At 70.9% G+C, this 45385-nt stretch carries 34 protein-coding genes, 2 tRNA genes and 2 pseudogenes; 8 read left to right on the forward strand and 30 right to left on the reverse strand.

The features are described from left to right. Positions 1 to 284 precede the first annotated feature (284 nt). Complete coding sequence (locus tag ACFWU3_RS11615; RefSeq protein ID WP_384434720.1) at positions 285 to 2174, reverse strand: AMP-dependent synthetase/ligase; 1890 nt, start codon at positions 2172 to 2174, stop codon at positions 285 to 287. Positions 2175 to 2546: 372 nt separating this feature from the next. After that, entirely contained in the window at positions 2547 to 4412 is a 1866-nt protein-coding gene (lepA, locus tag ACFWU3_RS11620) for a translation elongation factor 4 (protein WP_384434722.1), read from the reverse strand. A 203-nt stretch (positions 4413 to 4615) separates the two neighbouring features. On the opposite strand from lepA, the gene rpsT reads away from it, so the two are divergent. Next, positions 4616 to 4882 carry a 30S ribosomal protein S20 gene (gene rpsT, locus ACFWU3_RS11625; protein WP_313946374.1) on the forward strand — a complete coding sequence of 89 codons (267 nt, stop codon included), beginning with the start codon at positions 4616 to 4618 and terminating at the stop codon, positions 4880 to 4882. An 836-nt stretch (positions 4883 to 5718) separates the two neighbouring features. On the opposite strand, the gene holA is transcribed toward rpsT, so the two are convergent. Continuing rightward, positions 5719 to 6705 carry a DNA polymerase III subunit delta gene (gene holA / locus ACFWU3_RS11630; protein ID WP_313946373.1) on the reverse strand — a complete coding sequence of 329 codons (987 nt, stop codon included), beginning with the start codon at positions 6703 to 6705 and terminating at the stop codon, positions 5719 to 5721. Between the two features lie 57 nt (positions 6706 to 6762). Between holA and ACFWU3_RS11635 the strand changes: the two genes are divergently transcribed. Continuing rightward, complete coding sequence (locus tag ACFWU3_RS11635; protein ID WP_313946372.1) at positions 6763 to 7008, forward strand: hypothetical protein; 246 nt, start codon at positions 6763 to 6765, stop codon at positions 7006 to 7008. 12 nt (positions 7009 to 7020) lie between these two features. On the opposite strand, the gene ACFWU3_RS11640 is transcribed toward ACFWU3_RS11635, so the two are convergent. The 6 genes and pseudogenes from ACFWU3_RS11640 to leuS all read right to left on the reverse strand — a co-directional run bounded on the left by ACFWU3_RS11640 (position 7021) and on the right by leuS (position 16719). After that, on the reverse strand, positions 7021 to 7797 hold the full coding sequence (locus ACFWU3_RS11640) for an arylamine N-acetyltransferase (protein WP_384434727.1): 777 nt from the start codon (positions 7795 to 7797) through the stop codon (positions 7021 to 7023). 197 nt (positions 7798 to 7994) lie between these two features. Further along, positions 7995 to 10592: pseudogene (locus ACFWU3_RS11645) on the reverse strand (ComEC/Rec2 family competence protein); the annotation flags it as partial. After that, the gene (locus ACFWU3_RS11650; protein WP_384434730.1) at positions 10589 to 11782 is read right to left on the reverse strand and encodes a helix-hairpin-helix domain-containing protein; all 1194 of its coding nucleotides are present in this window, start codon (positions 11780 to 11782) and stop codon (positions 10589 to 10591) included. The gene ACFWU3_RS11650 and the pseudogene ACFWU3_RS11645, both read right to left, overlap by 4 nt. 111 nt (positions 11783 to 11893) lie before the next feature. After that, on the reverse strand, positions 11894 to 12739 hold the full coding sequence (locus ACFWU3_RS11655) for a DegV family protein (RefSeq protein ID WP_384434733.1): 846 nt from the start codon (positions 12737 to 12739) through the stop codon (positions 11894 to 11896). Between the two features lie 168 nt (positions 12740 to 12907). Continuing rightward, complete coding sequence (locus ACFWU3_RS11660; protein WP_384434736.1) at positions 12908 to 13732, reverse strand: hypothetical protein; 825 nt, start codon at positions 13730 to 13732, stop codon at positions 12908 to 12910. Between the two features lie 131 nt (positions 13733 to 13863). Continuing rightward, a complete protein-coding gene (gene leuS / locus ACFWU3_RS11665; RefSeq protein ID WP_384434739.1) occupies positions 13864 to 16719 on the reverse strand; it encodes a leucine--tRNA ligase in 2856 nt (951 codons plus the stop codon). A 611-nt stretch (positions 16720 to 17330) separates the two neighbouring features. Here leuS and ACFWU3_RS11670 point away from each other — a divergent pair. Together ACFWU3_RS11670 and ACFWU3_RS11675 are read left to right on the forward strand one after the other, a co-directional pair. Next, positions 17331 to 18803, forward strand: a complete 1473-nt coding sequence (locus ACFWU3_RS11670) for a hypothetical protein (protein WP_384434742.1) — start codon at positions 17331 to 17333, stop codon at positions 18801 to 18803. Beyond that, positions 18800 to 20386, forward strand: a complete 1587-nt coding sequence (locus tag ACFWU3_RS11675) for a ferredoxin (RefSeq protein ID WP_384434745.1) — start codon at positions 18800 to 18802, stop codon at positions 20384 to 20386. Before ACFWU3_RS11670 ends, ACFWU3_RS11675 begins: the two co-directional genes overlap by 4 nt. A gap of 155 nt (positions 20387 to 20541) precedes the next feature. Here the strand turns inward: ACFWU3_RS11675 and ACFWU3_RS11680 are convergent. After that, positions 20542 to 20614: transfer RNA gene (locus ACFWU3_RS11680), tRNA-Ala, on the reverse strand. A gap of 123 nt (positions 20615 to 20737) precedes the next feature. Here ACFWU3_RS11680 and ACFWU3_RS11685 point away from each other — a divergent pair. After that, positions 20738 to 21904 (forward strand): annotated as a pseudogene (locus ACFWU3_RS11685) (glycosyltransferase 87 family protein); the annotation flags it as partial. On the opposite strand, the gene ACFWU3_RS11690 reads toward ACFWU3_RS11685, so the two are convergent. From ACFWU3_RS11690 to ACFWU3_RS11730, 9 genes are all read right to left on the reverse strand, one after another. After that, the gene (locus ACFWU3_RS11690; protein ID WP_030494108.1) at positions 21885 to 22118 is read right to left on the reverse strand and encodes a hypothetical protein; all 234 of its coding nucleotides are present in this window, start codon (positions 22116 to 22118) and stop codon (positions 21885 to 21887) included. The pseudogene ACFWU3_RS11685 and the gene ACFWU3_RS11690 sit on opposite strands and share 20 nt — an antisense overlap. 3 nt (positions 22119 to 22121) lie before the next feature. Beyond that, complete coding sequence (locus ACFWU3_RS11695; RefSeq protein ID WP_340473065.1) at positions 22122 to 22286, reverse strand: hypothetical protein; 165 nt, start codon at positions 22284 to 22286, stop codon at positions 22122 to 22124. Positions 22287 to 22793: 507 nt separating this feature from the next. Further along, positions 22794 to 22866: transfer RNA gene (locus ACFWU3_RS11700), tRNA-Ala, on the reverse strand. A 171-nt stretch (positions 22867 to 23037) separates the two neighbouring features. Next, positions 23038 to 23700, reverse strand: coding sequence for a histidine phosphatase family protein (locus ACFWU3_RS11705; RefSeq protein ID WP_384434814.1), 663 nt, complete (start codon positions 23698 to 23700; stop codon positions 23038 to 23040). Beyond that, positions 23697 to 24128 carry a ribosome silencing factor gene (rsfS, locus tag ACFWU3_RS11710; protein ID WP_384434749.1) on the reverse strand — a complete coding sequence of 144 codons (432 nt, stop codon included), beginning with the start codon at positions 24126 to 24128 and terminating at the stop codon, positions 23697 to 23699. The genes ACFWU3_RS11705 and rsfS overlap by 4 nt, the downstream gene beginning before the upstream one ends. A 132-nt stretch (positions 24129 to 24260) precedes the next feature. Then, complete coding sequence (locus tag ACFWU3_RS11715; protein ID WP_384434752.1) at positions 24261 to 25991, reverse strand: LCP family protein; 1731 nt, start codon at positions 25989 to 25991, stop codon at positions 24261 to 24263. Between the two features lie 19 nt (positions 25992 to 26010). Then, on the reverse strand, positions 26011 to 26634 hold the full coding sequence (gene nadD, locus ACFWU3_RS11720; protein WP_384434755.1) for a nicotinate-nucleotide adenylyltransferase: 624 nt from the start codon (positions 26632 to 26634) through the stop codon (positions 26011 to 26013). 38 nt (positions 26635 to 26672) lie between these two features. Then, on the reverse strand, positions 26673 to 26834 hold the full coding sequence (locus tag ACFWU3_RS11725; protein ID WP_384434758.1) for a hypothetical protein: 162 nt from the start codon (positions 26832 to 26834) through the stop codon (positions 26673 to 26675). 138 nt (positions 26835 to 26972) lie between these two features. Continuing rightward, on the reverse strand, positions 26973 to 27137 hold the full coding sequence (locus tag ACFWU3_RS11730; protein ID WP_384434761.1) for a hypothetical protein: 165 nt from the start codon (positions 27135 to 27137) through the stop codon (positions 26973 to 26975). Positions 27138 to 27270: 133 nt separating this feature from the next. Here ACFWU3_RS11730 and ACFWU3_RS11735 point away from each other — a divergent pair, with 133 nt between their 5' ends. Next, positions 27271 to 28353 carry a M48 family metallopeptidase gene (locus ACFWU3_RS11735; RefSeq protein ID WP_384434764.1) on the forward strand — a complete coding sequence of 361 codons (1083 nt, stop codon included), beginning with the start codon at positions 27271 to 27273 and terminating at the stop codon, positions 28351 to 28353. Between the two features lie 329 nt (positions 28354 to 28682). Here ACFWU3_RS11735 and ACFWU3_RS11740 read toward each other — a convergent pair whose 3' ends face one another. The 11 genes from ACFWU3_RS11740 to rplU all read right to left on the reverse strand — a co-directional run bounded on the left by ACFWU3_RS11740 (position 28683) and on the right by rplU (position 42507). Further along, entirely contained in the window at positions 28683 to 29759 is a 1077-nt protein-coding gene (locus ACFWU3_RS11740) for a hypothetical protein (protein ID WP_384434767.1), read from the reverse strand. A 110-nt stretch (positions 29760 to 29869) separates the two neighbouring features. Continuing rightward, positions 29870 to 30472: a hypothetical protein gene (locus ACFWU3_RS11745; protein ID WP_384434770.1), complete on the reverse strand. Its 603-nt coding sequence runs from the start codon at positions 30470 to 30472 to the stop codon at positions 29870 to 29872. Between the two features lie 100 nt (positions 30473 to 30572). Continuing rightward, complete coding sequence (locus tag ACFWU3_RS11750; RefSeq protein WP_384434773.1) at positions 30573 to 31865, reverse strand: glutamate-5-semialdehyde dehydrogenase; 1293 nt, start codon at positions 31863 to 31865, stop codon at positions 30573 to 30575. 284 nt (positions 31866 to 32149) lie between these two features. Beyond that, the gene (locus ACFWU3_RS11755) at positions 32150 to 32680 is read right to left on the reverse strand and encodes a hypothetical protein (protein ID WP_384434776.1); all 531 of its coding nucleotides are present in this window, start codon (positions 32678 to 32680) and stop codon (positions 32150 to 32152) included. A 132-nt stretch (positions 32681 to 32812) separates the two neighbouring features. Next, positions 32813 to 33940, reverse strand: a complete 1128-nt coding sequence (gene proB, locus ACFWU3_RS11760; RefSeq protein WP_384434779.1) for a glutamate 5-kinase — start codon at positions 33938 to 33940, stop codon at positions 32813 to 32815. Positions 33941 to 34085: 145 nt separating this feature from the next. Continuing rightward, positions 34086 to 36203 (reverse strand): hypothetical protein, encoded by a 2118-nt coding sequence (locus ACFWU3_RS11765; RefSeq protein WP_384434782.1) that lies wholly within the window; start codon positions 36201 to 36203, stop codon positions 34086 to 34088. Between the two features lie 135 nt (positions 36204 to 36338). Beyond that, positions 36339 to 37838, reverse strand: coding sequence for a D-ribitol-5-phosphate cytidylyltransferase (locus ACFWU3_RS11770; protein WP_384434785.1), 1500 nt, complete (start codon positions 37836 to 37838; stop codon positions 36339 to 36341). Positions 37839 to 38030: 192 nt separating this feature from the next. Then, positions 38031 to 40106, reverse strand: a complete 2076-nt coding sequence (locus ACFWU3_RS11775) for a glycosyltransferase family 4 protein (RefSeq protein WP_384434788.1) — start codon at positions 40104 to 40106, stop codon at positions 38031 to 38033. Positions 40107 to 40347: 241 nt separating this feature from the next. Beyond that, positions 40348 to 41784 (reverse strand): GTPase ObgE, encoded by a 1437-nt coding sequence (gene obgE / locus ACFWU3_RS11780; RefSeq protein ID WP_352206700.1) that lies wholly within the window; start codon positions 41782 to 41784, stop codon positions 40348 to 40350. Positions 41785 to 41914: 130 nt separating this feature from the next. Continuing rightward, positions 41915 to 42172 (reverse strand): 50S ribosomal protein L27, encoded by a 258-nt coding sequence (gene rpmA / locus ACFWU3_RS11785; protein ID WP_313946349.1) that lies wholly within the window; start codon positions 42170 to 42172, stop codon positions 41915 to 41917. Positions 42173 to 42186: 14 nt separating this feature from the next. Next, complete coding sequence (gene rplU / locus ACFWU3_RS11790; RefSeq protein ID WP_223774625.1) at positions 42187 to 42507, reverse strand: 50S ribosomal protein L21; 321 nt, start codon at positions 42505 to 42507, stop codon at positions 42187 to 42189. Between the two features lie 344 nt (positions 42508 to 42851). On the opposite strand from rplU, the gene ACFWU3_RS11795 reads away from it, so the two are divergent. Both ACFWU3_RS11795 and ACFWU3_RS11800 read left to right on the forward strand, forming a co-directional pair. After that, positions 42852 to 44681, forward strand: coding sequence for a hypothetical protein (locus ACFWU3_RS11795; RefSeq protein WP_384434793.1), 1830 nt, complete (start codon positions 42852 to 42854; stop codon positions 44679 to 44681). 56 nt (positions 44682 to 44737) lie between these two features. Next, entirely contained in the window at positions 44738 to 45340 is a 603-nt protein-coding gene (locus ACFWU3_RS11800) for an acyltransferase (protein WP_352206702.1), read from the forward strand. The last annotated feature ends 45 nt before the right edge of the window (positions 45341 to 45385 follow it).

Below are 45385 nucleotides of genomic sequence, written 5' to 3' on the forward strand. Positions count from 1 at the left end.
AACCTGACGCTTCGTCAGATGTGAACCCTGTCGCCGGTGAGGAAGTTCCGTGGGGGGGGGGCGCCCCCCCCCCCCCCCCCCCCCCCGCCCCCCCCGCCCCCGGGGGGGCGCCCCCCCACGCCCCGGGCGCCGGGCCCGGCCACGGGGGGGGGGGGGGCCCCCTCCCCCCCCCCCCCGCGACGGCGTCTGCCACGCGGGTGCCGCTCCACGCGCCGTGGAGTGTCCGCCGCGTGAGGTGCTCGCCGCGGACGCTCCGTGGCGCGGGGCTTCCCGCGCCCGGGGTGCTACTTCTCGCGCGACCCGTCGTACATCTCGTCGATCAGGTGCTGGTACTCGCGCTCGACGACCGGCCTCTTGAGCTTGAGGCTGGGCGTGAGCTCTCCGTGCTCGATGTCCAGGTCGCGCGGGAGCAGCCGGAACTTCTTGACCGTCTGCCAGCGCTGGAGCCCCTCGTTGAGGCGCTGCACATAGCCGTCGATCAGCTGCTGGACCTCCGGGGTGGCCACGACCTCGGCGTACGGCTTGCCGCCGAGGCCGTTCTCCTCGGCCCAGCCGAGGATCGTGGGCTCGTCGAGCGCGATCAGAGCGGTGCAGAAGTTGCGGTCCGCGCCGTGGACCAGGATGTTGGAGACGAACGGGCAGACGGCCTTGAACTGGCCCTCCACCTCGGCCGGCGCGATGTACTTGCCGCCGGAGGTCTTGATCAGGTCCTTCTTGCGGTCCGTGATCCGCAGATAGCCGTCGGCGGACAGCTCGCCGATGTCGCCGGTGTGGAACCAGCCGTCGGACTCCAGGACTTCCTCGGTCTTCTCGGGCAGACCGTGGTAGCCCTCCATGATGCCGGGGCCGCGCAGCAGGATCTCGCCGTCGTCGGCGATCCGCACCTCGGTGCCGGGCATCGGCTTGCCGACCGTGCCGGTGCGGTAGGCCTCGCCCGGGTTGACGAAGGACGCGGCGCTGGACTCGGTGAGTCCGTAGCCCTCGAGGATGTGGATACCGGCGCCCGCGAAGAAGTAGCCGATGTCGGGGGCGAGGGCAGCCGAACCGGAGACGGCGGCGCGCAGCTTTCCGCCGAAGGCTTCCCGCAGCTTGGAGTAGACGAGCGCGTCGGCGACCTTGTGCTTGGCGCCCAGACCGAAGGGCACGGACGCGGAGCCGGTGCGACGGAAGTTGTCCTGCGAGGTCTTGGCGTACTCGCGTGAGACGCCCGCGGCCCACTGGAAGATCTTGTACTTCGCGCCGCCGCCGGCGCGGGCCTTGGCCGCGACGCCGTTGTAGACCTTCTCGAAGATGCGCGGGACGGCCGCCATGTAGGTGGGCTGCACCACCGGCAGGTTCTCGATGATCTTGTCGACCCGGCCGTCCACCGCGGTGACGTGGCCGACCTCGATCTGGCCGGAGGTGAGCACCTTGCCGAAGACGTGCGCGAGCGGCAGCCAGAGGTACTGCACGTCCTCCGGGCCGATCAGGCCGGTCGCCGCCATGGCCTTCGCCATGTACGACCAGTTGTCGTGGGGCAGCCGGACACCCTTGGGCCGTCCCGTGGTGCCGGAGGTGTAGATGAGCGTCGCCAGCTGGTCGGCGGTGATCGCCCCGACCCGCTCCTTGACCGCCTGCGGGTGCGTCTCGAGGTACTGCGCGCCGCGCGCCTCGAGGTCGGCGAGCGAGAGCACCCAGCCGTCGGGGTCCGCGGCGTCCGGCTCGACGCCCGTGCTGTCGAACACGACGACATGCTTGAGGCCGGGCAGCTCGGCCCGGCGCTCACGCGCCTTGGCGAGCTGGGATGCGTCTTCCGCGATGAGCACCCTGCTGTCGGAGTCGGAGAGGATGTACGCCGACTCCTCGGCGTTCGTGGACGGATAGACGGTGGTGGTCGCACCGCCCGCGCACATCACGCCGAGGTCGGACAGGATCCATTCGACCCGGGTCGAGGACGCGAGCGCGACCCTGTCCTCGGGCTGCACACCGAGGGCGATCAGGCCGGCGGCGATGGCGTACACCCTGCCGGCGGCCTCGCCCCAGCTCAGCGACTTCCAGTCGTCGGGCCCCTCACCGGTGGCGGAAGGCACCGGGTAGCGGTAGGCCTCGGCGTCCGGCGTGGCCTCCACTCGCTCGGTGAACAGGTTCGCCACCGAGGGCGGTCGGTTCTCGATCAGGGTCTGTGTGTCGCTCACGACGTCCTCCGGGCCTGCGGCAGCACTGCACGACTGGCTGGTTTCTAACTGGCGAGTAACCATCGAGCCGTGATCAGAGTAAAGGGCACACTGCCAGCGCGTAAGAGGCAGCGGGCTGCCGCTTGATAACGAACCGAACGGCGGACGGCGGCGTCGATCCGATGATCGGTGTAACGGGCAGCTATTACGGTATTCGTTCTGCGTGCCGTCGCCGCACGGGGGTCCCCCTGCGGCCCCGGCAGCCCGGGAGACGACGCAGGCGCCCGGCCGTGATCCGGCCGGGCGCCTGCGCCCCGAACTCCTGGGTCCCGCGCCCCGGGACCGTCGGGTTCCGTGCGCGGGGACCGTCGGGTGCGCGGGACCTCGCGGGTCCTACTTCTTGCTCTTGGCGCCGTCGTCGCTGGACAGCACGGCGATGAAGGCCTCCTGCGGGACCTCCACGCTGCCGACCATCTTCATCCGCTTCTTGCCTTCCTTCTGCTTCTCCAGCAGCTTCCGCTTACGGGAGATGTCACCGCCGTAGCACTTGGCGAGGACGTCCTTGCGGATGGCGCGAATGGTCTCGCGGGCGATGACCCGGGAGCCGATGGCCGCCTGGATGGGCACCTCGAAGGCCTGCCGAGGGATGAGCTCCCGGAGCTTGGCGACGAGCCGCACGCCGTACGCGTACGCCGCGTCCTTGTGGGTGATGGCCGAGAACGCGTCCACCTTGTCGCCGTGCAGCAGGATGTCCACCTTGACCAGGCTGGACGACTGCTCGCCGGTGGGCTCGTAGTCGAGGGAGGCGTAGCCGCGCGTCTTGGACTTCAGCTGGTCGAAGAAGTCGAAGACGATCTCGGCGAGGGGCAGGGTGTAGCGGATCTCGACCCGGTCCTCGGAGAGGTAGTCCATGCCCAGCAGCGTGCCGCGGCGGGTCTGGCACAGCTCCATGATCGAGCCGATGAACTCGCTGGGAGCGAGGATCGTGGCCCGCACGACCGGCTCGTGCACCTCGTCGATCTTGCCCTCGGGGAACTCGCTCGGGTTGGTGACGGTGTGCTCGGTGCCGTCCTCCATGACCACGCGGTAGACCACGTTGGGCGCGGTGGCGATCAGGTCGAGCCCGAACTCCCGCTCCAGCCGCTCGCGGATCACGTCCAGGTGCAGCAGGCCGAGGAAGCCGACGCGGAAGCCGAAGCCGAGAGCCGCGGAGGTCTCCGGCTCGTAGACCAGGGCCGCGTCGTTGAGCTGGAGCTTGTCCAGCGCCTCTCGCAGCTCGGGGTAGTCCGAGCCGTCCAGCGGATACAGACCGGAGAAGACCATCGGCTTCGGGTCCTTGTACCCGCCGAGGGCCTCGGTGGCGCCCTTGTGCAGGGTGGTGATGGTGTCACCGACCTTGGACTGCCGGACGTCCTTCACACCGGTGATCAGATAGCCGACCTCGCCGACGCCGAGACCGTCGGCCGGCAGCATCTCCGGCGAGTTGGTGCCGATCTCCAGCAGCTCGTGCGTGGCGCCCGTGGACATCATGCGGATGCGCTCGCGCTTGTTGAGCTGGCCGTCGATGACGCGCACATAGGTCACGACACCGCGGTAGGAGTCGTACACCGAGTCGAAGATCATCGCGCGCGCGGGGGCGTCGGCCACACCGACCGGGGGGGGCACCTCACGGACCACCCGGTCCAGCAGCGCCTCGACGCCGAGGCCGGTCTTGGCCGAGACCCGGAGCACGTCGTCGGGGTCACAGCCGACCAGGTTCGCCAGCTCCTCGGCGAACTTCTCCGGCTGCGCGGCCGGCAGGTCGATCTTGTTGAGCACCGGAACGATCGCGAGGTCGTTCTCCATCGCCAGATAGAGATTGGCGAGGGTCTGCGCCTCGATGCCCTGGGCGGCGTCCACGAGCAGGATGGTGCCCTCGCAGGCGGCGAGCGAGCGGGACACCTCGTACGTGAAGTCCACGTGGCCCGGGGTGTCGATCATGTTCAGGATGTGGGTGGTGCCCTGGGAGTCGCCCTCGGTGGGCGCCCAGGGCAGCCGGACCGCCTGGGACTTGATCGTGATGCCGCGCTCGCGCTCGATGTCCATACGGTCGAGATACTGAGCACGCATCTGCCGCTGGTCGACCACTCCGGTCAGCTGGAGCATCCGGTCGGCAAGGGTCGACTTGCCGTGGTCGATGTGCGCGATGATGCAGAAATTGCGGATCAGCGCCGGGTCGGTACGACTCGGCTCGGGCACGTTGGTGGGAGTCGCGGGCACGCAGGGTCCTGATTCTTGAGACGCGGGGCGTCTCGTCTCGGGCGATGTCGGATCGATACGTAGCCTCCATGGTCCCATGGGAAGGGGACTGCGCTCGGTTTGGGCCGCCCGGAGGACGACTGGTAGCCTGGGCAGCTGTGTCTCGTGCCCCTCTCGGCCCGGGACGCTCATCGAAGATCAACCGAACCTGAGAAGGCTCTTTCGTGGCGAACATCAAGTCCCAGATCAAGCGGAACAAGACGAACGAGAAGGCGCGCCTGCGCAACAAGGCCGTCAAGTCCTCGCTCAAGACCGCGATCCGCAAGGCCCGTGAGGCTGCTGCCGCGGGTGACCTCGAGAAGGCCTCCGTGGCCGCTCGTGACGCTTCCCGCCAGCTCGACAAGGCTGTCTCGAAGGGTGTCATCCACAAGAACGCCGCCGCCAACAAGAAGTCGGCGCTGGCTTCCAAGGTCGCCTCCCTCCAGGGCTGAGTGCTCTTGATTTGACTGCCGGAAGGACCCGAGCGGGCCCTCTCTCTCCGCTCCCGACCGGCAACCCGACTCGCACGCGGCCTGCGTTCGCCACGCGGGTGCGAGTCTCCAGCAGAACCTTCGAAGGCCCCGGCCCCCTCTTCCTTCCCCAGGACGAGCGACCGGGGCCTTCGGCTTGCCCGGGGGCGGGGCGGGGCGGTAGCGCGAGGCGGGCGGGGCGGGGGCATCTGGCGCCGAGCCGGCCGCGCGGGGCGAGGGGCCCAGTGGCACGGAGGGTCGTACGGGTACGGCCGGCATCCGGTCGGGTGGGCCGAGCCGTGGCGCGGGCGGTGGCGCGGGACACCGAGCCGGCCGCGCGAGGCGAGGGCCCGGCGGGCCCGGAACATGACAGCGGGGTGGGTCGTACGGGTACGGCCATCATGCGCGGCGCGGTCGGGAGGCGTGGGGGCCGAGCCGGTACGCGGCCGTCAGCGGAGCAGGCGCGGGCTTCGAGCCGCGCGCCGGCTGCCGGGCGGGCCTGCCGAGCGGCAACACCACGCCGCCGCGAGCGGCGCTGGCCGAGCGCGGCCGGGGCGGGCACGGGCTGGACCGGGGGCACCGGCCGGTACAGGAGCTAGTGCCGCGACCGGCAATGTTTGCCCGTCAAAGGAATGTGGGGCCCCCACGCCCGCAGGGCGTAGGGGGGAGCGTCCGGTGCGTGCGATCGCAAGGCGGCCGGAAGTCTTGGTAGCGGAGCCACCAGGACGTGTGGCCAACGCGGCGTGGGGGTACCTCCCGTGCCCGAAGGGCTACGGGGGAGTGCAGGCGCGACAGGGCAAAGCTTGCCGGGAGCGGCACTAGCGGCGGGAGCGGGCTGCTCGGGCGATCGTCACGACCGCCTTCTCCAGCGCGTACTCCGGGTCGTCGCCGCCGCCCTTGACGCCCGCGTCCGCCTCGGCAACAGCCCTCAGGGCCACCGCCACCCCGTCGGGGGTCCAGCCCCGCATCTGCTGGCGGACCCGGTCGATCTTCCAGGGCGGCATGCCCAGCTCACGGGCGAGGTCCGCGGGCCTGCCGCCGCGGGCCGATGACAGCTTGCCGATCGCCCGCACGCCCTGTGCCAGCGCGCTGGTGATCAGCACGGGAGCCACACCCGTCGACAGCGACCACCGCAGCGCTTCCAGTGCCTCGGCCGCACGCCCCTCCACCGCACGGTCGGCAACCGTGAAGCTCGACGCCTCGGCGCGGCCCGTGTAGTACCGCCCGACCACAGCCTCGTCGATCGTGCCCTCGACATCTGCGGTGAGCTGGGACACCGCGGACGCCAGCTCCCGCAGGTCGCTGCCGACGGAGTCGACGAGGGACTGGCACGCCTCGGGTGTCGCCGACCTGCCGAGCGCCCGGAACTCCGACCGGACGAACGTGAGCCGCTCGGCGGGCTTCGTGGTCTTCGGGCAGGCCACCTCCCGCGCCCCGGACTTGCGGGCGGCGTCCAGCAGGCCCTTGCCCTTCGCGCCGCCGGGGTGCAGCAGGACCAGGGTGATCTCCTCGGCCGGCGCGTCCAGGTACGCCTTGACGTCCTTGATCGTGTCGGCGGACAGATCCTGCGCGTTCCGCACGATGACGACCTTGCGCTCGGCGAAGAGCGACGGGCTCGTCAGCTCGGCGAGGGTGCCGGGCTGGAGCTGGTCAGCGGTGAGGTCCCGCACGTCCGTGTCGGAGTCGGCGGCGCGCGCCGCCGCGACCACCTGCTGCACGGCGCGGTCGAGGAGCAGGTCCTCCTGGCCCACGGCGAGCGTGACGGGGGCGAGCGGGTCGTCGGTCGAATTCTTCCTGGTGGCCATCGCGGTCCAGCATCCCATGGGCCACTGACACTCCGTCCCGTACCGGACAATGGCCCGGTGAGTGAAGGACGACATGTACTGGTGCTGCCCGACCGCGACGCCGCCGAGGAGGTGGCACAGGAGCTGGCGGGCCGCTTCGGGGTGACCGATGAGCCCCAGCTCGTACGGGACGCGCTGGCGGGCGAGGACGACGCCGAGGACGCCCAGTGGCTGGTGGTCGTGGACGACCCGGCGGCCCGGCTCGACCCGATGGTGCTCGACGACTTCGTCGCCGAGTACGAAGGCTGGCTGGAAGCGCCGTAGCGGCCCGGCCGTTCAGCCGCGGGCGCCTCGCGGGTCGGGAGGCAGTCGGTCGAGCTCCAGCCCGAAGTGGTCGCGGTAGGCCGCCAGGACCGCCGCGTCGTCGGCCAGGGGCTGCTCACGACGCTCACCGTGTTCGGTGACGACGAGCTTGCGGCCGCTGAGGGTGATGCGGCCCTCTTCCGTGAGCCGTGAGCACACGACGGACTGCGTGAAGTGCGACTCGGGCGATGTCCGGTGCCACCAGGCTCCGGCCCGGAAGTCCTCCAGTGAACGAGGCCGCGTCGACAGGCGGAACTGCGGTTTGCCGTCGCGGTGGAGGTCGATGTCGCCGAACTCCGTCTCGACGATCCGGAACGTACCGGCAGGATCGGTCTGGTCGCCGCGCTCGTCGAACGCGAGCGGATGGTGCGCGTGGTCCCCGAACCCGACGTCCGCCAGCCACCGCCCGCTGCCGTCGGCCGGCTCCACGAGCAGGCCGAGGTGGTCGTACGGGATGCCCAGCCTGCCCCCGTCACCGAAGACGCGGCCCTGCAACAGGGTGACGGTGTATCCGAGGTCGCGGAGCAACGCGGCGAACGCGCCGTTGAGTTCGTAGCAGAACCCGCCCCTGCGCCCGTCCACCACCTTGGCGAGCAGCGCCTTGTCCTCCAGCACGATGTCCTCGCCGAAGTGCACGGAGAGGTTCTCGAACGGAACGGTGCGCAGGTGCCGCAGCTGCAGATCGCGCAGCGCTGCGGCGTCGGCGTGCTCCGGGCGGTCTGCGCCGATGCGGCGGAGGTAGGCGTCCATGGGAAAAGTGTGACGCGCGGGCCCGCCGCGCACCATGCACCGCTGGTCCTGGACCCGGGGGACGAGGTCGTCCGGTTCCGGGGACCGATCGGCTCCCCGATCGTGCACCCCGTCCGGACAGGGCTCAGCCAACCCGCCGCGCGGTGCGTGCGCGTGCCGTCCGGCCTCCCCGCACATCGGCGACGGCGGCGCAGCCCGGCCCGCAGGTTCCGGCCCGCGCCCGTGACCGCGACCGGCCCGTCGGTGTCGGTGCGCAGCACCACCGCTCCCCCGGCCCGCAGCGCGTCGACGGTCCGGGGTGACGGGTGGCCGTAGGTGTTGTCCCGGCCCACCGAGATGAGCGCCAGACGCGGCCGTACCGCATGGATCAGACCGGGATGCTGATGAGCCGAGCCGTGGTGGGCCACCTTGAGCACGTCGATCGGCGGAAAGGCCGGATAGGCCCGCAGGAGCCTCCGCTGGGCCGGTGGTTCGAGGTCACCGAGCAGGAGCACGGTCGGCCCTCCCTCGATGCGGACGAACAGCGTGACGCTCGCGTCGTTCGGGCCGTCGGGCAGGAATCCGGGACCTGTGCCGGGCGCGGAGCCGGGGTCGGCCGTCGGCCAGAGCACCTGCCAGGTCAGCCGACCGACCCGACGCCGCTCCCCCATCGCCGCGCGCACCAGAGGTACGCGGGCGGCCGCTGCGGCTCGGCGTACGAAGGCACTCTGCTCCCGTGGTTCGTCGAACGTGGTCGTCTGCACCACCCCCACGGATCTGCCGCGCAGCACGCCGGGCAGCCCGCGGACGTGGTCCGCGTGGAAGTGGGTCAGCAGAACGAGCGGGATCCTGGTGACCGCGAGATCCCGCAGACAGCGGTCCACCGGAATGGGATCGGGCCCGGCGTCCACCACCACGGCGCCGCCGTCACCCGTGGCCAGCACAGCCGCGTCGCCCTGTCCCACGTCGCACATGGCGACGTCCCATGCGGGCGGCGGCCAGCCGGTGAGAACCCGGGTGAGCGGTGCCGGGCGCACAACTGCGAGCAGGAACAGCAGGATGCACACGACGATCGCCCATGGATGACGGGTCAGCCTGCGCGCCAGAAGGACGACCGGGCCGGTGAGGGCGGCGAGCAGGAGACCGCCCCGCCAGCCGCCCGGCCAGTCCGTGCGTGCCCCGGGCAGGTCGGCCCCGGTGCGGGCCACGGACGCGATCCATCCGGCCGGCCAGCCGGCGACCTGGGCCGACATCTCGGCGACGGGCATGGCGACCGTGGCGGCTGCCAGGGCGGCGAACCCGAGGACGGTGGCCGGGGCGACCGCGAGCTCGGCGATCAGATTGCAGGGAATCGCCACCAGACTCACCCCGGCCGCGAAGACGGCGACCACGGGCGCACACACGGCCTGGGCCGCGGCGGCGGCAGCAAGGGCTTCGGCGATCCTCGGGGGCACTCTCCTGCGCTGAAGGGCCTCGCTCCAGCCGGGAGCGATGACGAGCAGCGATCCGGTCGCCAGGACGGAGAGGAGGAAACCGTAACTCCGCGCGAGCCAGGGGTCGTAGAGCACCAGCAGCAGAACAGCGGCGGCGAGCGCGGGAAGGAGCGACCGGCGTCGCCCGGTGCCGATGGCGAGCAGGGTGACGGCCCCGCAGGCCGCCGCACGCAGCACGCTCGGCTCCGGTCTGCACACCACCACGAAGGCGAGCGTCAGGGCCCCGCCGAGGACGGCGGTCCCACGGAGCGTGATACCCAACCGGGGTGCCAGACCGCCGCGTTCGGCCAGCAGCGCCCGCCGTGGCGGCCCGATCAGCAGGACCAGCACGATGGTCAGGTTGCTGCCGGACACGGCGAGGAGGTGCGTGAGGTCCGTCGCCTCGAAAGCGTCCTGGAGCTCCGGTGTGATCCGGGAGGTGTCTCCGACGACCAGCCCGGGGAGCAGCGCGCGGGCGTCGGGGGCCAGACCGTCGGTCGCCTCACGAAGCCCGGCCCGGAGATCACCGGCCGTGCGCTGAAGCGTTGTCGGAGCCCCGACGACTTCCGGCCCCTCCGTCTCGTCCGCTCGCAGCACGGCCGCGAACCGGTCGCCCGGATGCGACGGCGGCATCAAGCGCCCCGCGAGCCGCAGCCTGGTCGAGGGCAGCAGCCTCTGCCATGCCGCGAGCCTCCGGGCGGGCAGGTCGGCCCGCACCATCACGAGGACCGGCGTCCGGGCTCTGGTGACCGCTCCGCCCGATGTGGTGACCAGGGTGGCTTCCGCGTCGAGGAGCAGGAGTCGTCCCGCCGTGCCGTCGCCGCGGGCCGGGGTGTGCGGGCGGGTGAGGCGGGGATCGGAGGCGACCGTCAATTCGACGGTGGCGTGTGCGTATTGATCCGCCAGAGCGGGCAGCGGTCCCCGTCTCAGATCCGCGCCGTGCAGCCCGGCCGAGGCCGCGCCGGCCGCCGCGCACAGCAGGATCGCGGCAACCGCGGTGGCGTTGAGGCGCCGCCGTCCTTCCGGTGCGGCGGAGGAGTCACCAGGTGCCGCCCCCGTGCCTGCCGGTGTACGAGCACCTGCCGACGCACGTAGGGCGGCGGGTGCGAGGCGGCCGTCCGACCCGCTGATCGCCCACATCAGCAACGGCAGCCCCGCCGCGAGGACAAGGCAGACGATCACCCCCGTCACCGTCCACCACCCGGCCACGCCCAGCGCCGTCGCCGACGCGGCCCAGGCGGCCAGGGCAGGCGGAACCAGCCGCAGATCGGGCGGCCCCTCCTGGCGCGGGTCGGCCGCTCCCAGCCGGTGTCCCGACGCTGTGTGTACCGCTTGGCGCGTCACGGCCGCACCAGGTTCCGAAGGTCGGCGAAACGACGGTCACCGATCCCGTTGACCTCGCGGAGTTCGTCGACCGAACGGAAGCCGCCGTGCTGCGTGCGGTAGTCGATGATGTGCTGGGCCAGCACGGGACCGACGCCCGGCAGCGTGTCGAGCTGTTCCGCCGTGGCCGAGTTGAGGCTCACCGGACCCGCGGGCTGAGCGCCCGAGCCACCGGTGCCACCCGAGCCGCCGATGCTCCCACCGGCCGTGCCCGCGCCGGCACCGGCCGCCCCCGGCGGAACAGGCAGCCCCACCACGACCTGCTCGCCGTCGACGAGCACCCGAGCCCGGTTGAGCGCGGTGAGATCCGTGCCGGGCTTGACGCCTCCGGCCGCATGCAGCGCGTCCGCCACCCGTGATCCGGCAGGCAGTTGGAGAACGCCGGGTCGCCGTACCTTGCCGCTGACATCGATGATGATCCGCCCGCTGGGGACTGCGGCGGACGGGACCGGAGGGCCGGGCGAGGGCTCCGGTTCGGAGTCGGTGGCGGGAGCCGCCGCGCCCTGCTCGACCAGCTCGGGAGCCCGCACGGTCTCCGGCCGACCGGCCCAGAAGTGCTGGGCGGCGAAGACAGCGGCTGCCACCAGCACGACCGCCAGCGCCGCCAGCGCCCGCGGCTCCAGCCCGCATCTGAGCTGCACCCACAGGGGCAGCCTCTCGCGCAGGGCGAGCCCGGCCCACCGCCGCCCACCCGGACTCGGGCCCACGCCCGGACCGGAGCCCGGCCCGCCGCCGGCACCGATATCGGCGACGCCACCCGCGCTGCCGCCCGCACCCTGCGCCGGACCCGATGAGTCAGCCCCGCCACGACCCGCGCCGCCCCCGAGAGCACCCGTCCCGGCAGCACCCACACCGTCACCCGCTCGCGCACCCCCACCCGCGCCGGCGAACAGCGCGTCCGCCCGCCGCCTCACCGCCGTCGCCTCGCCGCCGGGCACGCGTCTCCCCCGCGCCCCGGCCGGCCCCACCGGGGAGACCACACCCCGGGCAGCGCCCGGCCCCGGACCCGACCCGGGGCCCGAACCGGGCCGCGAGCCCGCGCTCGCACCCGTACTCAGACCCGGCCCACGCCTCACACGGGCGCGGCCGTCCGACGCCGGGGCGCGCCCCGGCCCACTCGTTGCGGAACGTGAACGTGATCGAAGAGCCATGTCACGAGACGGTAGGCACATCCACCCGAACCCGCCGAGCAGGTCCACATCCCGTGGAAAACCATCCTGTTGTGGATATCTCCGTCACCCGAAGGGGCCGCTCCGCCGGCTTCAGCGCGGTGAGACGACCGCCGCGAGGAGCCCCGGCCCGGTGTGCGCCCCGATCACCGCGCCCACTTCGCTCACATGCAGGTCCGCCAGCCCCGGCACCCGTTCCCGGAGCTTGTCCGCGAGCACCCCGGCTCTTTCCGGTGCGGCCAGGTGGTGCACCGCGATGTCCACGGTGCTGGTGCCCGCCCGTCCGACGACGATCTCCTCCAGCCGGGCGATCGCCTTCGACGCCGTGCGCACTTTCTCCATCGGCACGATCCGGCCGCCCTCCAGCTGGAGCAGCGGCTTCATCGCCAGCGCCGATCCCAGCAGTGCCTGCGCGGCACCGATCCGGCCGCCGCGGCGCAGGAAGTCCAGGGTGTCGACGTAGAAGAAGGCGGAGGTGCCGGCGGCGCGTTTCTCCGCGGCGGCCACGGCCTCGTCCAGCGTGCCGCCGCCCTCGGCCGTCTCCGCGGCGGCCAGCGCGCAGAATCCGAGGGCCATGGCGACCATCCCGGTGTCCACCACCCGCACCGGCACCGGCGCGTCCTTGGCGGCCAGGACGGCGGCGTCGTAGGTGCCGGAGAACTCCGACGACAGGTGCAGGGAGACGATGCCGGTCGCACCCGCTTCGGCGCGGGCCCGGTAGGTCTGTGCGAACACCGCGGGGCTCGGCCGCGAGGTGGTCACCGGGCGTCGCTTCTGCAACGCCTGTGCGAGCGAACGCGCCGAGATCTCGGTGCCCTCTTCGAGGGCTTGATCGCCAAGTACGACGGTCAGGGGCACCGCGACGATGCCGTGGCGCTCCATCGCCGGTGGCGGCAGGTAGGCCGTTGAATCGGTGACGATCGCGACATGGCGGGACATGAGCGGGAGGTTACCCGGCGGCGGGACGGGACGGCAGCCCGGCCCCTCGTCGGCGCCCCGGCATCTGCTGCTCTCGCCGACGGCACATCAGCCTCGCCAACCCTCTCGCCGACGGCACATCAGCCTCGCCGACCGTCTCACACCGCCCCAACCCCCGGACCGGACAGGTCAGTTGGTCGTCTCAGGTCGAGCGGTCTTCTGCCAGGGGTAGGTGTTCGGCAGCCGCGGATCACGCGCCGTGATCGCCTGTGGCTGAGCCTGCTGCCCGGACTGAGCCGCGGACGGCAAAGGAGCCTCCGCGGAGTCGGCGGCGGCCGCCGATCCCGCCTGCCCCGCCGTGTCCGCCTCGGGCCAGGTCTGCCCGGGACCGGCCTGTCCACCGGCGTCCGGCCAGGCGCCGTCCCGGCTCCCGGACTGCCCGGTGACCGGTGCGCCGGTGGACGGGTCCTCGACCGACCAGTGCCGCAGCGCCCCCGCCTCCATGTCGATCTGTGTGCTCAGCGCGTCCAGATCGTCCTCGGCGAACTTCCTCGCCCGGTCCCGGGCGGCCCACCGCAGCGACTCGGCCGAGTGCACGATCCGCTCCGTGCGCTCGCGGAGCCCGGGCAGCAGCGAGGCGACCGTCGCCCGGTCGGGCTCACGCTCCAGGCGCTTCAGCTCGTCGTCCAGCTCATGGCCGTGCGCACTCAGCCGCTGGAAGAGGGAGATCGACTCGGACAGCGACGCATCCTCGCCCGCTCCCGCCTGCAGGGCGTCCTGGGTGGCCCGCATCGACGTCCGCAGCGACAGCCGCAGCTGGGCCAGCTCGCCGACGACTCCGCCCTGTCCGTAGCTCCTCGCCCGTAGTGAGGTCTCCTCGACGGTGCGACGCGCCTGGGTGACCGTGCGCTCCACGCCACGCTTCGCCGCGCCGACGGCCTTCACCGTCACAAACACCCCCAACGCGACAAAGGCGACGAAAAGCAGCGCCAAGATAAGAATCGCGGCTTCCATGTGCGCCCCTTCGGCGTCGGATGTAGTTCCTCCACGGTAAACGGAACGGGCAGGCCGAGGGTTCCATCGGAACCCCCAACCTGCCCGTAGGGGATGCCCCGCAGCCCCTGCGAAACCCCCCGAAATGGGGACTAGGCAGGAACGATGTTGACCAGCTTCGGCGCCCGCACGATCACCTTGCGGATTCCGGCGCCGTCCAGCGCCGCGACCACGGCCGCGTCACCCAGTGCCAGCGCCTCCAGCTCCTCGTCCGAGATCGACGGGGAGACCTCCAGCCTCGCCTTCACCTTGCCCTTGATCTGCACGACGCAGGTCACCGACTCGTCCACGACGTACGCCGGATCCGCGACGGGGAAGGCCTGGTGCACGACGGAGTCGGTGTGACCCAGCCGGCGCCACAGCTCCTCCGCGATGTGCGGGGCCAGCGGGGCGATCAGCAGCACCAGCGCCTCGGCGACGCTGCGCGGCAGCGGCCCGCCCACCTTGGTCAGGTGGTTGTTCAGCTCGGTGATCTTGGCGATCGCGGTGTTGAACCGCAGCGCCGCCAGGTCCTGACCGGCTCCGTCGATCGCCTTGTGCAGCGCACGCAGCATGGGCTCGTCGGCTTCGGTGTCGACGACCGTGACCTCGCCGGTGGACTCGTCGACGACATTGCGCCACAGCCGCTGCAGCAGCCGGTACTGACCGACGACGGCGCGGGTGTCCCACGGCCGGGAGACGTCCAGCGGCCCCATCGCCATCTCGTACAGACGCAGCGTGTCGGCGCCGTACTCGGCGGAGATCTCGTCCGGGGTGACGGCGTTCTTCAGGGACTTGCCCATCTTGCCCAGCTCGCGCTTGACCGGCTCGCCCTCGAAGAAGAACGCGCCGTCCCGCTCCTCGACCTCGGTGGCCGGCACCGGGAAGCCGCGGCTGTCCCGGTAGACGTACGCCTGGATCATGCCCTGGTTGTACAGCTTGTGGAACGGCTCCGCGGACGAGACGTGGCCCAGGTCGAACAGCACCTTCGACCAGAACCGCGCGTACAGCAGGTGCAGTACGGCGTGCTCGGCGCCGCCTACGTACAGGTCGACACCACCGTGCGGCATGCCCTCGCGCGGCCCCATCCAGTACTGCTCGATGGCCGGGTCGACCAGCTTCTCGCTGTTGTGCGGGTCCAGGTAGCGCAGCTCGTACCAGCACGAACCCGCCCAGTTGGGCATGGTGTTGGTCTCGCGGCGGTACCGCTTGGGGCCGTCGCCCAGGTCCAGGGTGACGTCGACCCAGTCCTGGTTGCGCGACAGCGGGGTCTCGGGCTGGGTGTCGGCGTCGTCGGGTGCGAACGTCCGCGGCGAGTAGTCCTCGACCTCGGGCAGCTCCAGCGGCAGCATCGACTCCGGCAGCGAGTGCGCGACGCCGTCCTCGTCGTAGACGATCGGGAAGGGCTCGCCCCAGTACCGCTGCCGGCTGAACAGCCAGTCGCGCAGCCGGAAGTTGACCGTGGCCTCACCCACACCGCGCTCGACCAGCCATCCGGTGATCCTGGCCTTGGCCTCGGCCACGTCCAGGCCGTTCAGCGAGATCTCGTCGTTCGAGGAGTTGATCGCGGGGCCCTGGCCGGTGAACGCCTCGCCCTCCCAGCCCTCGGGCGGCTGCACGGTACGGATGATCGGCAGCTCGAAGGCTTCCGCGAACTCCCAGTCCCGCTCGTCCTGTCCGGGGACGGCCATGATCGCGCCGGTGCCGTAGCCCATCAGCACGTAGTCGGCGACGAACACCGGGATGCGGGCGCCGGTCACCGGGTTCTGCGCGTACGCGCCGGTGAAGACGCCTGTCTTGTCCTTGTGTTCGGTCTGCCGCTCGACGTCGCTCTTCGTCTGCGCCTGCTTGCGGTACACGGCCACGGCGTCGGCCGGGGTCGCGGCGCCGCCGGTCCAGGCCTCCTTGGTGCCCTCGGGCCACTCGGCGGGCAGGATCGAGTCGATCAGGCCGTGCTCGGGCGCCAGCACCATGTAGGTCGCGCCGAACAGGGTGTCGGGGCGGGTGGTGAAGACCGTGACCGGCTTGTCGCTGTGACCCTCGACCGTGAAGTCGACGCGGGCGCCCTCGGACCGACCGATCCAGTTGCGCTGCTGCAGCTTGATCGCCTCGGGCCAGTCCAGCGCGTCCAGGTCGTCCAGCAGCCGGTCGGCATAGGCGGTGATGCGCATGTTCCACTGGCGCAGCTTGGCCTTGAAAACGGGGAAGTTGCCGCGCTCGGACCGGCCGTCGGAGGTGACCTCCTCGTTCGCCAGGACCGTGCCCAGCCCGGGGCACCAGTTGACGGGCGCGTCGGAGGCGTACGCCAGGCGGAACTCACCCAGCACGTCCGCCCGCTCCAGGGCGCCCAGTTCGCTCCACGCGCGCGTGGAGCGAGGAACGGCACGCTCGCCGCTCTCGAACTGCGCCACCAGCTCGGCGATCGGACGGGCCTTCTTCGCGTCCTCGTCGTACCAGGAGTTGAAGATCTGGACGAAGATCCACTGGGTCCACTTGTAGTAGTCCGGGTCGATCGTCGCGAAGGACCGGCGCTGGTCGTGGCCCAGGCCCAGCCGGCGCAGCTGGGCCTTCATGTTCTCCATGTTGGCCTCGGTCGACACCCGGGGGTGGGTGCCGGTCTGCACGGCGTACTGCTCGGCGGGCAGACCGAAGGCGTCGAAGCCCAGGGTGTGCAGGACGTTGTGGCCGGTCATCCGCTGATGACGGGCGTACACGTCCGTGGCGATGTAGCCCAGGGGGTGCCCGACGTGCAGGCCCGCGCCCGAGGGGTAGGGGAACATGTCCATGATGAACTTCTTGGGGCGCGCGGCCACGGCGGGGTCCCCGGCCAGGTCGCCACGGGGGTTCGGCGCCTCGTACGTACCCTCGGCGTCCCAGAAGTCCTGCCAGCGTGCCTCGATGTCGGCGGCCATCGCAGCGGTGTAGCGGTGCGGTGCGGCCACCTCGGCAGCAGAATTCGTCTCGCTCATGATCCTTAAAGCTCCATCGGTCGTCTCTGCTCGAGCCCTGTCATCACCCGGTGAAATGAAAAATCCCCTCGCACAGGAGGGGACGCCGCGCCGATTCCGACCGGATCTTTCATCCGTCGGGACTGATCAGCGCGGCCGGCTAAGCAGAAGGCGTACGGCACGCATAGACGTCAGGGTACCGCAGAGAGCGATCGCGTTGTGTGGCGCAGACCTCGTCGCGGACCAGAGACAATCGGCGTTCCCTTCCGTATCTATCCGTACGGGGATCAGGACTGGCCGCTGACAGGCGGTCCGAACGAGGGCGGGGAGATGTCACGAGAGATGCCGGCATACGCCTGGACAGCCGCCGATCCACCCGGGAGGCACTGGGGTTACCCCGCGTATCGACCCTATCCAGGGCAACCCCAGAGTCAGTTGCCTGTGGTTCCGCTCTCTAAACGCCAAAACGTCGTACCGCTCGGTATGGGTCGCCTTAGCATGCGTCAACGGGACCGCATTCCCCGCACCTTCGGAGTCGCCCCATGAACCCTCGTCGCAACAACCGATCGTCACCCTCACCGAGTGCCGGCCTCAGCCGACGTACTCAGGGTGGCCTGACGGTCGCTGCGTTCGTGCTCATACCGCTGATAGCCATCCTTGGGAGTGACAGTTTTCGCGCAGCGCTCGACTTCACCACCGGGGTGCTGTCGCTGGTCTCGCTCACCGCGTCCATCGCGTGGGGCCTGATCGCGACGGACCGGCTGCTGCTGTCACCGCGCCACCGGCTGCTCGCCCAGGCGATCCACCGCGGCACGGCGACGGCCTCGCTCGGCTTCCTGCTGCTGCACGCGACGGTGAAGGTGTCCCTCGGCCATGTGGCACTGATCGGCGCTCTCATCCCGTTCGGGCTGGGCGTCACGGGCACGGACGGCCTGATCGGCATGGGCTCCCTGGCCGGTCTGTTCATGGTGATCGCGGGTGCGACCGGAGCGATGCGCAGCGCTCTGGCGGGCAACATCAAGGCCGCGGGCCGCTGGCGCGCCCTGCACATGCTGGCCTATCCGGCCTGGTGCTTCGCCCTGATGCACGGCCTGTACGCGGGCCGTCCGGCGGCGACCTGGGTCACGACGATGTACTGCCTGGCCCTCGCTAGCGTCACCGGCGCCGTGTCGGTACGGCTGCTCCCGCGTCAGGTGCAGCGCCGCATCGCCGACAAGATCCTCGCGCTGACCGGACGCCGTGCGGGCCCCGGTCGCGCCGAGGAGCCGGGGCTGCGGGACATGGCGACCTCGCCCCTGCCCGGTTCGACAGGGGTGACCGCCCCGGTCGGCCTCAACCGGATGAACGGCATTCCCACGCAGCGCCCGGTCGAGCCCGAGTTCCCGCGCCAGCCCGCCTTCGGACAGCCGCGCCGGCAGCCACGGCTCGAAGCCCCCTCACCCCAGCTGTACGAGGCGCCTCCGCCGCCCGAGGCGGAGCCCGTCGTCGGCGCCGGTGGTGTCGGCGCGGGCACCGGGATCTCGGCCGCCTACCGCGCGGTGTCCCTCGCGGGCGATCCGAACGCCCCGCTCGCCGAGCGCATCCCGATGACCGAGGAGATACCGGTGGTGTCGGAGGACGGCCCCGCCCCGGGCATGTGGCCGACCCCCTCGCCGCCTCCGCCCGCCCAGGCCTATCCGGCCGAGCCCGTTGCGCCGCCCGCCACTCCGTCGTACGACACCCCCGCGTACGACCCCTCGGCCTTCGGCACACCGGCCGCCGCAGCACCCCCGCCCGGGCCCGCGTACGACACCGGGTCCTTCCCGACCCCGTCCTACGACACGGGCTCCGTCCCCACCCCGACGTACGACACCGGCTCGTTCACCGCGCCCGCGTACGACACGGGGACCTTCCCCACCCCGTCCTACGGCTCCGGGTCGTTCACCACCCCGACCTACGAGAGCCCTCTCTACGACCCGCCCGCCACGTCCCCGTACGAAGCAACTCCCTCCCCGTACGACACCGGTAATCCCACCACGTACGACGAAACCCAAGCGATGCCCGGACCGCTCTTTCCGCCTCCGGCCGGAGAGCCCTGGAACGCGCCCGCAGGAGACCGACCTTGAACGCCCCCCTCCCCGATGTCCCCGAGGTCCGCGTCGTCGGCCTTCCCCAGCTGACTCAGGGGTTCGACCTGGTCGAGCGCCTGGATCTCCAGATGCACCTCAAGGTGCACGGACCGCTGGAACCGATGACCGGCGAGCGGCTCGCCCAGCTCGCCGAGGAGATAACCCTGCGCGGCCGAGGCGGCGCGGGATTCCCCTTCGGGCAGAAGCTGCGTGCCGTGGCCAAGTCCGCCATCCGGCGCGGGGTGCGGCCCGTCGTCGTGGTGAACGGCAGTGAGGGCGAACCGGCCTGCCGCAAGGACACCGTTCTGCTCAACCGTGCTCCCCATCTGATCCTGGACGGGGCGCTGCTGGCGGCCGAGGCGCTCGGGGCACGCACCCTGGTCGTCGCGGTGACCCGCAACTCCACGGAGATGTCGATGCGCGCGGCTCTCGCCGAGCGCGGTCTGACGGACCGGCGCGGGCAGCAGCTGCGCGCACGCATCGTCCGCACGCCCGAGCGCATGGTCTCCGGTGAGGCATCCTCGGTCATCCGCGCGATCAACGGCGGCCCCGCCCTGCCGCCCGGCCGCCGTGAGCGCGCGTCCGACACCGGTGTCGGCGGCGCGCCGACCCTGCTGTCCAACGCGGAGACGTTCGCGCAGCTCGCCATCGGCGCCCGTATCGGATCGCGCCGCTACAGCAACACCGGTGTGGGTTCCGAGCCCGGCACGGTCATGCTCACCATCTCCGGCGCGGTGGCGCGCCCCATGGTGGTCGAGGTCCCCACGGGTGTCCCGCTGCGGTACGTCCTCCAGCTCGCCGGCGCCCCGCCGCTGCCCCAGGGCGTCCTGACCGGCGGCTACCACGGCAACTGGATCGACTCGGTGGCCGTCCACGAATCGGTCGTCTCGCGTGAGTCGCTGGCGGCTGTGGGCGGTTCGCTCGGCGCGGGGGCCATCCTGCCCATCGGGCCGGAGACCTGCCCGCTGGGTGAGGCGTTGCGGGTGGCCAACTGGCTCGCCGCCGAGACGGCCGGCCAGTGCGGCCCCTGCAAGCTGGGGCTGCCCGCCGCGGCCGGCGGTCTGGCGGACGTCATGAACGGCGGCGGACCTGCCGCCCTGGAGGCGCTGCGCGAGGTGACACAGGCCGTGAAGGGCCGTGGTGCGTGCAAGCACCCCGACGGTTCGGCGCGGTTCTTCGCCTCGACCCTGTCGGCGTTCACGGACGATCTGGCGGCCCATGTGCTCCACGGCGGGTGCGGCCGCGAGACGACCGGTGTGCTGCCGCTTCCGCTGCCCGGGTACGAGGAGGCCGAAGAGTCGATTCCGAGCGGCGAGAAGGTCTTCATCGACTGGACGCTGTGCCAGGGCCACGGGCTCTGCGCGGACATCATCCCGGAGCTGATCCGGCTCAATCCGGACGGCTATCCGTCGGTGGCCGACGCGGTCGTTCCCATGCACATGCGCGGGCGCGCCGAGCGGGCCGTACGACGGTGCCCGGCGCTGGCGATGCGCATCGAGCAGACGGCCGCTCCGGCCCCGAAGGCCCGGGCCGAGCTGCCCGCACCGAACCGCAAGGCCCTCGGCAGCGGCCGCGGTTGACCGACGTGAGAGAGGGAGCGGGCGACCCGATGGGGTCGCCCGCTCCCTTCTTCGTCACTCATGCGGACAAGACGTCCCGCACACAAGACGTCCCGCACAACAGAAAATCCCGCCGACCGTGACGGTCCGACGGGATCTTCCGATTGATCATTCTGTGGAGCTAAGGAGAATTGAACTCCTGACCTCCTGCATGCCATGCAGGCGCTCTACCAACTGAGCTATAGCCCCGTGCGATGTGCCGCCTTGATCGAGGGTTTCCCTCGCGGCGACGTCGACAACATTAACGCCCTCCACGGCGCTTCACCAAATCCTTTCCGGTCTGCGCGGATGAGGGCGGTAACGTCCCCCTTCGTGACCGTGATCGCGCTGCTCCGTGCCCGCCGCCACACCCTCACGGCCGCGTCGGTCTGTCTGCTCTCGTTCGCGGCCTTCTGGGCGGCCCAGCGTGCGGCCGGCGTCTCGATGATCGACCTGCTCGTCTACCGGGCCGAGGGGACGGCCGTACGCCAGGGGGCCGACCTCTACGCGCTGCGCGTCACCGAGGCGGGCCTGCCCATGACGTATCCACCGTTCGCCGCCCTGCTGTTCACCCCCCTCACGCTGGTCGGCGTCCCGGAGATGCGCGCTCTGGCCACAGCCGGGAACCTGCTGCTGCTCGTCGCACTCGCCGCCCTGTCGCTGCGTCTCACCCACCCGCACGCCGACCGGCGCACCGGCGCGCTGTGGGTGGCCGCGGCCGCCGTGTGGTGCGAGCCGGTGTGGACGACGTTGCGGTACGGCCAGGTCAATCTGCTGCTGGCGGTCGCGGTGCTGTGGGACGTCACCCGCCGTACGGGGTCCCGGTGGGCGGGCGTCGGTATCGGCCTCGCCGCCGCGGTGAAACTCACACCCGCCCTCTTCGCCCTGTTCGCGCTGATCACAGGGGTGGTTCTGGCCCGCCGGACGGGGTGGAACGCATGGCTGCGGCGGGCGGCGACAGCGGCGGCGGTCTTCTTCGGCGCCACGCTCGCGACCGCGCTGCTCCTCCCCCACGACTCGCGGCGCTACTGGACGTCGGCGGTGTTCGCGGCCGGCCGGGTGGGCCACGCCGAGGACACGGCCAACCAGTCGCTGCGCGGGGCGCTCTCGCGACTGCTGCACACACCCGATCCGGGGCCGTGGTGGCCCCTGACGGCCGCTCTCGTGGCCGCGGCGGGCCTCGCCATGGCCGTGAGCGCCGCACGGCGGGAGAACCACGCCTGCGCCGTCGTCGTCTGCGGGGTGACGGCGCTGCTGATCAGTCCTGTCTCCTGGTCGCACCACTGGGTCTGGTGCGTGCCCCTGGTGCTCGCGCTCGCGGCGTGCGGAAGGAGGGGATGGGCGGCGACGGTGGGGCTGGTGTTCAGCTCGTACGCGCTGTGGTGGGTGCCCCACGGCGAGCACCGGCCCGAACTCGCCCAGAACGGCGGGCAGATGGCCCTCTCGGCGCTCTACGCGCTGACGGCCGCGGCGGCAGCGGTCACGCTGTGGCGAACGAGTAGAACCGCTTCAGTGTGCAGTGCTCGTCGAGAAGACGGCCGTAGATCGGCTCGCCTTCCAGTTCCCGGTACGTCTCGATCGGGTCGCCTTTTATGATCAGCGCCCGTGCGCACTCCTCGCACCAGTACTGGTAGTCAGGATTGACCGGATCCATGTCCCGGACGATGGGCGTACCACTGCCGCACCAGTCGCATTTACGCCTGTGTGCACCCATCACTCAGCTCCAGCTGTGGCCGCAGGACGTGCACACGTAAGAAACTCCGCCGTTGTCGCCGAGGACCTGGGCAACATGCGCCGATCCGCAGGAAGGGCAGCTGAGGAGAGCGCGTATCTCCGCCGCGGCAAGCAGGTCATCGGCCTCCTTGCTCCTGCTGGCGGACATTGTGCTCTCCTTCCCATCCTGGCCGGTGTCCCCTCCGGCCGTCCGATTCTGCCACGGCATGGCAAGGGGGTCAGCGGCGTTTGCGTACGAGACCGGCCACGGAGCGCAAGATCACCGCGTACGCCGCCTCTTCCCGACCTACGGCGGAGAGTGCACGGGTGCGTGCGGGGCTGTGGGCGAACGCGAGGCACGCTCCGGCGGCGGGGCGGCGAGGTGCGGAAGAGGGCCGCCGTCGCTTCCGTTTCGCCGGAGCACGGCTGTCCACGGACGCCCGCGCGATGAGCCCGAACCCGCCCGGCGCAAGGGCGCTTTGCACAAGTGTCGGCACGATGCGGCGCCGCGTTCGCGCCCGCCGGGAGCCGGAGCGGCCAACTGCCCGGTGTTCGCGGGGAGTCCACGGGTGGCTATCACAGCGGGCAGAGATCTGCGTCGGTCGGATGCCCGCGGAAGGCCGGTTCCCGGGGAAACGCGAAATCCCGCCCTCGGAGGAGGACGGGATCCGGATTGTGGAGCTAAGGAGAATTGAACTCCTGACCTCCTGCATGCCATGCAGGCGCTCTACCAACTGAGCTATAGCCCCGCGTGTTCTTCGCGCTCCGCGCTGCGAACAAGAAGAACTTTAGCCTGCGACCTGCCGGAAAGTGAAATCCGGGGGCCGGGGGCCCGGAGGCCGGACCGGCGGGCCTGTCGTGGCCACGACGGACCCGTCCGCAGGGGCCGCTCGTCGTCGCCGGGGCCCTGTCGCTGCGGGTCAGTCGTCGTCGCCGAGGACCGGCTCGGGGAGGGTGCCGGCGTTGTGCTCCAGCAGCCGCCAGCCGCGCGCGCCTTCGCCGACCACCGACCAGCAGCAGTTGGAGAGGCCGCCGAGGCTCTCCCAGTGGTGCGACTCCAGGCCCAGCAGCCGGCCGATCGTCGTGCGGATCGTGCCACCGTGGCTGACGACGACCAGGGTGCCGTTCTCCGGGAGCTTCTCCGCGTGGTGCAGCACCACGGGCGCGGCCCGGTCGGCCACCTCGGACTCCAGCTCGCCGCCACCGCGGCGCACGGGCTCGCCGCGCTTCCAGGCCGCGTACTGCTCACCGTGCTGCGCGACGATCTCCTCGTGGGTGAGCCCCTGCCAGACACCGGCGTAGGTCTCCCGCAGAGCGGCGTCGTACGAGATGTCGAGGCCGGTGATCTCGGCCAGCTCGGCGGCGGTCGCCCCGGCGCGCTGGAGGTCCGAGGAGATGATCACGTCGGGCTCCAGCGACGCCAGCAGCCGGGCGGCACGGCGCGCCTGGGCGACACCGTCCTCGGTCAGCTCGATGTCCGTGGTGCCCTGGAAGCGCCGTTCCAGGTTCCACGCGGTCTGACCGTGTCGCCACAGGACGACACGACGGCCTGTGGCGCGCTTGCGGGGATCCGTGCCGTTCAGCTCAGCTCACCTTCCGGGTCGCCGGTGAGCCGGGCGTGCTCGTCGGCCTTGCCGCGGGTCTTCAGCGCGTCCTCGGGCAGCGGCAGCTCGGGGCAGTCCTTCCACAGCCGCTCCAGGGCGTAGAAGACACGCTCCTCGCTGTGCTGGACGTGCACCACGATGTCGACGTAGTCGAGAAGGATCCAGCGGGCGTCGCGGTCCCCCTCACGACGGACCGGCTTCGCTCCGAGCTCCTTGTTCAGCCGCTCCTCGATCTCGTCGACGATCGACTTGACCTGGCGGTCGTTGGGCGCGGAGGCGAGCAGGAAGGCGTCGGTGATCGACAGCACGTCGCTGACGTCGTAGGCGATGATGTCGTGCGCGAGCCGGTCGGCCGCCGCCTGGGCGGCGAGGCTGACGAGCTCGATGGAGCGGTCCGTGGCGGTCACAAGCAGGCTTTCGTCGGCGGTCTGATACCTCACAAGGGTCTCACGGACCGCCGACAGCCCACGCCGTGATCATCACGTCGTGATCATCGCGTCACCCCGGGCGGTCACGGCCCCGCTCCGGCCGAGCGCGCGTCAGTTCTTCTCGAAGTCCTGGCCGAGGACGACGGTGACATCGGCGTTCGCCGTGGCGGCGCCCTTCTTCACCGACTTCTCCTGCAGTCCGAGCGTCTTGGCGACCTCGACGGCCTTGGCCTTCTGCGCCGCGTCCGCGTAGGTGACGGCCGAGGTGGACTCCGTGTCCGCCTTGCCGGCGTCGAGGACCGAGTAGCCGCCGTTGACCAGGGAGATCCGGGCGGTCTCCGTGGCCGAGGTGTCCCCTGTGCCGTTCTTGATGCCGACCCGTACCGCCGCGTCCTTGTCGGGCGCGGTCACCGAGCCGCCCAGGATGTCCTTGACGACACTGCTGGAGGCCTGCTGCGTGAGCGTGCCGTCCTCCTGGACCGGCAGCAGGGCGGTCTTGTAGTCGCCGCCCTTGGCGCGCTCGGCGAGCTTGGCGAGCGACGCGCCCAGGTCCTTCTCGGTCAGCGACGGGTCGAGGATCTGCGCCAGCGTCTCCACCGTCACGGTCGCGGAGCCCGGCTCGTCGGGGAACTTCTTCAGGACGGCCTGCATCACCTGGCCGAAGCGCTGCAACTGCTTGGCCTCGGCCTCGCCGGGTGCCAGGTAGGTGGCGTAGGCGACGGCCGCCCGCCCGTTCAGGGTCTGGTTCTCACCCTTCTTCACGAGCGGCGCCTCCCCCTTCTTCGCGCCGGGCACCTGTGCGTCGGTGGTCAGGTCGATCGTGCCGACCAGCTCCACCAGATTCTCGAGATACGGGGTGTCCAGGCGCCAGGTGCCGGTGATCTTCGCGCCGAGGAGGGAGCCGACGGCGTCGCGGGTGCCCGTCGAGCCGTCGTCCTCCACGGACTTGCCGAGCGTGGTGGTGGTCCCGTCGTCGTTGCCGACCGAGAGGGAGTTGGGGAGGAGGACGGTCGTGCCCTGCTCGGTCGTGACGTTGTCGACGAGGAGGGCCGTCGATGTGCCCTGCTTCTTGGTGTTGTGCAGATGCACCACGATGACGTCGCGCTTCTGCGGGCCGGCGGCGGCGGTGTTCGCCTTGTCACCGTCCGAGAGCCCGGGGATCTTGCCCGCGTACCAGAGGTAGCCGACTCCGCCCACGACGACGAGGGCGAGGGCGACGACGAGTCCGACGACGCGGTTGCGGCCGCGGCGCTTGGCCTCCTCGCGCCGCTCGGAGCGGCTCTCGGTGAACTTCAGCCAGTCGATGACGTCTTCGGAGTCCTCGTCGGGCTCCTCGATGAAGGAGAACTGCTCGGTGCGGTAGTCCCGGTCGTCGTCGGACCGGCGCTGGCCGGGCACGCCCACCTCGGGCCCCGACTCGGGCTCCGGCGCGGTCCGGGCGGGCGGCTCGGGGGACGGCTGCTGCTGCGGAACGGTCCACTGCTGGGTGGTGTCGACGGCCGCGGGCTGCTGCCCGGTGTCGTAGCCGTATCCGTCGTAGCCGTACCCCTGCCCGGCCCGGGTCTGCGGCTGCTGGGGGGCCTGGGCGTAGGGGTCGTACGACTGGGGCTGTTGCGTGCTCTGCTGCTGGTACTCCGCGTACGGGTCGTACCCGTATCCCTGCTCGCCGCCCTGCTGCTGCGGGTACTGCTGCTGGGAGGGTTGTTGCCGAGTGTGCTGAGGCTGCTGCTGCGCGTAAGGGTCGTACTGCTGGGGCTGCTGGTAGACCGGCTGCCCGTACTCGTCGTAGCCGATGATCTGCGGCTGGTAGTACGGGTCGTAAGGATTCTGCTGGTCGTTCACCGGTGCCCCTCTCCGTGGCTCATTCGCCGCGGTACAACTGGCGCTTGTCGATGTAGCGCACCACGCCGTCCGGCACCAGGTACCAGACCGGATCGCCCTTCACCACTCTCGCCCGGCAGTCCGTCGAGGAAATCGCCAGCGCCGGAATCTCCACCAGGGAGACCCCGCCCTCGGGCAGCCCGTCGTCCGTCAGATCGTGCCCCGGCCGGGTCACTCCGATGAAGTGGGCGAGCGAGAACAACTCGGAGGCGTCGCGCCACCCGAGGATCTGGGAGAGGGCGTCGGCGCCGGTGATGAAGAACAGATCCGCGTCTGCGTTGAGATTGCTCAGATCCCGCAGGGTGTCGATCGTGTACGTCGGCCCCGGCCGGTCGATGTCGATCCGGCTGACGGAGAACTGCGGGTTGGACGCCGTGGCGATGACCGTCATCAGGTAGCGGTCCTCGGGCGGGGACACCACCGTGTGACCCTTCTGCCACGGCTGTCCGGTCGGCACGAAGACGACTTCGTCCAGATGGAACAGGGAGGCCACCTCACTGGCGGCCACCAGGTGTCCGTGGTGGATCGGGTCGAAGGTCCCGCCCATGACGCCGAGTCGACGCCTGCCGGAACCGGAACCCGTAGCCACTTCCTGCTCTCCCATGCGTGCAGAGCCTACTGGCACGTCCGGCCGGCCAGGCCTCAGCGGTCGCGGTTGAAGCGGGTGGTGATCCACAGCAGCAGAAGCAGCGCGAGGAAGGCGCCGCCACCGGTGAGGTACGGACTGAGGCTCTGGTGGTTGCCGCCGTGCTCGGCGCCCTCGGCGAGAGTGACCAGGTTGGCGGCGGTGCTGGCGAGGCTCATCTTCAGCAGGACCCTTATCGATCGGGAGTCGGAGCTCGGGATTCGGAAGAAACAGGGGAACAGCGGGGGACGTCGGACACGGAGCGAAGAGACGTCGAGCACATCGTATGCGGGCCACCCGGGCACGCTCACGCCGACTCAGTCGTTGTCGGTGTCGTCGGCGCCGTTTCCGCGGTAGCCGCGCAACAGGAACCAGGCGAGCAGTGCGGCTCCGACGATCGACGCGATCAGGGCCACGCGCAGGGTGTTGCCCAGTCCCTGCTGCCCGGCCGCTGCGGCAAGCAGTGCGGCGGTGTCCGGCATGTCGGGTGTACTCCTGACTCCGAAGTTGTCCACAGCCCCCGGCCCACGGTAGTCCCAGCACCTACGCTGGGGGCCGTCAGGGGGACGAGCGAACGATTCCTATCGCGGACCATCAGGTCAATAGGGGGCTGGAATGACCGAAAGCAATCACGAGAAGGTGCCGAGCCGGCAGCGCAAGCGCTTCCCGGGCATCTCTTCTCGGGCGTACGAACATCCCGCGGACCGCTCCGCGCTGGTCGCCCTGCGCAAGCTGAGCGGCTTCGACACCGTCTTCAAGGCACTGAGCGGACTTCTGCCGGAGCGCAGCCTGCGGCTGCTGTTCCTCTCCGACTCGGTGCGGGTGAGCGACGCCCAGTTCGCGCACCTCAACACCATGCTGCGGGACGCCTGCTACATCCTGGATCTGGAGAAGGTCCCGGCGATGTATGTCGCGCAGGACCCGAAGCCCAATGCCATGTGCATCGGCCTGGACGAGCCGATCATCGTGGTGACCACCGGTCTGGTGGAGCTGCTGGACGAGGAGGAGATGCGGGCGGTCGTGGGCCATGAGGTGGGCCATGCCCTCTCCGGCCACTCCGTGTACCGCACGATCCTGCTGTTCCTCACGGGCCTGGCCCTGAAGGTCGCGTGGATCCCGCTCGGCAATGTGGCGATCATGGCGATCGTGACCGCGCTGCGCGAGTGGTTCCGCAAGTCGGAGCTCTCCGCCGACCGGGCGGGACTGCTGGTCGGTCAGGACCTCCAGGCGTCGATGCGCGGTCTGATGAAGATCGCCGGTGGCAACCATCTGCACGAGATGAACGTCGACGCCTTCCTCCAGCAGGCCGAGGAGTACGAGGCGGGCGGCGACCTGCGGGACTCCGTGCTCAAGATCCTCAATGTGCTGCCCCGGTCGCACCCCTTCACCACGGTCCGCGCGGCTGAGCTGAAGAAGTGGGCCGAGACCCGCGACTACCAGCGGATCATGGACGGCCACTACCCGCGGCGCGACGAGGACAAGGACACCTCCGTCACCGACTCGTTCCGCGAGTCCGCTTCGCACTACGCGGACACGGTGCGCACCAGCAAGGATCCGCTGATGAAGCTGGTCGGCGACATAGCGGGCGGCGCGGGCGACCTGGGCGGGAAGCTCCGGGACAAGTTCACCGGGGCGAACGGCTCGAGCGGCGGCTCGGGGTCGACCGGCACCAAGGACACCGGCGGCGCCGAGGCCTGAGGCCGAGTCGGCCGAGCATGGGCCCTTGGGGCAGGTCCGGGACGACCGGGCGCCGGATCGGTGCGGGGACGGGGTCCGGACCCGTCGCCGCAACGGGCCCGTGCCGGGACCGGCCCCTGGGTCGGTGCCTGGGTCGGTGCCCGGGTTGTCGCTCGGGTCGACGCCTGGCTGAGTCGAGTGGCTGAGTCGAGTGGGCCCCGGGAGCCTGCGCGTGGAGTCGAGCCGGGGCCCGGAGAGTGAGTGCCTGGGGCCGGGGCGCGGAGCCGGGCCATCGTGTGGCCGCCTGCCCTCTCACCGCCTCGTGGGGGCCCGCCCGCTCCTCCCGCTCCTCAGGGGCTCGGCTGGGCGCTCGGTGACAGGGAGCCGCACAGGGATGCGGTCGTCCGGCCCGTCGCGTACGGGTCCGTGCCCGCGGGGACTCCCGCGGCGGCCCGCTGTCCGGCGAGCAACGGCCGCAGCGTCCCGGAGGCCTCGTCCGAGCAGGCCTGCGGTCCGGCCTGGACGGAGCTGACCATCAGCTCCGCACGGTGCTGACGCAGGTCGTCGCGGTCGAAGCGCAGGCGCAGCTCGCGGCGGACGGTGAACAGCGAGGCATCGCCGGCCTTCGCCCCGTTCGCCACCGCCGGGCGCAGCGCATAGGCGAAGGTGTGGTCCGACGTCACCTCCAGGGCGTCGGGCCCCACCTCGGCTACCCGCAGGGTGCCCCGGACCCGTATCTCGGGGTCGGCCAGGGCCACCTTCGCGGGATCGAAGCGCACCAGCCAGCCGGTGGCCGCGTGATGGCCGTCGGCGACCGGCGTGGACATGCTCCGGTCGAACTGCATCTGCTGGTCGGGGTCGAGCAGCAGCCGCACCGGACGCACCGCGCCGCCCGTCAGCACGTCGGGATCCAGCGAGGACTGCACCAGGTAGTCCTTGGCGATGGTCAGCGCGGCCATCACCTGGCTCTCCGAGAAGTTTCTGGTGGGCCTCGCTCCCGGGAAGCTGATGCCGGAGGCGCCGACGCGGAAGTGCGCGGCGGGGCTGCGGGCGAAGAGCTGCGCGGCGTCGCCCCCGGGGACGGGCCCCTGGGGCGCGAGCGGGATGACGGTGATGCGCAGCGGTTCGGCCTGCTTCGTCGCAGGCGTCTGATACGGATGGCGCACGCCCAGGTAGACGGCGGCGCCGAAGGCGATGGCGACCAGAAGGAGGAGCACCAGGAACTGTTTGGAGCCGCTTCTGCGCGACCAGCCGGGGAGGCTGCGCACAGCGCGTGCGTGATCGGCCATCCGCTCCTGCGCGGAGTACTCCTGAAGCCGCGCAGCCCGTACGAACGATTCGTCGAAGACGACGGACCGGTACTCGTCCTCTCCACCGCCGGGGAGCCCCTCGGGTGTCCCCTCGGGCGGGTCTCCGCGACCAGCCATACTTTCAGGGTAGGTCTGCCGGGCCGTCAGTAAACGCGCGGCCGCTCGACAAACTCTGACGAGTTCTCACTCAGCCGTTCGGGTGACCACCCCGGGTGATCAGCGGCTGGTCAGGGGGTGCGGGGGTCGGCGGACACTGCGGGCGCCGAATACTCGGCCGAGGCGGACGGGCCGCCGACGCGGTCTCCGACGGAGCCGTTCGACGGGGTCGTGTCGACGCCGGTGGTGGCGGGCGGGGGCACCTGGTCCTGGCGGTTGCCCGAGGCGCCCCGGTAGACGGCCGTGAAGGCGAGGGCGACCATCCCTATGCCCATCAGCAGCGCGAGGAGCCAGGCCACGGGACGGTGCCAGCGGGCGCTGCCGCGGTAGGGGCGCAGGGCCCCTCCGTGTCTGCCGTAGGGGCCGGCTTCCTCGTCGACGTCTCGGGCGTCGCCGTCGTCGTAGCCGTACTCACGGCCGTAGGGGCTGTATCCGTCGTCGTAGAACTCTTCGTCGGGATGCCCCATCCCCGATCCGGCGTGGGCTGCCTCTGCCTCCGCGCGGGCCTGGGCAGCGGCGAGCAGCCGCTCGACGGCGGTCGGTTCATGGATCTCGGCGGCCCTGACGAAGTCCTCGTCGAACACCACGGAGGCGAAGTCCTCGTCCGCGCCTCCGCGGTCGTCGTCGGGCTCCCAGCCGTCCGGGAACGGCCTGCCCCCCACGTCGTCCGGCACGGAATCAGAGTAGACCTGGCCGGTCGGTTTGGGCAGTCGGAAAGGGAAGGTTCCCCGTCGCGGGGACGCACCGCGCGGCCCGCGACGGACCCCGCTCCGGCTACCGGGTGTGACCGTCTCCGGTGACGATGTACTTGGTCGAGGTCAGCTCCGGAAGCCCCATCGGGCCGCGGGCGTGCAGCTTCTGGGTGGAGATGCCGATCTCGGCGCCGAAGCCGAACTGGCCACCGTCCGTGAACCTGGTGGACGCGTTCACGGCGACCGTGGTCGAGTCGACCAACTGGGTGAACCGGCGCGCGGCCGCCTGCGAGGTCGTCACGATCGCCTCGGTGTGCCCGGAGGACCACAGCCGGATGTGCCCGACGGCCGCGTCCAGGGAGTCGACGACCGCCGCGGCGATGTCGTACGAGAGGTACTCGGTCTCCCAGTCCTCGGTCGTCGCGGGCACGATCCTGGCCTTGGTGACGTCGGCGTACTCCAGCACCCGGTCGTCACCGTGCACGGTCACACCCGCCTCGGCCAGCGCGTCCAGGGCGCGGGGCAGGAAGGCGTCCGCGACATCCTGGTGGACCAGGAGGGTCTCGGCGGCGTTGCAGACGCTCGGACGCTGCGCCTTGGAGTTGATGAGGATGTCGACGGCCATGTCGAGGTCGGTCTCGGCGTCCACGTACACATGGCAGTTGCCGGTTCCGGTCTCGATGACGGGAACCGTGGACTCCTCGACGACGGTACGGATCAGACCGGCGCCCCCGCGCGGGATCAGCACGTCCACCAGGCCGCGCGCCCGCATCAACTCCGTGACGGAGTCGCGTGATTCGCCGGGCACGAGCTGCACCGCGTCGGCGGGCAGCCCCGAGCCGCCGACCGCGTCCCGCAGGACCCGCACCAGCGCGGTGTTGGAGGAGATGGCCGAGGACGAGCCCCTCAGCAGGACGGCGTTGCCGGACTTGAGGCAGAGGGCGGCGGCGTCCACGGTGACATTGGGCCGGGCCTCGTAGATGATCCCGACGACTCCCAGGGGGACGCGGACCTGACGCAGATCGATGCCGTTCGGCAGGGTCGAGCCGCGAACCACCTCGCCCACGGGGTCGGGCAGCGCCGCGACGTCGCGTACGTCGGCGGCGATCGCGCGCACCCGCTCGGGGGTGAGGGTGAGCCGGTCGATGACCGACTCGGCGGTGCCGGCCTCGCGGGCACGGGCGACGTCCTCCGCGTTGGCCTCGACGATCTCGGCCGTCCGGACCTCGAGGGCGTCCGCGATCGCCAGCAGAGCGTCGTCCTTCGCCGAACGCGGCAGCGGGGCGAGGTCGGCGGCGGCGCCGCGGGCACGGTAGGCGGCCTTGGCGACCGGGGAGAGGTTGTCGTAGGGCGAGAGCGGCGAGGACGTCGTCATACCCGCAGGGTAGTGCGCCCGCCGTCGGCGTCCGGCACGTATTCCGCACTGCGAGACAGAACACCCGAAACCCTGTACGGCCCGGCACGGAGCGCGGCCGCGAGCCTGCGTGCCCGCCGTACCCGGAGCCCGCCGCACCCGCCGCACCCGGAGCCCGCCGCACCCGCCGCACCCGGAGCCCGCCGTACCTCGCAGGGTGCCGGGCCCGCGTCCCGGCAGGCACCGCAACCCGGCACGCCCCGAGCCGTCCCACCGTGACCCGACCCGCACGGCCCGGAGGGGCCTCAGAAGGGATGGACCCCGACCGGGGCCGCCGGTGGCGGGCCGTAGCCCTCCGCGATCCGCTGGTGGTACGTCTGGCGGTCGATGACCTCCAGGCCGACGATCTCCCACGGTGGCAGCCTGGCGCTCGACCGGTGCTCGCCCCACAACCGCAGCGCCACCGCGGCGGCGTCGTGCAGGTCCCGCGCCTCCTCCCAGTAGCGGATCTCGGCGTGGTCGTTGGCATAGCGGCTGGTCAGCAGGAACGGATGGTCGTGCGCGAGCTGCTCGAGACCGCGCCTGACCTCCTTCAGCGGGGCTTCCGCGCCGGAGACGCTGAGGGTGATGTGCCACAGCTTCGACTGCTCGCGGTCCTCGACACGGGAGTCCGACTCCGCACGCGGGCCCTCGGACAGCTCCGCCGTCTCCTCGGCGTCGTCGAAGTCGGCGCCCGCCTCGACGCTGGTCAGGGTCCGTTCCTCGCCCACAGCCCTACGGGCATGGGGGACGCCCCCGGTCCCTCGGGGCACATCCCCTGGGCGCGCTCGTCTCACCGGCGGCCTCCTGTTGCCTGTGTCGTCCTGCGGTACCCCGCCATTCCCCCGCAACAAAGTTGACCAGTCCTGGGCGGAACGTGGGGCGCTTTTGGTGAAGGTCTCTGCCGGATGGCTGGAGTTTCAGCCGTTTCAGGGGTGCAGCACGACCAGATCGTCCCTGTGTACGACTTCTCTCTCGTATGCCGGACCGAGCTCTTTGGCGAGTTCGCGGGTGGACCGGCCGAGGAGCTGGGGAATCTCCTTGGCGTCGAAGTTGACCAGTCCGCGGGCCACGGCGCGACCCTCGGCGTCTCGCAGTTCGACCGGGTCCCCGGCGCTGAACTCGCCCTCGACCGCGGCGATTCCGGCCGGCAGGAGCGACTTCCTGCCGTGCACGACGGCTTTCACCGCGCCGTCGTCCAGGATCAGGGCGCCCTGCGGCGTCGAGGCGTGCGCGAGCCAGAGCAGCCGGTCCGCCGAGCGTCGCCCGGTGCTGTGGAAGTACGTCCCGGTGCCGCGGCCCGCGAGGGCGTCCGCGGCACGGACGGCAGACGTCAGGACGACGGGGACACCGGCCGCCGCGGCGATTCTCGCCGCCTCGACCTTGGTGACCATGCCGCCGGTGCCCACCCCGGCCTTGCCGGCCGAGCCGATCTGGACGTGCTCGATGTCGGCGGGGCCGTGTACCTCGTCGATGCGCGCGGTGCCGGGCCGGGAGGGGTCCCCGTCGTAGAGACCGTCGACGTCCGACAGGAGCACGAGCAGGTCGGCCCGGACCAGATGGGCGACGAGGGCGGCGAGACGGTCGTTGTCGCCGAAGCGGATCTCGTCGGTGGCGACGGTGTCGTTCTCGTTGACCACCGGGACGGCGCCCATGGCCAGCAGCTGGTCCAGGGTGCGGTAGGCGTTGCCGTAGTGGGCGCGCCTGCTGGTGTCGTCGCTGGTGAGCAGCACCTGCCCGACGCGTACGCCGTAGCGCGCGAACGAGGCCGTGTAGCGGGCGACCAGCAGTCCCTGACCGACGCTGGCGGCCGCCTGCTGGCGCGCCAGGTCCTTGGGGCGGCGGGCGAGACCCAGAGGCGCGAGGCCGGCGGCGATGGCGCCGGAGGAGACCAGCACGATCTCCTTCTCGCCGGCGCCGCGGACCGTGGCGAGCACGTCGACGAGCGCGTCGACCCGGTCGGCGTCCAGTCCGCCGGACGCGGTGGTCAGCGAGGACGAACCGACCTTGACGACGATTCTGCGGGCCTGCGTTACCTGTTGTCTTGCCACTGTCACACGCCGAATCTATGTCAGGCCGCGCGGCGGGTGCCTGTCCATTTCACCCGCTGGACAGGCACCGGGACCGCCGGTGGGCCGGTGAACGCGCGGAGCCCGTACGGCGTGGTGCCGTACGGGCTCCGCGGACGGATCGTGCGTGGCGTCAGCGCGCCACGGACGCCTCGGACGCCTCGGTGTCGACGGACTCGCTGTCGGAGTCCGACTCACGGTCGAGTTCACCCAGCAGCTGTCCGCCGATGCGCTGCTCGACCCCGAGGTTGCGCGCCTCCGCGCCCGCCTGGAGCGTGCGCAGCGCGGAGTTGAACCGCTGCATGGAGGTGGGGTGGTCGGGGCCGAGGAGGTACTCCTTCAGCTCCTGACGGGCACCCGCCAGCAGGTCGAACTCGGGGGACGTCACGGCGTCCAGGAGTTCGTTGAGCTCCTCCGCGCCGTTGGAGAGGATCACGGCGGCCCGGGCGGCGGTGTTCTGCCGCTTGAACTCGTCGATGCCCAGCGCGGCGGAGTCGGTGACGGCGTACGGCTTGCCGCTCGCCATGAAGTCCGAGACCACGCTGGAGATGTCCGAGACCATCGCGTCGGCCTCGTTGAAGCAGTCGTACAGCTTCGGCTCGGAGCCGGTCACGACACGGTGCTCCCACCAGCCGAACGAGCGCCAGTAGGCGTCGTTCCACTCGGCGCGCAGCCGCTTGATCTCTTCGAGGCGTACGGGGTCGGCGAGCGAGACCCGGGACACCTCCGACTCGTCCCCGCCGGCCCGGCCGGGCTTGGCGAGGCTGTTCAACTCGGCGGCGACGCGGGTCAGATCGGCCTGGGCCGCGGCGTGCTCCGCCTTGGCGGCGGCGCCCTGCGCCGTCCAGCGGGGGTCGGTGGCGCGCTCGACGGCGGCGGCCCGCACCATCGCGGTGATCCGCTCGTGGACGGCCCTGGCCTTCTTGTTGCGGATGCCGGTGAAGGGGTGCGGCTTGTAGACGACGCGTACCGGCTTCTCGGCCTCCAGCAGGCGGCGGACGATGTTCTCGCCGGCGAGCAGCAGGGAGGTGTTTCCGGGGTTGTCGTCCCAGCCCTCCCAGGTGGGGGCGTACAGCACGGTCGGGATGGGGTTCCTGGCCGCGCCGGTCCAGCTCTGGATGGGGGCCAGCTGCGGGCGCCCGACCTCGACGATGTCCTCGTCGCGCACACCGACGTCGGCGAGTGCGTAGCGGTCGCGGCCGGCGCGGCCGGCCGTCCAGACCTCGTCGTACACCTTGCTGAACGGGTTGACGCTGGCGAGCTTGTCGCTGTCGCCGTGCCCGATGAAGACGTGCTTCATGGTGGGGACGCGCAGCAGGTGGATGTTCTTGCCGACGTTGGCCGGGTACAGCGCGACGCGGACCGTGGAGAGGTCCAGGTTCATCAGGTGCGTGCCGCCGGGGACGCAGATGACCGGGACGGCGGTCACGTTGAGCTTGGAGACCAGGCTGCGCTCGCGCATGACGATCAGCGGCCGGCCGTCGACCTGCTCCATCGTGTCGAGCCACATGTTGATCTGGTACGCGGACTCGTCCGAGCCGGAGAAGTACAGGACGACCGTGGGGCGGTACTCCAGCAGCCAGCCGCTCACGGCCTTGAGCACGGCGGCGGCGCCGGGGACCCGGCGGTGACGGCGCAGATACGGCGCGAGCGCCGCGGTGTAGAGGACACCGAGGAACAGGGTCGCGGCGACGCCCGCGTAGCCGATGGCGTCCTTGCCGGACAGGGCCGCGATCAGCACACCGGCCATGGCGGGGATGTCGAGGTGGAGCATCTTCTCGCCGGAGCGGCGCAGGAGCACCTTCGGCGGGGCGTCCGGGATGCGCACGGTGCCCAGGTCCACGTTGCGCGTGACGACCGGCATGGTGCGGCGCAGGCGGATCAGGGTCGCGAGCGCTCCGTGCGGCGCCTGGAGGCCGTAGAAGATGAGGAAGCCGGCGATGGCGGTGTAGAAGAGCGGGGTCTCCGCGAGTCCCTCACGGGCGAGCAGCAGGACCAGCAGCAGCTGGCGCAGCAGGAAACGGATCGGCAGGCCGACCCGGACCTTGCTGAGGCGGTTGACCAGGTAGCTGCCCTTCTGGTGCAGATACCAGTCCGCCGCGTAGGTCACGGCACCCGCGACCGCGAAGAGCCAGATGCTCGGGACGAGGGCCGCGAGCATGACGCACGGATAGCCGAGTCCCATCAGAGCTGCCGCGGCCAGCTCTGACCTGCTGCCCACGCGTGCCAGACGAATGGCGGTCGAAATCACGAAGAACCTGCTCCAAGGGGTGCCGGTTGATCCTTTTTGCGGGAATTGTGAAGTCACAGCTTCACGAAGTCGAGCTTGCGCATTTCGCGTCGCGGCGGATCACGAAAGCCCGATAAATGCTTTAACGATGGATTATTACATATCTCCCTCGCGGTCCAGGACCGCCGCGAGCGCCTGTTCGAAGCCCGAGGCCTCGCTGGCCTCGCGGGTCGGATCCTGCTGCCGCACATCGATCACATGGCCGGTCAGCTCGGAGAGCAGAACGTCCAGGGAGGTCCTCGCCACCGCTTCGGAGGAGAGGAGAGAGCCGTCGGGTTCCACACCGAAGGCCTTGGTGCGCATCGGGGTCGCGGTGCGCTCGGGATTGACGCAATTCACCCGGATTCCGTCGTTCGCCCACTCGTCCGAGAGCGCCTGGGTGAGATTCACCATGGCGGCCTTCGTGGATGAGTAAAGGCTGTACTCGGCGCGACCGCGCGTATAGCTGGAGGAGGTGTAGAGCAGCAGCTGCCCCTTCGTCTCCGCCAGGTACTTGTAAGAAGCACGGGCAATCTGCACGGGCGCCAGGTAATTGACGTTCAGCGCTTCGCGGATGGTGCTGTTGTCCGTCTCCGCGAGCTTGCCGATACGCAGCACGCCCGCGGTGTTGATGACGTAGTCGATACGGCCGCTCTCGGAGTACGCCTTCGACAATGCGTCGTCGACGTGCTCCGGGTTCTCGACATGCGTGCCGGTGGTGGAGCGGCCCAGCGCATAGACGTTGGCGCCGTACTTCTTCGCCAGCTCGGCGATGTCCGCGCCGATGCCGTACGAACCGCCGAAGACCACCAGCGTGCGGCCGGCGAGCAGTTCGCGGTACGCGGCCTCGTCGGCCTGGCGGGGCGCGGCCGTCGAAGCCAGCTGGAACAGCTTGTCGGCGATGAAGACGTCGACCGGCTGCGTCACCTTCATGTTGTACTCGTCGCCCGCGACGACATGGATCGGAACGTCGGGGAGATAGCGCAGGACCACCGAACAGTCGTCGGTGGCCTGGAAGTTGGGGTCCCCCGCCGCGACCTCGTACGCCCTGCGGATCGTCGACAGCTTGAAGGCCTGCGGCGTCTGACCGCGGCGCAGCCGTGAGCGGTCCGGCACGTCCGTGATGAACTCGCCGTCCTCGCCATGGGTGCGGGTGACGATGATGGTGTCAGCGGAGGGGATGGCGACATCGACGGCCTGATAGCGGTCGAGCGCGTCCACGCAGTCCTGGATCACTCGCTGTGACAGAAGCGGACGGACAGCGTCATGGAAGAGGACGTTGCGGTCCTCGCCCTCGGCAAGTCCCTCGCTGAGCGCGGCGATGGCGCGCTCGGTCGTCTCGTTGCGGGTCGAGCCGCCCTCGATGACCTTGGCCACCTTGGTCAGCCCGGCCTTGGCGATGATCTTCTCGACATCGGGCACGAAACCCGGTGCCATCAGGACGATCACGTCGTCGATGGAGTCGGCCTGCTCGAAGATCGAGAGTGTGTGCTCGATGACAGCCTTGCCTGCGATCTTCAGCAGCTGCTTCGGGATCGACAGACCCACACGCTGGCCGGTGCCACCGGCGAGCACAACGGCTGTGGTGCGGGGTTTGGCTACGTGCGGCACAGACACAGGGACGACCTACCTTGAGGTGAGTGGGGGACGGGGCCGATCGTCGCACTCTCCGTGACCGTCCCGCAAGGCGGACGACCGGCACCCCACACCTCGGTGAAACGCGATGTTCACCCCGTGGCCAGGGAAATGACCCACGCTTGCCCCACCCATGGGGTGACTGACACCACAAATGTCGCGATGTGCGCTTCGCTACCCCATCGGTTTGTCCACAACATTCAGGACAAGCTCGTTGGCGGCGCTGTAGAAGACCTTGACGGTGACCTTTTCCCGCGGCCCGACACCGAGCTTGCGCGCCATCGACCGCAATGCTGTCAGAGATCTCTTCTTCAGCAGTTCGATGCCGGGATAGGGGAAAAGAGATCCCTTTTCCACGACATCGTCGAGAATGCGGGCCAGCCGCACCGGCTCGGCGCCGGGCGAATACCGCAGCCACAGATCCCACACATCGTGCGCGTCGGCCTGCCGGGTCACCGGCTCCGTGACGGGCACGGTGACCCGGAATCCGTCCGCACCCTCGCGGACGGCGTCGTAGGACAGCTCGAGCGCGTTCTTCCCGCGGCGGCGCATGAGCAGGACCGGATCGCCGTCCGGCACGCCCTCACCGAGCAGCCGGCCGTCGATCGTGAACGTCCGCCCGGAGATCCGGATGCCGGCGACCTCCGCGTGGACCGGACGTGACCAGGAGCGCAGCGACAGCGATCCGTGCCTGACATAGGGGACGAGCTGGCGCACGGCCTTCCCGGGCCTTGTACGGCCGGCGGCCCGCATGGCTCCGCGCTGGTCGACGGCGCGCGCCGAGAGCGCCACGCGCTCGCCGTCCTCCCGCTCCGCGTGGCAGGTCCACACCCCTTCCGCGAACTCGTCGCGCGCGGGAACGGTCGCCCGGCCCTCCTTGTCGAAGGGGTGGACACGGTCGGCCACCGCCGCGTCCGAGTGGCTGCACACCAGCCGCAGCGCACCGCCTCCGCCGAGGGCGGGACCGCCGTAGCCGTGTGCGTTTCGTGGAAGGAGCGTGACGACCAGACCGCCGTCATTGGCCACGACGCAGTCGGCGACCGGGGCGAACTCCCCCTCGTCGGCGGTTTCCTGCGCCGTGACGTGGGCGGCGCCGCGCGAGGCGGTCGTCGCGCCGAGTTCGGCGAACAGCTCCTCGTACTGCTTGGCGACCGGGCCGGGATCGAAGCGCCGGGCGTTGCGGCGGGCCGCCGCGCCCATCCGCCGGCGCAGGTCCTCGTCGTCGATGAGACGCAGAAGGGCTGTCGCGACGGCGTCGGCGTCGCCGACCGGAACGAGGAACCCGTCGACCCCGTCGGCGATGATCTCCCGCGGACCGTAGTCGCAGTCGGTGCTCACCACCGGCAGCCCGCAGCGCATGGCCTCCACGAGCGTCATCCCGAAGGACTCGTGACGGGAGGTGGAAACGGCGATCGCGCCCTTCGCCCACTCCGGCTCGATGGGTGAGCGCGGGCCCATGAGGTGGACGCTGTTGTAGAGGCCGAGTTCGTCGATGCGGCGGCGAAGACGGTCCTTCTCCTTGCCCCAGCCGCAGATGCGCAGCGTCCAGTCCGGGCGGACCGCGGCGACCTTGCCGAACGCCTCGATCAGCACGTGGTACTGCTTCTCCGAGGCCAGCCTGCCCGCCGCGACAACGGTCGTGCCCGAGGTGTCGGACGGCTCCACGACCGGTTCGGGCACGCTGTTGGGAATGGCCAGCACCCGGGTGTCCGGCAGCGGCAGCTGTTCCCGGTAGGAGGCGGCGTCGCCCTCGGAGACCGTCACGAAGGCGTCGAGCCGGGTGAGATACGGGTACATCTCGGCGCGCAGCGCGGGCTTGTGATGGTTGTGCGACATGTGCTCCTGGCCGATGAGCACGGCGTGCTCCGGGCCGAACTGCGCGATGTAGGCGGTCAGTCCGGGCCGGGTGGAGATGATCACGTCCGCGTCGGAGGCGGCGTAGTGCTCCCGGACCCGTTCGTCGGTGAGCTTGCTGTACTCCTTCTGGCGCGCGTCGGTGCCGGGATACAGCTCGGCGGGCTGAAGGTGGAGCGGATGCTTGAGCTCGCTGGTGGGCGACGCCGGGCGGGTGTCCACCAGCGGTACGACCTCGACCCGCGGATCGATGGCGAAGAGCGGTGCGTCGCGGTGCCGGAACACCGAGACGATCTCGACCTCGTGCCGGTCGGCGAGTTCCTCCGCCAGATTCAGGGTCGTGCGGATGGTCCCGCCGATCCCGTAAATCGTATGGATGAGGAAGGAAATCTTCACCGTCGCTCCGTTCGGTCTGCTGGGGCTCTTCACCCCACCCCCGCGTAGAAGACGGTCACTTCGGGCGGGAGGTTGTTTCGCACCACGCACCGAAAATGATCCGGTTCGTCGGAGCCATCAACCTCCCGCCACACCGTCGCGGGGCACAGAAAGAACGACCGGCCTGCGGGCCGGGAACGGGTGGACCCGGCCGGCCCGTACGGGGTGGACCCGTCGGCCCGGACCAGGTGAACCGTTCGGCTTAGAACGGGTGGAACTCGTCGTACTCCCGCTGGGGGTCGTCCCGCTCGGCGTCCCGGTCCTTACGGCGCTGGGCCGCGGGCCGGGGCGTGTCGAGCCGGTGGTCCTCACCGCGGCGGCCGAGCATCTCGGCGCCCGCCATCACCGTGGGCTCCCAGTCGAAGACCACGGCGTTGTCCTCGGGGCCGATGGCGACGCCGTCGCCCGCCCGGGCACCGGCCTTCATCAGCTGCTCCTCGACACCGAGGCGGTTGAGCCGGTCGGCGAGGTAGCCGACGGCCTCGTCGTTGCTGAAGTCGGTCTGGCGCACCCAGCGCTCCGGCTTCTCACCGCGTACGCGGAACAGACCCTCGTCCTCGCGGACGACCGTGAAGCCCGAGTCGTCGACCGCCTTCGGGCGGATGACGATGCGGGTCGCTTCCTCGACGGGCTTGGCGGCACGCGCCTCGGCGACGATCTCGGCGAGGGCGAAGGAGAGCTCCTTCAGACCGGTCCGCGCGACGGCCGACGCCTCGAGGACGCGGTAGCCGCGGGCCTCCAGATCCGGGCGGATCATGTCGGCGAGGTCCTGGCCGTCGGGGATGTCGATCTTGTTGAGGACGACGATCCGCGGACGGTCGTCCAGGCCGCCGTACTGCCGCAGCTCGTCCTCGATCACATCGAGGTCGGAGACCGGATCGCGGTCCGACTCCAGCGTCGCGGTGTCCAGCACGTGCACCAGCACGGAGCAGCGCTCCACATGGCGCAGGAACTCCAGACCGAGGCCCTTGCCTTGGCTGGCCCCGGGGATCAGGCCGGGCACATCCGCGATGGTGTAGACGGTCGATCCGGCGGTGACGACACCGAGGTTCGGGACGAGCGTGGTGAAGGGGTAGTCCGCGATCTTCGGCTTGGCGGCGCTGAGCACCGAGATCAGCGAGGACTTGCCGGCGCTCGGGTAGCCGACGAGCGCCACGTCGGCGACGGTCTTGAGCTCCATGACGACGTCACGGGCCTCGCCGGGCTCGCCGAGCAGCGCGAAACCGGGGGCCTTGCGGCGGGCGGAGGCGAGCGCCGCGTTGCCGAGGCCGCCGCGGCCGCCCTGGCCCGCGACGAAGGTGGTGCCCTGTCCGACCAGGTCGGCGAGGACGGTGCCGTCCTTGTCGAGGATGACGGTGCCGTCCGGTACGGGCAGGACCAGGTCCTGGCCGTCCTTGCCGGAACGGTTGTCACCGGCACCGGGCTGGCCGTTGGTGGCCTTGCGGTGCGGACTGTGGTGGTAGTCGAGCAGCGTGGTCACCGACTGGTCGACGACCAGGATGACGTCACCGCCACGGCCGCCGTTGCCGCCGTCGGGTCCGCCGAGCGGCTTGAACTTCTCCCGGTGAACGGAGGCGCAGCCGTGGCCTCCGTTACCCGCGGCGACATGCAGTTCGACGCGGTCCACGAAGGTGGTCATGGGTGTGCCTCCAGATACGGAAATGTCAGAGAGTACTGAAATGTCTTACGCATAACGCAGCAGAGGCGGACCCGCTTCCCGTGGGGGAAGTGAGGTCCGCCTCCGCAGAAACCGCTCTACAGCAGCCGAATTAGACGGCGACCGGAACGATGTTCACGACCTTGCGGCCACGGTGGGTGCCGAACTGCACCGCACCGGCGTCCAGCGCGAACAGCGTGTCGTCGCTGCCGCGGCCGACGCCCGTGCCCGGGTGGAAGTGGGTGCCGCGCTGGCGGACCAGGATCTCACCGGCGTTGACGACCTGACCGCCGAAGCGCTTCACGCCGAGCCGCTGAGCATTGGAGTCGCGCCCGTTCCGAGTGGACGATGCGCCCTTCTTGTGTGCCATCTCTCCTCAGTCCCTTACTTCGCAGCCGTGGGGATGCCGGTGACCTTGATCGCCGTGTACTGCTGACGGTGACCCTGGCGACGGCGGTAGCCGGTCTTGTTCTTGTAGCGAAGGATGTCGATCTTCGCGCCCTTGTGGTGGTCCACGACCTCGGCCGTGACCTTGATACCGGCCAGCACCCACGGGTCGCTGGTGACAGCGTCGCCGTCGACAACGAGCAGGGTCGAGAGCTCGACCGTGTCGCCAACCTTGGCAGTGGGAATCTTGTCAACCTCAACGATGTCGTCGACAGCAACCTTGTGCTGGCGACCACCGCTGCGCACGATGGCGTACACGCGGATCTCTCTCTCACTCGGAACGGCCCCCTGATGCCAGCCGCTCACACAGGCCGGGGCCTGCGACGATCCGGAAGGACGAGCGGCCTCTCCCGGCGGCGAACGCCATGGGGAGGAAGTTGCTCAGGGGTAGGTGCGTACGGAAACACACCGAGGGACAAGGTTACGGGCCGCGCTCCGGAGAATCAAACCGGGTCCGCACCGCCCGCGACGGCCTCGTGCCGGGCCCCCTCGCGGACCCGTCCACCCGCCGGATGTCCGCCGAGCCCGTCTCCGGTGGATCTGGTGGTTGTCCGCCACTGCCTGTTCAATGTTCGCTCGTGCCCCTGCGCTCCCTCGTATCCATGCCTCGCATGCTCCGCCACGGCTCGTCCGTGGGCGCCGATCTGCCGCCCGACGAGGCCGTGACCGTCGGCGCGGTCACCGACCCGGCCCTGCGGGCCGCGCTGGCCGCGGCCGCCGCCGGTGACGCCGGCCCCGCCCGTGAGCTGCTCGCGGAGACCCGGCTCGGCGCCCAGTGGGAGCGGCGCAGCGGCTGCGTGAGCGCGCTGGCCGAGTGCGCGCTGCACAACCCGGGCTGGCTGGAAGGCTGGCTGGCGGCGGCGCCCGAGGACCCCGACGCGACGCTGGTGAAGGCCGACCTCTGCATCCAGCAGGCCTGGGAGATACGGACCGGTCACCGCGCCAGCCATGTCTCGGAGGACCAGTTCCGCGCCTTCTTCACCCTGCTCGACGACGCCCTGCCGGTGATCGCCGAGGCCACCGAACTGGGCCCCACGGACCCCGTGCCGTGGCAGGTCGCGCTCACCCACGCACGCGGCATCCAGGCGCCCCGCGAGGTGTTCGACGCGTACTGGGCCGAGGCCGTCGCCCGCTCCCCGCACCACTACGGCTGCCATGCCACCGCGCTGCAGTACCTGTGCGCCAAGTGGTACGGCTCGCACGAGGAGATGTTCGCCTTCGCCGAGCGGGCCGCCGACAGCGCCCTGCCCGGCTCGCAGCTGAACGCCCTGCCCCTGCTCGCCGCCGTCGAGTACGAGGTCGTCTCCGACGACTCCACACCCGACGGCCCGATCCCGGCGCACCGGGTGGCCGCCGCGATCACGCGGGCCCAGGAGCTCTCCGCCTGGTACGAGCCGGGCGACCCGGACGCGGCCGGTTTCCGCAACCATCTGGCGCTGATGCTGATCCTCGGCGAGCGATGGGCCGAGGCGCTGGACACCTTCCGGGCCATCGGGGTGCACGCCCGCGAGTTCCCGTGGGCGTACATCGGCGACAGTCGCAAGGAGTTCCTGGAGTTCCGTCTCGGCGTACGCATGCAGGTCGCGTCCCGGACACCGTTCTTCTGCAGGCCCCCGCAGAGCGCGCCACCGGCCTCGGCGGCGCTCCCCGTGCCCGCGCCGCGCTCGCTGGCGATCGCCGCGGCCCCGCCGCACCAGGTCGCCGAGGCCGCGCTGATGTGCGGCGTCTCGCTGCGCATCGCCCCCGCGCCCTGCGGAGCGAGCTATGTCGAACTCGTCCCCGACCCCTCCCCCGGCCGGCGCGCGGCGCTCGCCGGCGGCGAGGAGCTGCTGACCGCGGCGGCCGACAACTTCACCACCGCGGAGAAGTGGCCCGCGCTGGTGCTGCGCCGCACCGCGGACCGCTACAGCTTCACGCTGTTCCACAAGGGCAAGGTGCGCGCCACGCATCTGTGGGACCCCGCGGCCCCGGTCGTCGACCATGCGCAGGCCGCCGCGACCGCCCAGGCCGTCGCCGGTGTCTTCCCGGTCACCGACCTGCGTCCGCTGATCACGCTGCTGCGCGGCGGAAACGATCCTGCGCGGCGTCAGGCGGAGCTGGTGGCCGTGCTGGGACTGCCGCCCGTCCCGGACGGCTTCGGCGAGCGCGACGAGATCCTGGGGGACCTGCCGGAGGCCCGACTCCTCGCCAGACGTGGGGTGTTGAAGGGCATCCGCGACACGATGTCGACGGACCTCGGCACCCCCACGCTGCACGTCCCGCGCTCCCGGCGCTGGTGGACGCTGCGCATCGTGGCCCTGGCGATCCTCGCCCCGGCGGCGGTCTACGGCTGGGTCTCCCCGGACATCGGCTGGTACCGCACGCTCGTCCCCACGGCGGCCTCTCTCTTCTACGCGCTCCAGCTCAGGAAGGCCTGGGCCCGCAGACGCTGAATCGTGCCGCTGGTCGTATGCTCGCCGGGCGAAGCCGCGCACCGGAAGGCAGAGAAGTGAACTACAGGGTCCAGCCCACCGCCCAGGTCGACGAGAGTGCCGAGATCGGCGACGGAAGCAGCGTCTGGGAGCTCGCCCAGATCCGCGAGGGAGCCCGGCTCGGCAAGGGCTGTGTCGTCGGGCGCGGCGCCTACGTCGGCACCGGTGTGCAGATCGGCGACAACGTCAAGCTCCAGAACTACGCCCTCGTGTACGAGCCCGCCGAGCTCGGCGACGGTGTGTTCGTCGGCCCCGCCGTGGTGCTGACCAACGACCACAACCCGCGGTCCGTGGACCCCGAGGGCAACCAGAAGCGCGGCGGTGACTGGGAGGCCGTGGGCGTCAAGGTCGCCGAGGGCGCCTCGCTCGGTGCGCGGTCCGTGTGCGTCGCGCCGGTGCGCATCGGCCGCTGGGCCATGGTCGCCGCGGGCGCCGTGGTCACCAAGGACGTGCCGGACTTCGCGCTGGTCGTCGGCGTCCCCGCCCGGCACATCGGCTGGGTCGGCAAGAACGGTGTCCGTCTCGTGGAGCGCGAGGGCGAGTCCGGCGTCTGGGAGTGCCCGCAGAGCGGCGCCCGGTACGTGGAGAAGGACGGCGTGCTCGAGGAGCAGGCCGTCTGAGACTGTTCCGGCAAAGCAGCGGGCCCGGGCTTCCGAGAGGAAGCC

The sequence above is a fragment of the Streptomyces sp. NPDC058685 genome (genome assembly GCF_042714725.1).
In the GTDB taxonomy this organism is placed as follows: Bacteria; Actinomycetota; Actinomycetes; order Streptomycetales; family Streptomycetaceae; genus Streptomyces.

Excerpts from the sequence above, each read along its gene's own strand:
- obgE (WP_352206700.1), bottom strand. The coding sequence starts at position 41,784 with ATGACCACCTTCGTGGACCGCGTCGAACTGCATGTCGCCGCGGGTAAC.
- ACFWU3_RS11655 (WP_384434733.1), bottom strand. The coding sequence starts at position 12,739 with ATGTCCCGCCATGTCGCGATCGTCACCGATTCAACGGCCTACCTGCCG.
- ACFWU3_RS11660 (WP_384434736.1), bottom strand. The coding sequence starts at position 13,732 with ATGGAAGCCGCGATTCTTATCTTGGCGCTGCTTTTCGTCGCCTTTGTC.
- ACFWU3_RS11695 (WP_340473065.1), bottom strand. The coding sequence starts at position 22,286 with ATGTCCGCCAGCAGGAGCAAGGAGGCCGATGACCTGCTTGCCGCGGCG.
- ACFWU3_RS11650 (WP_384434730.1), bottom strand. The coding sequence starts at position 11,782 with ATGGCTCTTCGATCACGTTCACGTTCCGCAACGAGTGGGCCGGGGCGC.
- leuS (WP_384434739.1), bottom strand. The coding sequence starts at position 16,719 with ATGAGCGAGACGAATTCTGCTGCCGAGGTGGCCGCACCGCACCGCTAC.
- ACFWU3_RS11750 (WP_384434773.1), bottom strand. The coding sequence starts at position 31,865 with ATGACGACGTCCTCGCCGCTCTCGCCCTACGACAACCTCTCCCCGGTC.
- rpmA (WP_313946349.1), bottom strand. The coding sequence starts at position 42,172 with ATGGCACACAAGAAGGGCGCATCGTCCACTCGGAACGGGCGCGACTCC.
- nadD (WP_384434755.1), bottom strand. The coding sequence starts at position 26,634 with ATGGGAGAGCAGGAAGTGGCTACGGGTTCCGGTTCCGGCAGGCGTCGA.
- holA (WP_313946373.1), bottom strand. The coding sequence starts at position 6,705 with ATGGCCACCAGGAAGAATTCGACCGACGACCCGCTCGCCCCCGTCACG.
- ACFWU3_RS11735 (WP_384434764.1), top strand. The coding sequence starts at position 27,271 with ATGACCGAAAGCAATCACGAGAAGGTGCCGAGCCGGCAGCGCAAGCGC.
- ACFWU3_RS11795 (WP_384434793.1), top strand. The coding sequence starts at position 42,852 with ATGCCTCGCATGCTCCGCCACGGCTCGTCCGTGGGCGCCGATCTGCCG.
- ACFWU3_RS11640 (WP_384434727.1), bottom strand. The coding sequence starts at position 7,797 with ATGGACGCCTACCTCCGCCGCATCGGCGCAGACCGCCCGGAGCACGCC.
- ACFWU3_RS11725 (WP_384434758.1), bottom strand. The coding sequence starts at position 26,834 with ATGAGCCTCGCCAGCACCGCCGCCAACCTGGTCACTCTCGCCGAGGGC.
- ACFWU3_RS11690 (WP_030494108.1), bottom strand. The coding sequence starts at position 22,118 with ATGGGTGCACACAGGCGTAAATGCGACTGGTGCGGCAGTGGTACGCCC.
- ACFWU3_RS11730 (WP_384434761.1), bottom strand. The coding sequence starts at position 27,137 with ATGCCGGACACCGCCGCACTGCTTGCCGCAGCGGCCGGGCAGCAGGGA.
- ACFWU3_RS11740 (WP_384434767.1), bottom strand. The coding sequence starts at position 29,759 with ATGGCTGGTCGCGGAGACCCGCCCGAGGGGACACCCGAGGGGCTCCCC.